52 protein-coding genes and 1 pseudogene (2 of these 53 cut by a window edge) are annotated in these 57671 nt (G+C 58.6%); 19 read left to right on the top strand and 34 right to left on the bottom strand.

All coding sequences use genetic code 11. The features are described 5' to 3' along the window. Window positions 1-449 carry the end of a glutathione-disulfide reductase gene (gene gorA / locus ABH912_RS04530; RefSeq protein ID WP_429509727.1) on the top strand. 910 nt of this gene lie to the left of the window's left edge, so the window shows 449 of its 1359 coding nt (coding positions 911-1359); its start codon lies beyond the left edge, outside the window; it ends in the stop codon at window positions 447-449. On the opposite strand, the gene ABH912_RS04535 is transcribed toward gorA, so the two are convergent. Further along, complete coding sequence (locus ABH912_RS04535) at window positions 446-1465, bottom strand: DNA-binding protein (protein ID WP_033055159.1); 1020 nt, start codon at window positions 1463-1465, stop codon at window positions 446-448. The genes gorA and ABH912_RS04535 overlap by 4 nt on opposite strands. 177 nt (window positions 1466-1642) lie before the next feature. On the opposite strand from ABH912_RS04535, the gene ABH912_RS04540 reads away from it, so the two are divergent. The 3 genes from ABH912_RS04540 to ahpF all read left to right on the top strand — a co-directional run bounded on the left by ABH912_RS04540 (window position 1643) and on the right by ahpF (window position 4983). Next, window positions 1643-2587, top strand: a complete 945-nt coding sequence (locus tag ABH912_RS04540) for a site-specific integrase (protein ID WP_429509728.1) — start codon at window positions 1643-1645, stop codon at window positions 2585-2587. 132 nt (window positions 2588-2719) lie between these two features. Next, the gene (gene ahpC, locus ABH912_RS04545) at window positions 2720-3283 is read left to right on the top strand and encodes an alkyl hydroperoxide reductase subunit C (RefSeq protein ID WP_007975937.1); all 564 of its coding nucleotides are present in this window, start codon (window positions 2720-2722) and stop codon (window positions 3281-3283) included. Window positions 3284-3420: 137 nt separating this feature from the next. Continuing rightward, window positions 3421-4983, top strand: coding sequence for an alkyl hydroperoxide reductase subunit F (gene ahpF / locus ABH912_RS04550; RefSeq protein WP_429509729.1), 1563 nt, complete (start codon window positions 3421-3423; stop codon window positions 4981-4983). 83 nt (window positions 4984-5066) lie between these two features. On the opposite strand, the gene gloA is transcribed toward ahpF, so the two are convergent. Next, the gene (gloA, locus tag ABH912_RS04555; RefSeq protein ID WP_033055156.1) at window positions 5067-5588 is read right to left on the bottom strand and encodes a lactoylglutathione lyase; all 522 of its coding nucleotides are present in this window, start codon (window positions 5586-5588) and stop codon (window positions 5067-5069) included. Between the two features lie 145 nt (window positions 5589-5733). Between gloA and ABH912_RS04560 the strand changes: the two genes are divergently transcribed. Continuing rightward, window positions 5734-6258 carry a DUF4946 domain-containing protein gene (locus tag ABH912_RS04560; RefSeq protein ID WP_033055154.1) on the top strand — a complete coding sequence of 175 codons (525 nt, stop codon included), beginning with the start codon at window positions 5734-5736 and terminating at the stop codon, window positions 6256-6258. Between the two features lie 175 nt (window positions 6259-6433). Here ABH912_RS04560 and ABH912_RS04565 read toward each other — a convergent pair whose 3' ends face one another. Together ABH912_RS04565 and ABH912_RS04570 are read right to left on the bottom strand one after the other, a co-directional pair. Further along, window positions 6434-6796: a histone-like nucleoid-structuring protein, MvaT/MvaU family gene (locus ABH912_RS04565; protein WP_008155126.1), complete on the bottom strand. Its 363-nt coding sequence runs from the start codon at window positions 6794-6796 to the stop codon at window positions 6434-6436. 372 nt (window positions 6797-7168) lie between these two features. Then, window positions 7169-8041 (bottom strand): LysR family transcriptional regulator, encoded by an 873-nt coding sequence (locus tag ABH912_RS04570; protein ID WP_033055153.1) that lies wholly within the window; start codon window positions 8039-8041, stop codon window positions 7169-7171. Between the two features lie 79 nt (window positions 8042-8120). Here ABH912_RS04570 and ABH912_RS04575 point away from each other — a divergent pair, with 79 nt between their 5' ends. Further along, complete coding sequence (locus ABH912_RS04575) at window positions 8121-9065, top strand: DMT family transporter (protein WP_033055152.1); 945 nt, start codon at window positions 8121-8123, stop codon at window positions 9063-9065. 252 nt (window positions 9066-9317) lie between these two features. Beyond that, complete coding sequence (hppD, locus tag ABH912_RS04580; protein ID WP_046054072.1) at window positions 9318-10394, top strand: 4-hydroxyphenylpyruvate dioxygenase; 1077 nt, start codon at window positions 9318-9320, stop codon at window positions 10392-10394. A 64-nt stretch (window positions 10395-10458) separates the two neighbouring features. Here the strand turns inward: hppD and rarD are convergent, their stop codons facing one another. The 3 genes from rarD to ABH912_RS04595 form a co-directional block, all read right to left on the bottom strand. Then, on the bottom strand, window positions 10459-11346 hold the full coding sequence (rarD, locus tag ABH912_RS04585) for an EamA family transporter RarD (protein WP_033055150.1): 888 nt from the start codon (window positions 11344-11346) through the stop codon (window positions 10459-10461). 329 nt (window positions 11347-11675) lie between these two features. Then, window positions 11676-12689: an aldo/keto reductase gene (locus ABH912_RS04590; protein ID WP_429509733.1), complete on the bottom strand. Its 1014-nt coding sequence runs from the start codon at window positions 12687-12689 to the stop codon at window positions 11676-11678. 125 nt (window positions 12690-12814) lie between these two features. After that, a complete protein-coding gene (locus tag ABH912_RS04595) occupies window positions 12815-14125 on the bottom strand; it encodes an MFS transporter (RefSeq protein WP_429509735.1) in 1311 nt (436 codons plus the stop codon). A gap of 169 nt (window positions 14126-14294) precedes the next feature. On the opposite strand from ABH912_RS04595, the gene ABH912_RS04600 reads away from it, so the two are divergent. From ABH912_RS04600 to ABH912_RS04615, 4 genes are all read left to right on the top strand, one after another. After that, window positions 14295-15425 (top strand): sugar diacid recognition domain-containing protein, encoded by a 1131-nt coding sequence (locus tag ABH912_RS04600; RefSeq protein ID WP_429509736.1) that lies wholly within the window; start codon window positions 14295-14297, stop codon window positions 15423-15425. A 271-nt stretch (window positions 15426-15696) separates the two neighbouring features. After that, a complete protein-coding gene (locus ABH912_RS04605; RefSeq protein ID WP_429509738.1) occupies window positions 15697-16839 on the top strand; it encodes a glycerate kinase in 1143 nt (380 codons plus the stop codon). Window positions 16840-17265: 426 nt separating this feature from the next. Continuing rightward, complete coding sequence (locus ABH912_RS04610; protein WP_033055145.1) at window positions 17266-18891, top strand: methyl-accepting chemotaxis protein; 1626 nt, start codon at window positions 17266-17268, stop codon at window positions 18889-18891. Window positions 18892-18932: 41 nt separating this feature from the next. Further along, window positions 18933-20120 (top strand): pyridoxal phosphate-dependent aminotransferase, encoded by a 1188-nt coding sequence (locus ABH912_RS04615; RefSeq protein ID WP_429509740.1) that lies wholly within the window; start codon window positions 18933-18935, stop codon window positions 20118-20120. A 126-nt stretch (window positions 20121-20246) separates the two neighbouring features. On the opposite strand, the gene ABH912_RS04620 is transcribed toward ABH912_RS04615, so the two are convergent. The 5 genes from ABH912_RS04620 to ABH912_RS04640 form a co-directional block, all read right to left on the bottom strand. After that, a complete protein-coding gene (locus tag ABH912_RS04620; protein ID WP_429513046.1) occupies window positions 20247-21224 on the bottom strand; it encodes a 2-hydroxyacid dehydrogenase in 978 nt (325 codons plus the stop codon). A 21-nt stretch (window positions 21225-21245) separates the two neighbouring features. Continuing rightward, window positions 21246-22544: an MFS transporter gene (locus ABH912_RS04625; RefSeq protein ID WP_033055143.1), complete on the bottom strand. Its 1299-nt coding sequence runs from the start codon at window positions 22542-22544 to the stop codon at window positions 21246-21248. Between the two features lie 62 nt (window positions 22545-22606). Then, a complete protein-coding gene (locus tag ABH912_RS04630) occupies window positions 22607-23647 on the bottom strand; it encodes a sugar kinase (RefSeq protein WP_429509742.1) in 1041 nt (346 codons plus the stop codon). Next, window positions 23640-24422: a sugar phosphate isomerase/epimerase family protein gene (locus ABH912_RS04635; RefSeq protein WP_033055140.1), complete on the bottom strand. Its 783-nt coding sequence runs from the start codon at window positions 24420-24422 to the stop codon at window positions 23640-23642. Before ABH912_RS04635 ends, ABH912_RS04630 begins: the two co-directional genes overlap by 8 nt. A 56-nt stretch (window positions 24423-24478) precedes the next feature. Then, window positions 24479-25501 carry a LacI family DNA-binding transcriptional regulator gene (locus ABH912_RS04640; protein ID WP_429509745.1) on the bottom strand — a complete coding sequence of 341 codons (1023 nt, stop codon included), beginning with the start codon at window positions 25499-25501 and terminating at the stop codon, window positions 24479-24481. A 226-nt stretch (window positions 25502-25727) separates the two neighbouring features. On the opposite strand from ABH912_RS04640, the gene ABH912_RS04645 reads away from it, so the two are divergent. The 3 genes from ABH912_RS04645 to ABH912_RS04655 all read left to right on the top strand — a co-directional run bounded on the left by ABH912_RS04645 (window position 25728) and on the right by ABH912_RS04655 (window position 31089). Continuing rightward, the gene (locus tag ABH912_RS04645; RefSeq protein ID WP_429509747.1) at window positions 25728-26528 is read left to right on the top strand and encodes a hypothetical protein; all 801 of its coding nucleotides are present in this window, start codon (window positions 25728-25730) and stop codon (window positions 26526-26528) included. 96 nt (window positions 26529-26624) lie between these two features. After that, window positions 26625-28628: a hypothetical protein gene (locus ABH912_RS04650; RefSeq protein WP_429509749.1), complete on the top strand. Its 2004-nt coding sequence runs from the start codon at window positions 26625-26627 to the stop codon at window positions 28626-28628. A 217-nt stretch (window positions 28629-28845) separates the two neighbouring features. Continuing rightward, the gene (locus tag ABH912_RS04655) at window positions 28846-31089 is read left to right on the top strand and encodes an autotransporter outer membrane beta-barrel domain-containing protein (protein ID WP_429509750.1); all 2244 of its coding nucleotides are present in this window, start codon (window positions 28846-28848) and stop codon (window positions 31087-31089) included. A gap of 77 nt (window positions 31090-31166) precedes the next feature. Here ABH912_RS04655 and ABH912_RS04660 read toward each other — a convergent pair whose 3' ends face one another. The 6 genes from ABH912_RS04660 to ABH912_RS04685 form a co-directional block, all read right to left on the bottom strand. Further along, window positions 31167-31655 carry a hypothetical protein gene (locus tag ABH912_RS04660; RefSeq protein ID WP_033055136.1) on the bottom strand — a complete coding sequence of 163 codons (489 nt, stop codon included), beginning with the start codon at window positions 31653-31655 and terminating at the stop codon, window positions 31167-31169. A gap of 158 nt (window positions 31656-31813) precedes the next feature. Then, on the bottom strand, window positions 31814-32434 hold the full coding sequence (locus tag ABH912_RS04665) for a LysE family translocator (protein ID WP_033055134.1): 621 nt from the start codon (window positions 32432-32434) through the stop codon (window positions 31814-31816). Between the two features lie 51 nt (window positions 32435-32485). Further along, complete coding sequence (locus ABH912_RS04670; RefSeq protein ID WP_033055133.1) at window positions 32486-33325, bottom strand: AraC family transcriptional regulator; 840 nt, start codon at window positions 33323-33325, stop codon at window positions 32486-32488. 76 nt (window positions 33326-33401) lie between these two features. Beyond that, the gene (locus ABH912_RS04675) at window positions 33402-34043 is read right to left on the bottom strand and encodes a DUF1345 domain-containing protein (protein WP_033055131.1); all 642 of its coding nucleotides are present in this window, start codon (window positions 34041-34043) and stop codon (window positions 33402-33404) included. A gap of 190 nt (window positions 34044-34233) precedes the next feature. Next, entirely contained in the window at window positions 34234-37332 is a 3099-nt protein-coding gene (locus ABH912_RS04680; RefSeq protein ID WP_429509752.1) for a multidrug efflux RND transporter permease subunit, read from the bottom strand. Window positions 37333-37347: 15 nt separating this feature from the next. Next, complete coding sequence (locus tag ABH912_RS04685; RefSeq protein ID WP_429509754.1) at window positions 37348-38505, bottom strand: efflux RND transporter periplasmic adaptor subunit; 1158 nt, start codon at window positions 38503-38505, stop codon at window positions 37348-37350. 291 nt (window positions 38506-38796) lie between these two features. Here ABH912_RS04685 and ABH912_RS04690 point away from each other — a divergent pair, with 291 nt between their 5' ends. Beyond that, window positions 38797-39498, top strand: a complete 702-nt coding sequence (locus ABH912_RS04690) for a response regulator (RefSeq protein WP_429509756.1) — start codon at window positions 38797-38799, stop codon at window positions 39496-39498. A 4-nt stretch (window positions 39499-39502) separates the two neighbouring features. Further along, complete coding sequence (locus ABH912_RS04695; RefSeq protein WP_429509757.1) at window positions 39503-40804, top strand: ATP-binding protein; 1302 nt, start codon at window positions 39503-39505, stop codon at window positions 40802-40804. Between the two features lie 185 nt (window positions 40805-40989). Here ABH912_RS04695 and pncA read toward each other — a convergent pair. The 4 genes and pseudogenes from pncA to ABH912_RS04715 all read right to left on the bottom strand — a co-directional run. After that, a pseudogene (gene pncA / locus ABH912_RS04700) lies at window positions 40990-41610 on the bottom strand (bifunctional nicotinamidase/pyrazinamidase); the annotation flags it as partial. A gap of 50 nt (window positions 41611-41660) precedes the next feature. Then, a complete protein-coding gene (locus ABH912_RS04705; protein WP_033055123.1) occupies window positions 41661-42437 on the bottom strand; it encodes an anti-sigma factor family protein in 777 nt (258 codons plus the stop codon). After that, window positions 42434-42931: a sigma-70 family RNA polymerase sigma factor gene (locus ABH912_RS04710; protein WP_197281712.1), complete on the bottom strand. Its 498-nt coding sequence runs from the start codon at window positions 42929-42931 to the stop codon at window positions 42434-42436. The genes ABH912_RS04705 and ABH912_RS04710 overlap by 4 nt, the downstream gene beginning before the upstream one ends. Before the next feature lie 54 nt (window positions 42932-42985). Continuing rightward, on the bottom strand, window positions 42986-43522 hold the full coding sequence (locus tag ABH912_RS04715; protein ID WP_429509759.1) for a tetratricopeptide repeat protein: 537 nt from the start codon (window positions 43520-43522) through the stop codon (window positions 42986-42988). 187 nt (window positions 43523-43709) lie between these two features. Here ABH912_RS04715 and ABH912_RS04720 point away from each other — a divergent pair, with 187 nt between their 5' ends. After that, complete coding sequence (locus tag ABH912_RS04720) at window positions 43710-44483, top strand: class I SAM-dependent methyltransferase (RefSeq protein ID WP_429509761.1); 774 nt, start codon at window positions 43710-43712, stop codon at window positions 44481-44483. Here the strand turns inward: ABH912_RS04720 and ABH912_RS04725 are convergent. The 5 genes from ABH912_RS04725 to ABH912_RS04745 form a co-directional block, all read right to left on the bottom strand. Beyond that, window positions 44480-45433 carry a D-2-hydroxyacid dehydrogenase family protein gene (locus ABH912_RS04725; RefSeq protein WP_429509763.1) on the bottom strand — a complete coding sequence of 318 codons (954 nt, stop codon included), beginning with the start codon at window positions 45431-45433 and terminating at the stop codon, window positions 44480-44482. The two genes, ABH912_RS04720 and ABH912_RS04725, sit on opposite strands and share 4 nt — an antisense overlap. A 13-nt stretch (window positions 45434-45446) precedes the next feature. Then, entirely contained in the window at window positions 45447-46472 is a 1026-nt protein-coding gene (locus tag ABH912_RS04730) for an alpha/beta fold hydrolase (RefSeq protein WP_429509764.1), read from the bottom strand. Between the two features lie 85 nt (window positions 46473-46557). After that, complete coding sequence (locus ABH912_RS04735; RefSeq protein ID WP_033055118.1) at window positions 46558-46992, bottom strand: YqaA family protein; 435 nt, start codon at window positions 46990-46992, stop codon at window positions 46558-46560. Continuing rightward, window positions 46992-47438 carry a DUF411 domain-containing protein gene (locus tag ABH912_RS04740; protein ID WP_008155198.1) on the bottom strand — a complete coding sequence of 149 codons (447 nt, stop codon included), beginning with the start codon at window positions 47436-47438 and terminating at the stop codon, window positions 46992-46994. Before ABH912_RS04740 ends, ABH912_RS04735 begins: the two co-directional genes overlap by 1 nt. 220 nt (window positions 47439-47658) lie before the next feature. Next, complete coding sequence (locus tag ABH912_RS04745) at window positions 47659-48654, bottom strand: aldo/keto reductase (protein ID WP_429509765.1); 996 nt, start codon at window positions 48652-48654, stop codon at window positions 47659-47661. 118 nt (window positions 48655-48772) lie between these two features. On the opposite strand from ABH912_RS04745, the gene ABH912_RS04750 reads away from it, so the two are divergent. Beyond that, window positions 48773-49699, top strand: a complete 927-nt coding sequence (locus tag ABH912_RS04750; protein WP_429509766.1) for a LysR family transcriptional regulator — start codon at window positions 48773-48775, stop codon at window positions 49697-49699. On the opposite strand, the gene ABH912_RS04755 is transcribed toward ABH912_RS04750, so the two are convergent. From ABH912_RS04755 to ABH912_RS04780, 6 genes are all read right to left on the bottom strand, one after another. Beyond that, window positions 49688-50641, bottom strand: a complete 954-nt coding sequence (locus tag ABH912_RS04755; RefSeq protein ID WP_429509768.1) for a GNAT family N-acetyltransferase — start codon at window positions 50639-50641, stop codon at window positions 49688-49690. The genes ABH912_RS04750 and ABH912_RS04755 overlap by 12 nt on opposite strands. Further along, on the bottom strand, window positions 50641-51930 hold the full coding sequence (locus ABH912_RS04760; RefSeq protein ID WP_429509769.1) for a phenylacetate--CoA ligase family protein: 1290 nt from the start codon (window positions 51928-51930) through the stop codon (window positions 50641-50643). The genes ABH912_RS04755 and ABH912_RS04760 overlap by 1 nt, the downstream gene beginning before the upstream one ends. 66 nt (window positions 51931-51996) lie before the next feature. Beyond that, entirely contained in the window at window positions 51997-54399 is a 2403-nt protein-coding gene (locus ABH912_RS04765) for an acyl-CoA reductase (RefSeq protein ID WP_429509770.1), read from the bottom strand. 1 nt (window position 54400) lies between these two features. Next, window positions 54401-55531, bottom strand: a complete 1131-nt coding sequence (locus ABH912_RS04770; RefSeq protein ID WP_429509772.1) for an acyl-protein synthase — start codon at window positions 55529-55531, stop codon at window positions 54401-54403. 21 nt (window positions 55532-55552) lie between these two features. Continuing rightward, window positions 55553-56794 (bottom strand): MFS transporter, encoded by a 1242-nt coding sequence (locus ABH912_RS04775; RefSeq protein WP_429509774.1) that lies wholly within the window; start codon window positions 56792-56794, stop codon window positions 55553-55555. A gap of 274 nt (window positions 56795-57068) precedes the next feature. After that, window positions 57069-57206, bottom strand: coding sequence for a hypothetical protein (locus tag ABH912_RS04780; RefSeq protein ID WP_008155215.1), 138 nt, complete (start codon window positions 57204-57206; stop codon window positions 57069-57071). Between the two features lie 157 nt (window positions 57207-57363). Here ABH912_RS04780 and ABH912_RS04785 point away from each other — a divergent pair, with 157 nt between their 5' ends. Then, complete coding sequence (locus ABH912_RS04785; protein WP_033055104.1) at window positions 57364-57552, top strand: hypothetical protein; 189 nt, start codon at window positions 57364-57366, stop codon at window positions 57550-57552. 19 nt (window positions 57553-57571) lie between these two features. Here ABH912_RS04785 and ABH912_RS04790 read toward each other — a convergent pair whose 3' ends face one another. Next, window positions 57572-57671, bottom strand: partial view of a fe2+ zn2+ uptake regulation protein gene (locus ABH912_RS04790; protein ID WP_033055102.1) — the final stretch only. Its footprint extends 272 nt past the window's final position; only the last 100 of its 372 coding nucleotides appear in the window; its start codon lies beyond the right edge, outside the window; its stop codon occupies window positions 57572-57574.

Genomic DNA, 57671 nt, shown 5'->3' on the forward strand with positions numbered 1-57671 from the left:
TCGGTCGGGTTCAGTTGACGCCGGTCGCACTGGCCGAGGGCATGGCCGTTGCGCGTCGTTTGTTCAAGCCTGAGCAGTATCGCCCGGTCGATTACAAGATGATCCCGACCGCTGTGTTCAGCTTGCCGAACATCGGCACGGTCGGTTTCACTGAGGAGGAGGCCCGTGAGGCCGGTCACGATGTGGTGATCTTCGAAAGCCGCTTCCGTCCAATGAAACTGACCCTGACCGAATGTCAGGAGCGCACCCTGATGAAACTGGTGGTGGACGCCAAGACCGACAAGGTTCTGGGCTGTCACATGGTCGGTCCGGAGGCTGGTGAAATCGTTCAGGGTCTGGCGATCGCCTTGAAAGCTGGCGCGACCAAGCGCGATTTCGATGAAACCATCGGCGTGCACCCGACTGCCGCCGAAGAGTTCGTCACCATGCGCACGCCGGTCGCGGGTTAATCGTCCTTTTGCGGCTCTGATGCGTCTGGCGCTGTTGCAATGACGGCCGCCAGCCGCACGCGCTCATCGAGGCTCACCTGAGTCTTGAGCAACTCAATTTCCAGCGTTTTGTTTATCTGCGACTGTTCGTCGACACTCTGTTTCAGCGACTGGCTTTCCAGCAAGGCTGCGCGCAAGCGTTCCTGGAGGAGGGTGCGTTCGCTGTCGATACGGTTCACCTGTTCCAGCAGCTGATCCTGTCGAGCGTTGGTTTGCTTGAGTTGATCCTGCAGCAGGCTCAACTCTCTGAGGGTGCCACGGTTCTCCGTCAGCAAGCGCTCGTTGTCACGGTGCAGTTGTGTGATCTCATCCTGGCGCACCAATGCGCTCTGCTGGGCCTGGCGCAACTCCATCTGAATCTGCTGCACCTGGCTTTCGTGGCGGCGTTGCTCCTGCTCGCGCTGTTCTTTGACGGCGTTGCGATAGTGTTCCAGGGCGTCGCGAGCGTGCAGGTGTTTTTCTTCCAATGAGCGGATCTGCTCATCCTTGTCTTGCAAGCGTAATTCGAAATCGGCCAGCGCCTGGTTCAGACCGGCGTTGCGGGTTTGTTCGGTCTGCAGCATGGCGCGGGTTTCGAGCAGGGCCTCGGACTCTTGGGTCAGTGCCAGGCTTTGAATCTCGTATTGTTTATGCAATTCGCCATTGGCTTGTTGAGCTTCCGTCAGCTGTATTTCCAGCTCTTTACGCTGCTGATCGAACTGCGCGCGTGCCTGATCAATGGGCTCTTGTGCCTGTTCCTTGAGGCGTTGCGCCAGGCGTGAAACCAAGTCCGCCAGCTCACCATCAATGGGTTCTGGCGGCACTTCGGTGCGCTCGGCGCCGTTATCCAGCTCCTTCAAATAGCGATGAATCGTGGTTTTCGAGCCCGTGTTGCCCATCTCGATCCGTACCGCATCAATGCTGGGGTTTTCGCCGCGAGCCAAAATTGCCAGGCGTGCTGCCTGGACCACTGCTTTATTAACGCCGCCACGAGCCATGAGTTCTCCTACGATTTCGTACTGTGGTACATGCCACCTAAGTACACAATGTACCACGCTAAAGTAAAACTTAAAATACGATGAGTATTCACACGGGATATACTGGTATTACCCCGTGTGATCAGCCTTGCGGCGCGTTTTCACCCGCCAAAGCGGTACGTTTTAGAGAGTGAGCCGATGACTGAGCTGGATCGTTACCTGCAAGCCGCCACCCGCGACAACACCCGTCGCAGCTACCGGGCGGCTATCGAGCATTTCGAAGTCAGTTGGGGCGGCTTCCTGCCGGCGACCAGCGACAGCGTCGCGCGCTACCTCGTCGCTCACGCAGGCGTGCTGTCGATCAATACCTTGAAGTTGCGTTTGTCAGCACTGGCGCAATGGCACAACAGTCAGGGTTTTCCTGACCCCACCAAGGCGCCGGTGGTGCGCAAGGTCTTCAAGGGCATTCGCGCGCTACACCCGGCTCAGGAAAAACAGGCCGAGCCCTTACAGCTTCAGCATCTGGAGCAAGTGGTTGCCTGGTTGGAGCAAGAAGCGCAAACCGCAAAATCCGAGCACGATCAACCGGCCCTTTTGCGGGCCAGGCGCGACCGGGCGCTGATTCTGTTGGGCTTCTGGCGCGGCTTTCGCAGCGATGAGTTGTGCCGGTTACAGATCGAGCACGTGCAAGCGGCTGCCGGCTCAGGCATCACGCTCTATTTGCCGCGATCCAAGAGTGACCGCGAAAACCTCGGCAAGACTTACCAGACGCCAGCGTTGCAGCGACTGTGCCCGGTGCAGGCGTACATCGACTGGATCACCGAAGCCGCGCTGGTGCGTGGGCCGGTATTCCGGGGCGTCGACCGTTGGGGCCACTTGAGCGAGGAGGGTTTGCACGCCAACAGCGTGATCCCGTTGCTGCGCCAGGCGCTGGAGCGCGCCGGCATCCCGGCCGAGCACTACACCAGTCACTCCTTGCGGCGCGGCTTTGCCACCTGGGCTCATCAGAGCGGGTGGGACTTGAAGTCGTTGATGAGTTACGTGGGCTGGAAGGATATGAAGTCCGCCATGCGCTATGTTGAAGCCAGCCCGTTTCTCGGGATGACACCGCTCGCGGAAAAAACCATTGGCGCTGCTAAGTAAGTTTTCTTCTATTAATACGTCCGGCTAATAGCGAAAACCAATGAGCAGCATGAGCTTTGCCAATGAGCCATCCGGCAATCGAGTCGGTAGGATCCACTCCATCAACTTCTCAACCCTGACGGAGAGTCACCGATGCCTATCATCAACAGCCAAGTTAAACCGTTCAAAGCTGACGCCTTCAAAAATGGCGACTTCGTAAAAGTGTCGGACGCTGACCTGAAAGGCAAGTGGTCTGTCGTGTTCTTCTACCCAGCCGACTTCACCTTCGTTTGCCCGACCGAGCTGGAAGACCTGGCTGACAACTACGACGCGTTCCAGAAGCTGGGCGTCGAGATCTACAGCGTTTCCACCGATACCCACTTTGCCCACGCTGCCTGGCACAACACTTCGCCAGCCATCGGCAAAATTCAGTACACCATGATCGGCGACCCGACTCACGCCATCTCCCGCAACTTCGACGTACTGATCGAAGAGGCTGGTCTGGCTGACCGTGGCACCTTCGTGATCAACCCTGAAGGCCAGATCAAAATCGTCGAACTGAACGACGGCGGTGTGGGTCGTGACGCTTCCGAGCTGCTGCGCAAAATCAAGGCTGCTCAGTACGTCGCTGCTCACCCAGGCCAGGTTTGCCCAGCCAAGTGGAAAGAAGGCGAGGCCACTCTGGCTCCGTCCCTGGACCTGGTCGGCAAGATCTAAGTCTGTGGATCGCATCATCAGGGCGGGTTTCCGCACCTAAGTAAGCTGCAACCGCCCTCAAAAACGCCCGGGCGAGATTCGCTCGGGCGTTTTTTTATGTCTGCTTTTTATGAAATACCAGAAAGGAAATCGCCCGTATGTTGGACGCCAATCTTAAAGCCCAGTTGAAATCGTACCTGGAACGGGTCACCCAGCCGATCGAGATCGTTGCCTCCCTCGACGACGGTGCGAAATCCCAGGAAATGCTCGAACTCTTGAAAGACGTTGCCAGTCTTTCCAGCCAAATTACCTTGCTCGACAACGGTGACGATGCACGTAAACCATCGTTCTCGATCAACCGCCCGGGTGCCAATATCAGCCTGCGTTTCGCCGGCATCCCGATGGGCCATGAATTCACATCCCTCGTGCTGGCCCTGCTGCAAGTCGGCGGTCACCCTTCGAAGGCCAGCGTTGAAGTGATCGAACAGATCCGTTCGCTCAAAGGCGAGTTCAACTTCGAGACTTACTTCTCGCTGTCCTGCCAGAACTGCCCGGACGTGGTCCAGGCATTGAACCTGATGGCCGTCCTTAACCCGAACATTCGCCACGTCGCCATTGACGGCGCGCTGTTCCAGGCCGAAGTCGATGACCGTCAGATCATGGCCGTGCCAAGCATTTACCTGAACGGCGTGAACTTCGGTCAGGGTCGTATGGGCCTGGAAGAGATCCTCGCCAAGATCGACACCAGCGGCATCGAGCGTCAGGCCGAGAAGATCAGTGCGAAACAAGCGTTTGACGTACTGGTCGTCGGCGGTGGCCCGGCCGGTGCTTCGGCCGCGATCTACGCGGCTCGTAAAGGCATTCGTACCGGTGTGGCGGCTGAACGTTTTGGTGGGCAGGTGCTCGACACCATGGCCATCGAGAACTTCATCTCCGTGCAGGAAACTGAAGGGCCGAAACTGGCTGTGGCGCTGGAAGAGCACGTCAAGCAATACGACGTCGACATCATGAACCTGCAACGCGCCGACAAGTTGGTGCCGGGCAAGAACGGCGAGTTGCACGAAGTCCACTTCGCCAGCGGCGCGACCCTGAAAGCCAAGACTGTGATCCTGGCGACCGGTGCGCGGTGGCGTGAAATGAGCGTCCCGGGTGAGCAGCAATACCGCAACAAAGGCGTGGCGTACTGCCCGCACTGCGACGGTCCGCTGTTCAAAGGCAAGCGCGTGGCGGTGATTGGCGGCGGTAACTCCGGCGTCGAAGCGGCCATCGACCTGGCGGGTATCGTGTCCCACGTCACACTGCTGGAGTTCGACGTGCAGCTGCGCGCCGATGCGGTCTTGCAGCGCAAGTTGCACAGCCTGCCGAATGTCACTGTCATCACCCGTGCGCAAACCACTGAAGTGTTGGGCGACGGTCAGAAGGTCAACGGCCTGCGCTACAAGGATCGTCAGTCGGACGAGTTGCGTACCGTCGAGCTGGAAGGGATCTTCGTGCAGATCGGTTTGCTGCCCAACACCGATTGGCTCAAAGGCACCATCGAGTTGTCGCCTCGCGGTGAGATCATCGTCGATGCCCGCGGTGAGACTTCAATGCCGGGCGTGTTCGCTGCCGGTGACGTGACAACCGTGCCTTACAAGCAGATCGTGATTGCGGTGGGCGAGGGCGCCAAGGCTTCCTTGAGCGCATTCGATCACTTGATCCGGACCTCGGCTCCGGCATAAAACCCGACACTGAAAACACCAAAACCCCATGAGCGGTCATGGGGTTTTTTTGTGCCTCACACATTCCAAGTGTGGGAGGAATGTTACATCGGTGCAGGCTGGATGATCTCAACCCAGTACGCATCCGGATCCTTGATGAACGCCAAGCTCTTCATGCGGCCGTCATTCAGGCGTTTCTGGAAATCGCAGCCCAACGCTTCGAAGCGCTCGCAGGCAGCGACGATATCCGGCACCGAGATGCAGATGTGGCCAAAACCGCGCGGGTCGGTGTTGCCGTTGTGGTAAGCGAAATCCGCGTCGTTCTCGGTGCCGTGGTTGTGGGTCAGTTCGAGAATGCCGGGGATCGACTTCATCCATTCAGTGCGGGCAGCAGCGTCGGCCGGGATCTGGTTTTTATCGACCAGCGCCAGGAAGTACAGGCTGAACTCGGCTTCCGGAAAGTCGCGTTTTTCCACCAGCGAGAAACCCAAAATGCGCGTGTAGAAATCCAGGGACTTGGTGATGTCCTTGACCCGCAGCATGGTGTGGTTGAAGACGAACTTCTGGGTGGCGGTGTCAGGTTGGGCAGTCACGCCTGGGAAGGTGTTCAATTCGTGCAGGCTCATGGGCCCTCCGGAAAATAAGTGGGGCTAACGAATGGCGACAATGATACGCAAGGGCTCGGACATCACCAAACCCAAAGCGTCGGCTATTGCCTGACAGACGGGCGGGGCTCAGACTTTACCGTTCAATCCGTGAGTGTTCATTGCAATGATTCGTTTCTGTAAATCGATGTTCGTCCTGATCTGCGTGCTTTCAGGTGTTAACAGCGCTCTCGCAGATGAGCCAATCATGACCTGGCCCAACGGCTGGGAGGTCGAAGCCGTCCCGCAAGATGAGGCCAACGCCCAAGTGTCCCGCCAGCGTGCGGTGAAGAACGATCAGGGCGGCACGCCGGTAATGGTGATGGAGTTGACCACGACTCAGGTGGAAAGTGGTCATCAGGTGAATCTGCAAGGCGTGTTGCTGGAGATGCGCAAGTCGGTGCAGAAGGACTTCTTTCAAGGCGGTTATCAAAGTGTCTGCAACAAGATTCACCCGACGACGTTGAGTCGCTTATCAGCGCTGGAAACTACCTGCACCATCACGCAGAACGGAAGGCATGTGCTCTCTCAAACATTGGTTGCTGCCGTGGATGGCGATAAGGCCTATGTTCTTTCCTACGCGGGGCAGGCTGAGGTTTATAAGGCAAGTCAGGAAGAAATAGACGCGGCCCGTAACAGCTTGAAACTTTAGTTAAAGATTTCAATGGCTGCCGGTTTCAGCGCATTCTGAAATTTTTAGATACCCAAACGGATTAAGCACAAAGTTAGTCAGCAAGTAGAGAGTTGATCGACGCCAATCGTTGCATTTAGAAGGCGTCCATGAAAAAGCCCTGCATTGGCAGGGCTTTTTTTATCACCGCGAGTGCTTAGCCACGCAGCCAGGAATCAACGGTAGCTGCACCGTATTGTTCCTTCCAGGCTTTCAGGCCGCGGTGGTTGCCACCCTTGGTTTCAATCAGTTCACCGGTGTGCGGATTCTGATAAACCTTGACCACGCGAGCGCGGCGGGTTTTAGGCGTTGCTTGTTGCAGACCGGATTTTGCCGGGTTCGGATCGAGAATGGCGATGATGTCGCGCAGGCTCTTGCCGTAGGTTTTCATCAGCCCCTGGAGCTTTTCTTCGAATTCGATTTCTTTCTTGAGCCCGGCATCATTCTTCAGGGTTTCCAGCTGCTTGAGCTGTTCTTGAAGGGCCTTTTCAGCTGCACGAAATTCAGCGAGTCTGGACAATATCTTTACTCCAATAGTGTGTTTGGCTGATACCAACCGCAAACAAAGCTATAAGCCAAGAGCCTTGAAGCGACCCGGTGATAATGGCTCACCTGCCAATCTAGAGCAGGCATGAAAAATTGTAGTAGTTAATTGGCCAAGAGTAAATCCTGTCTTTTTCTTCATGTAACAACAGTAGTATTTTGATTCAAATGGTGCGCGATCTCCTTGTTTCGTCGCTTAGCGTCGCTAGTTAATGGTGACTTAATGCGTTAATGAAATCCGCGCCGGGCATCGACCGGCCGAACCGATAACCTTGCAAGAAGTTCACGCCGTGGGCGGTCAGTGGCATTTGCGAATGCTGGGATAGTTGGCCCTCGGCACGTGTGCCGCTCAACGGTAGTTCAGGCGCTCGGCCAGTTTGATAAAAGCCAGCGCCGCAGGGGACGACTGGCGCTGGTCGAGCACCGCCAGTCCAACTTGGCGTGTGACCGGTGGCGTTAGCGGTTTTTTCACGTAGCGACTGTCGCGATCATCGGGCAAAGAGCCTTCGGCAACGACCGTCAACGCATCGCCTCGGCCAACGGTGTCCAGCGTACTTAGTAGTTGCGAGCAGCGATAACGGATGTTCGGCGTCAGCCGGGCGGCACTGAATAGCCGCGACACCAGTTCCGATGAGCCGGCCTCGGTCAATACGAAGGGGTCGTTGCACAAATCGCTCAGGGTCAGGCTGTCGCGACGGGCCAGCGGATGATCGACGGGCAGCAGTGCAACCATTTGGTCCTCGATCAGCGCAAAGGTGTCGAACCGCTCCTCGGGCAACACCACGAAGCCAATATCGATCCGACGCTCCTCCAGCCACTGGATCACCTGCCGGTCCGGGCCTTCGTCGATGTGGACCTCGATGCCCGGGTGAGCCGCGCGGTAGTGCTGCAGGATCAGCGGCAGCAGTTTGATCGATGAGGTCGGGCCGAACGAGCCGAGGCGCAACGTGCCGCGTTTCATTCCGCGCGCATCGGCCGCTTCCTGGCGCAAGGTGTTGGCCAGGCCCAGCATTGCCCGGGCGCGCAGCAAAAGCTGTTGGCCGATGTCGCTGAGTTCGACCCGGGACTGATGCCGGCGCAGCAGCTCGACGCCCAATTCCTGTTCCAGCGACTTGAGGGCGTGAGAGACCGCGGATTGGGAAATCCCCAAGCGATTGGCTGCCGCCGTAAAACCGTGAAGCTCGGCGACCAGAGAAAAGATCTCCAGTTGGGTAAGTGTCATGAGTGTTTGCTCATTTTACGATGAGGAAGTATTAGTCGAATGATACGCCATCACCCCCGATTTCTCGTTCTGGAAACCTATGACGACCTATGAGCAGAGTCTGTCCAACCCTTCGGATGTGCCGGTTTATCTGAAACTGGCTGCCGTCACCATGATCTGGGGCGGCACCTTTGTCGCCGGGCGATTTCTGGCCGACAGCCTCAGCCCCTTGTTTGCCGCCAGCCTGCGATTCTTGCTGGCCAGCGTGGCGTTGCTGGTGTTTCTGCTACTGGCCCGCGTGCCTCTCGCAAGGCCCAGCCCCAGGCAATGGCTGCAATTGGCGCTGCTGGGTTTTTTCGGGATCTTCTTCTACAACCTGTGCTTCTTTTATGGGCTGCACTACATCAATGCTTCACGGGCGTCATTGATCGTGGCGTTGAACCCGGCCGTGATCGGGCTGGCGTCATGGCTTCTATTTAAGGAACGCTTGAACCGAGCGAAAGTCATCGGGATCGCGATCTGTATTGCCGGGGCGAGCCTGGTGATCGTCAGCCGTAACCCACAACTCTTGGCCAGCAATCCCGATGCCTGGATCGGCGATCTGTTGATCTTCGGCTGTGTGCTTGGCTGGGGCGTTTATTCGCTGTTCTCCAAGGACCTGAATCAAACCCTGGGCCCGGTGCAAACGGTGACGTACTCGATTCTGTTGGGCACGCTGATGCTGTGGGTGACCAGTGCTGTTCGCGGGGAGTTGAGTGTGGCTGCACTCGCCAGCCTCGGACCCACGCAATGGATGAGCCTGATGTACTTGGGCGTATTAGGTTCGGCGCTGGCCTATATCGGCTATTACGACGGCATTCGCAAAATCGGCGCGACGCGTTCAGGCGTGTTCATCGCCCTCAACCCGCTGACCGCGGTGATCCTCGGTGCGCTGCTGTTGGGCGAGCAGTTGACCCTGGCGATGTGCCTGGGAGGAGGGCTGATCCTCGTGGGGATCTTCCTGTGCAACAAACCCCTTGCGCGAGCAGGGAAAAAGGGGATTTGATACAGAAGGCGGACAAACCTATTTACGCTGTGTAGAATCGGGTTACGCATATAAGAATAATCGTCTTCTGGCAGCAGAAGCCTCGCCCGCAAGAGCCTTGGGTCGACAATGAAGAGTTTTGGGTTTCAATTGATCTACGGTGACTTCCTCGCCCGCAGCGTGCGGGGCATCTCCTGCGCGCCACCCGCCGGTCTCAGCATTGCTAGCAACTAACGATCCGTTAATTGACAAGAAAATGATGAGGCGCCAACCATGGCAGATTTATACGAAAACCCAATGGGCCTGATGGGCTTTGAATTCATCGAATTCGCATCGCCGACCCCGAACACCCTGGAGCCAATCTTCGAGATCATGGGCTTCACCAAGGTCGCGACCCACCGTTCCAAAGACGTGCACCTGTATCGTCAGGGCCAGATCAACCTGATCCTCAACAACGAACCGCACAGCGTTGCGTCGTACTTCGCGGCCGAGCACGGTCCGTCGGTGTGCGGCATGGCGTTCCGCGTCAAGAATGCCCAGCAGGCGTTTGCCCGGGCCCTGGAACTGGGCGCCCAGCCGATTCACATCGAAACCGGCCCGATGGAGCTGAACCTGCCGGCGATCAAGGGCATCGGCGGTGCGCCGCTGTACCTGATCGACCGTTTCGGCGAAGGCAGCTCGATCTACGACATCGACTTCGTGTTCATCGAAGGCGTTGACCGCAACCCGGTCGGGGCTGGCCTGAAGATCATCGACCACCTGACCCACAACGTGTATCGCGGTCGCATGGCCTACTGGGCCAACTTCTACGAGAAGCTGTTCAACTTCCGCGAGATCCGTTACTTCGACATCAAGGGCGAATACACCGGCCTGACCTCCAAGGCGATGACTGCGCCGGACGGCATGATCCGCATCCCGTTGAATGAAGAATCGTCCAAGGGCGCCGGTCAGATCGAAGAGTTCCTGATGCAGTTCAACGGCGAGGGTATCCAGCACGTTGCCTTCCTCAGCGATGACCTGATCAAGACCTGGGATCACCTGAAAAGCATCGGCATGCGCTTCATGACCGCGCCGCCGGAGACCTACTACGAAATGCTTGAAGGCCGTTTGCCGAACCACGGTGAGCCGGTTGATCAACTGCAATCGCGCGGCATTCTGCTGGATGGTTCGTCCGAGTCGGGCGACAAGCGTCTGCTGTTGCAGATCTTCTCGGAAACCCTGATGGGCCCGGTGTTCTTCGAATTCATCCAGCGTAAAGGCGACGATGGTTTCGGCGAAGGCAACTTCAAGGCGTTGTTCGAATCCATCGAACGCGACCAGGTTCGTCGTGGCGTGCTCTCCACCGACTAAGCCGTTTCAGATGTAAAAAAAGCCCGGTCAGCAGCAATGCTGACCGGGCTTTTTCGTGCCGGTCCTACATCGATTTTCGTCGATGCCGGACCATATGTTTGAACCCTTCGAACACCAACACCACCACCGCCAACCAAATCGGGATGTACGTCAGCCACTCACCGGGCTTGATGCTTTCCCCCAGCAGCAACGCGACGCCGAGCAACAGCACCGGCTCGACGTAACTCAACAACCCGAACAGGCTGAACGGCAGCAGTCGGCTGGCGATGATGTAAACCACCAGCGCCGATGCGCTGATGACGCCGAGTAAAGGGATCAGCAGTGACAGCCACGGGTGTTGATCGAACACGGCGAAACCCTGCTCACCGCCCTGAACGAACCAGAACGCCACGGGTAACATCAAGGCCATGTCCATCCACAAACCGCCGAGGTTGTCGGTCGCCAGTCGTTTGCGCAGGATGAAGTAGAGCGGATAACCGATGACGACCAGCAAAGTCGCCCAAGAAAAACCACCGACCTGATACAGCTCGTTGAGCACGCCGAGGGAAGCAAAAAACACGGCAACCTTTTGCAGGTAAGACAGTCGCTCGCCATAGGCAACCCGCCCGGTCAGCACCATGGACAGCGGCAACAGGAAGTAGCCCAGGGACACGTCGAGGCTATAGCCGTTGAGCGGCGCCCACATGAACAGCCAGAGTTGCAGGCCAAGCAGCGTCGCGGAAACGATCAGGCCGGCAAGCAATTTTGGCTGGCCAACCAGCCGCCGAAAAAGGGCGGCCACGCGTTTCCATTCACCGGAGGCCACCATGAACACGGTCATGCAGGGCAGGGTCAGCAGCATTCGCCAACCGAAGATTTCCACGCCGCTCAAAGGCTTGAGCAACGAAGTGTAGTAATACATGACGGCAAACAGCACCGAGGCTGAAACCGATAGAGCGATACCTTTAGACAAACTGTCCTCGCGGGTTGAAGGTCATACGGGGCGCGCAGGATACGTGGTTTTTGTGCTGAATATTGGCCGAGTGATCAATATTTTCAACATCACTGCAGAGTTTCAAACCGTCGTCCCCTCACCCTAGCCCTCCCGAAACGTCGGACCGCCCGAAGGGAGAGGGGACTGACCGAGTGGCCTCAAGAAATTCTGCGACCTGAAAGACCTATTCGATTATGGATTCGACGCGGGACTTTCAGGTCGAAGCATATGCCAAACATCCCCCAATCAGTCCCCTCTCCCTTTGGGCGGTCCGACGTTTCGGGAGGGCTAGGGTGAGGGGAACAATCTCAAGCCGAACGCGGTTTCCGTCCCGACACAAAGTGGCTCACATCATTAAACCCCGGCGTCGAGGCATGCCCCGGCACAACCAGCGAATCAATGAACGCCTCATCCTCAGCCGTAATCTTCACCGCTAACGCCTTAGTGTAGGCATCCCATTGTTCTTCGGTGCGCGGCCCAACGATGGCCGAGGTGACGGCGCTGTTGTTCAGCACCCAGGCGATGGCGAATTCGACGATGCCCACGCCGCGACCCTGGGTGTACTGCTGGATCTGCTGAGCAATGCGCAGGGATTCGACGCGCCATTCGGTTTCCAGAATGCGTTTGTCTGCGCGGCCGGCGCGACTGTTGGCGTCTGGCTTCACGTCCGGCGCGTATTTACCGCTGAGCACGCCACGAGCCAGCGGACTGTAAGGCACCACGCCAAGGCCATAGTTTTGCGCGGCGGTGATCTGCTCGGTTTCTGCCTGACGGTTGACGATGTTGTACAGCGGCTGACTGATCACCGGCCGGTCGACGCCCAGTTGATCGGCCACACGAATCACCTCGGCGATGCGCCAGCCACGGTAGTTCGACAAACCCCAATAGCGAATCTTGCCCTGGCGGATCAAATCGCCGATGGCCGACACCGTGACTTCCAGCGGCGTGTTGTGGTCTTCGCGGTGCAGGTAATAGATGTCGAGATAATCGGTGCCCAGACGCGTCAGGCTGGCATCGATGCCATTGAACAGGTGCTTGCGGCTCAGGCCGGTGCGGTTCGGAACGCCGTCCACCGGGCCGTAGCCGACCTTGGTCGCCAGCACCCATTCGTGGCGATTACCGGCAATCGCTTCGCCGACGATCTCTTCGGAGCGGCCGTTGGTGTAGACGTCCGCGGTGTCGATGAAATTGATGCCCTGGTCCCAGGCCTTGTCGATGATCCGCAGGGAATCTTCGGTGCTGGTCTGTTCGCCGAACATCATGGTGCCCAGAGTCAGGGTGGAAACCTGTAAACCCGAATGACCCAGCGTGCGATAGCTCATGACGAAATCCTTTTACCAGTGAGGGAAAGGCCCAATCAAATACCAGAATGGTGGGGCGGGGCAAACGGAAATATCGAACATTGGGTGCCGATCGTTCCCACGCAGACGTGGGAACGATCAATGCGTTACACCCGCAACGTACGTGTCATGCGCAACGCCAACAAACTCCCGCAAACAATCACGCCCGCCAGCAGGTAAAGCGCTGCATCGGTCGACCCGGTGCTGTCCTTGACCCAACCCACCAGATACGGGCTCAGGAACCCGGCCATCTGCCCCATGGAGTTGATCAACGCCAAACCTCCCGCCGCAGCGCCCGCGCTGAGCAGTGCAGTCGGCACCGGCCAGAACATCGGCAGGCCGGTGAGGGCGCCCATGGTGGCGATGGTCAGGCCGAGGATGGCAATGGCCGGCGTAGTCGCAAAGTTCACCGCGATCAGCAGACCGACCGCGCCCATGAGCATCGGCACCACCAAATGCCAGCGCCGTTCTTTGCGCAGGTCCGCCGAGCGGCCGACCATCAACATGAACACGGCCGCCAGCAGGTACGGAATCGCACTGAGCCAGCCGATCACCAGGTTATCGCTGAAGCCCAGGTTTTTGATGATCGACGGCAGCCAGAAGTTGATCGCGTAGACGCCGCTCTGGATGCAGAAGTAGATCAGGCCAAACGCCCAGATCGCCGGATTCTTGAACACCGCCAGCAGCGAGTCAGTGGTGGTTTTCGGTTTGTTGGCCAGGTCTTCAGCGTGGTCGGCTTCCAGCACCGAACGCTCGAACGGCGTGAGCCATTTGGCGTTGGCGTAACTGTCGCTCAGCAGGAAATAGGCGAGGGCGCCGAGGATCACGGTCGGGATACCTTGCAGCAGGAACATCCACTGCCAGCCGGCCAAACCCGCCTGGCCTGCGCCAAAGTGATTGAGAATCCAGCCGGAAAACGGGCTGCCGAGCAGGCCGGACACCGGGATCGCCGACATGAACAACGCCATGATGCGGCCACGGCGGAAGGTCGGAAACCACTGCGAGAGATAAAGCACCACGCCCGGGAAGAACCCGGCTTCAGCCGCGCCGGTGAACAGGCGCAAGGTGTAGAACTCGGTCGGGGTGGTGACGAACAGCAAACAGGTCGACAGTGAGCCCCAGACGATCATCATCAGCGCGATCCAGCGGCGCGGGCCGAATTTGGTCAGGGCCAGGTTGCTGGGGACGCCGCACAGCACGTAGCCGATAAAGAAAATCCCGGCCCCGAGGCCGTACACGGTTTCGCTGAATTTCAGTGCGTCGAGCATCTGCAGCTTGGCAAATCCAACGTTCACCCGGTCGAGGTAGTTGAACAGGTAGCAGATGAAAATGAAGGGGATCAAACGCAGGGTTATGCGTTTGTAGACGGCGTTTTTCTCGTCAACGATGGCCTGGGTAGCGGCGGCGCTCTGTGACATGGCGGGCTCTCTCTTTATTATGATTTTTTGCGATGCAAGGGTAACGTTGACCGCCCGGTGAGTCTCGGCCACCGCTTGGGTCATTGTCTTTGTGCCTGAGCACAGGGTTTGCAACCAAGGCCTGTGCGGGTGAACAATCCGCTCCATCACGCTTTCAAGGATCACCGCTATGTTCGAACTCGATCACGACCTGGCCCAGGACATCGTCGACCGGGCGATGGCCATCCTGCCGTACAACGTCAACGTCATGGACAGCCAGGGGCTGATTCTCGGCAGCGGCGAACCGGAGCGAGTCAACACCCGCCATGAAGGCGCGCAACTGGTGTTGGCCAACGGGCGAGTGGTGGAGATCGACGCCCAGACCGCGATTCATTTGAAAGGCGTGCAGCCGGGCATTAACTTGCCGCTGTTGCTCGATCAGCGCTTGATTGGCGTGCTGGGCATCACCGGTGAACCCGAACAATTGCGCACCTACGCCGAACTGGTGCGAATGACCGCCGAGATGCTGGTCGGCCAGCGCAATCAGCAGGCTGAACAGCAATGGCGGCGCCAGCGATGCGACGATCTGCTGGCATTGCTGCTCAGTGAGGCCGGAGATTCGCCGCGGCTGATCGACGAAGCGCAGCAGCTGGGACTCAAACCGCAGATGACGCGGGTGCCGTATCTGTTCGAGTTAGGGATGGAGCACGGTCCGGGGCAAACCGTCGAGGCGCTCAGCGCCTGGCTGACCTCGCGCTACCCGGACAGTTGGTGCGTGAGTTCGGCCAAGTCTTCGTTGCTCTGGTGCCGACCGGCCAGCCAGGCGATCGAGAACGATCGGCTGCTGGAAAAACTCGATGGGCTCGGCTGGAACATTCTGCGCATTGCCGTGGGCGGGCAGGCCGATGGGTTGTCGGGATTGCGCCGCTGCTATCGACGCGTCGGCGACTTGCTGGCTTATGGGCGAGACGTGTTGCCGCACTCGCGTTTGCTGACGCTCAACCGTTATCGGTTGCCGGTGATGCTCTGGCGTCATCGCAACGACGACGCGCTGGACGAGTTGCTCAAACCCCTGCGCAAAGTCATCGCCAAGGATGGCAATGGTCAACTGCTAGCGACCCTGCGCAGCTGGTGCGATCACGACGGCCAGAGCCAGGCGTGTGCCGATGCGCTGGGCATCCATCGCAATAGTTTGCGCTACCGGATGGAGCGGATTGCCGAGCTCAGCGGTGTTGACCCGTTAAGGCTGGACGGAATGCTCGCGCTTTACCTCGGCGTCCAGCTCCTTCCCCAAACCGACGCACCGAACACCAACCCGTAGCAGCTGTCGAGCAACGCGAGGCTGCGTTCGGCTGCGCAGCAGTCGTGAAATCATGCGCCGCGGAGCATCAGGTAAACCGTGCTTGCAGAATTTACGACTGCTGCGCAGCCGAACGCAGCCTCGCAGGCTCGGCAGCTGCTACAAGGAATGTGTAGGGACAGAGAGGTTTTGTGGAAATGAACAATAATCGTCATGGCCGCTTGTGCAGCGGACCGGCGTTATTGTTCTTGCCTGCTGGCAGCATGGAACGCATTGGAACTGGAGAATTCGCATGAAAATCGTCATCGCCCCCGATTCGTTCAAGGACAGCCTGAGTGCCCAGGGGGTGGCTGATGCCATTGCTCTGGGGTTGGCGCAGGTTTGGCCCGATGCGCTCCTGATCAAATGCCCGATGGCAGACGGCGGGGAGGGGACCGTCGAGTCGATTCTGGCGGCGTGCGAGGGCGAACTGCGCCAAACCCCCGTTCGTGGGCCACTCGGCGCAACGGTTGAGGCCGCTTGGGGCTGGCTACCCCAGAGCCACACCGCGATCATCGAAATGGCCGAGGCCAGTGGCCTGCAACTGGTTCCGCCGGGCAAGCGTGATGCGTGCTTCAGCAGCACGTTCGGCACCGGCGAATTGATCCACGCGGCGCTCGATGCCGGGGCGCAACGGATCATTCTGGCGATTGGCGGCAGCGCCACCAACGACGGCGGCGCGGGTGCAATGCAAGCCTTGGGCGTCAAACTGCTGGACGCACACGGCCGAACACTGGCACCGGGTGGTCTGGCGCTTGGACAGCTGGCCCGCATTGATCTGAGTGAAATCGACCCGCGACTGGCCGAGGTGCGCTTCGACATCGCCGCCGACGTCAACAATCCACTGTGCGGTCCTCACGGTGCTTCAGCGATTTTCGGCCCGCAAAAAGGGGCATCACCCGAGCAAGTCGAGCAACTGGATCGAGCGCTCGGGCACTTTGCCGAACGCTGCGCTGAGGTCCTGAACAAAGACGTACGTGACGAGCCGGGCAGCGGCGCGGCAGGCGGCCTGGGGTTTGCCGCCAAGGCGTTTCTGGGGGCGCAGTTCAAGGCCGGGGTCGACGTGGTCGCCGAACTGGTCGGCCTGGACGATGCGATCAAGGGCGCCGACCTGGTGATCACCGGTGAAGGCCGTTTCGATGCTCAGACCCTGCGTGGCAAGACACCGTTTGGTGTGGCGCGAATTGCTCGGCAGCACGGCGTGCCGGTGATCGTCCTCGCCGGGACGCTGGGTGAGGGTTATCAAGAACTGTATGAACATGGCATCGATGCCGCGTTTGCCTTGGCCAGTGGGCCGATGACGCTGGAGCGAGCGTGTGCCGAGGCGCCACGTTTGCTGCGGGAGCGGGCGAGTGATGTTGCGCGGGTTTGGCGGGTGGCTTTGCGTAAGGCTTGAAAGTTGCGTTGGATTTTTGATCCACCCCTCATCGGAACGCCGCCCGCCCATCCCTCTCCCCACGGGGGAGAGGGGAAAGGGAGGCGATCTCCATAGATTTCAGAGCCTGAGTTCGACTCGCAATTGCAGGTCTCCATGCTTTTCAGAACCTGAGTTCGGCTCAAAACTTTCAGGTCGCAGAGCATCGGAAGAACAACACGGTCAGTTCCCTCTCCCCCTGGGAGAGGGTTAGGGTGAGGGGCGGTTCCAAACTTGAAATATATTTCTCAACGCCCCGCAAAAATCCTCATCCCCAGCCGATACAGATATCAGGCGCACACAAAACCTATTCCAACAGTGGCGCCAAACTGAACGCGCGTGCGCCACCGCCCGCGATTCAGCGATCACGCAAGGATGCTCGTAGCCCCATCACCCGAGAGTCATCCTATGTCACTGCGTAATCTGAATATCGCGCCTCGAGCTTTCCTGGGTTTTGCCTTCATTGCCTTGCTCGTCATCGTGCTGGGTGTCTTTGCCGTGAACCGCATGACGAGCATCCACCAAGCCTCCATCGACATGGAAACCAAGCAGCTGCCCAGCGTCGGGTTTCTCGGTAACCTGACGGAAAACGTCCTGCGTCTGCGCATTCTTTCTTTCCGTGTGTTGGTCAACCGTGATCCGAACGCGTTGCAGGAAGCCCAGACGCGTATTGGCGTGCTGGTCGACAAGGTTCGCAGTGCACAATCGAGTTATGCCGCGTTGTCGGCCACCCCGGAAGAAGCGGCGCTGTACAAGACGTTCACGGCAACGCTGGACAGCTACATGCAAGCCCAGACCCAGATGCTGGAGCTGTCGCGGCAGAACAAGCTCGATGAGATGCGCACGCTGATCAACACCCGGATCAAGGACGGTACGGACCAGATGGGCGAGCAGCTGAACAAACTGGTGGCGCTGAATAATTCCGATGCGAAAGCCGCATCGGCCGCAGCGGGCGAGCTGTACCGCAGCGCGATTACCGGCATCATCGCCGTGGCGGTCATCGCGGCGCTGATGACCGTGCTGCTGGCCTGGCTGCTGACCCGCAGCATCGTCACACCGCTGAACCGTGCGCTGCTGGCGGCGCAAACCATTGCGGGCGGCAACCTGACCCACGTCATCGAGGTCGATGGCAAGGACGAACCGGCCCGTTTGCTCGGTGCCTTGTCCACGATGCAGGCCAGCCTGCGCAAAACCATCGAGCAGATCGCCGGTTCCGCCACCCAGCTGGGTGCCGCCGCTGAAGAACTCAGCACGGTCACCCAAGAAGCGTCCCGCGGCCTGCAACAGCAGACCAACGAAATCGAACAGGCCGCCACCGCGGTCAACGAAATGACCGCCGCCGTGGAAGAAGTCGCGCGCAACGCGGTGTCGACGTCCGAAGCCTCGAACCAGTCGACTCAGGCCGCACGTGAAGGTCGCGACCGTGTGGTGGAAACCGTCGGCGCGATCCAGACCATGACCCATGATGTGCAAAACACCTCGGTGATGATCGAAGGCCTGGCCACTCAGGGGCGCGACATCGGCAAGGTGCTGGACGTGATCCGCGCCATCGCCGAGCAGACCAATCTGCTGGCCCTCAACGCTGCAATCGAAGCCGCCCGTGCCGGTGAAGCCGGGCGCGGTTTCGCGGTGGTGGCGGACGAGGTCCGGGCGCTGGCCCATCGCACCGCGCAATCGACCCAGGAAATCGAAAAAATGGTCGCCGGCATCCAGAACGGTACCGGCCACGCGGTCGCGTCGATGCAGCAAAGCAATCAGCGCACCCAGAGCACCCTGGAAATGGCCCGCGCCGCCGGTGTTGCGCTGGAGCAGATCACTCAGTCGATCCAATTGATCAACGAACGCAACCTGGTGATCGCCAGCGCGTCCGAAGAACAGGCCCAGGTGTCCCGCGAAGTGGACCGCAACCTGGTGAACATCCGCGACCTGGCCACCCAGTCCGCCGCCGGCGCCAATCAAACCAGCGCCGCCACTCACGAACTGTCGCGCCTGGCCGTGGATTTAAATGCCATGGTGGCGCGTTTCGTGATTTGAGATAGGGTTGAGGCTTGGAACCCGCGCGACTGGAGAATTACATGCGCTATTCAGCCTTGACCAAACGAATTGCCGGTGACGGCGCAGCGGCCTGGCAGATTCATGACCGAGCACTGGAATTAATCGAGCAGGGCGTTGATGTGCTACTGCTGTCGATCGGCGATCCCGACTTCGATACGCCGCAGCCCATCGTTCAGGCGTGCATCGATAGCTTGTTGGCCGGTGACACTCACTACCCGTCAGTTCGTGGCAGTCGGGGGTTGCGCGACAGCATTGCCAACCGTCATCGACGTCGCAGTGGCCAAGCGGTGGATGCCGATCATGTGATCGTGCTGCCGGGCGCGCAATGTGCGGTGTATTCAGTCGCGCAATGCCTGCTCGACCCGGGCGATGAAGTGATCGTCGCCGAGCCGATGTACGTCACCTATGAAGGCGTGTTCGGTGCCTGCGCAGCCAAAGTGGTGCCGGTGGCGGTGCGTCCCGAGAACGGCTTTCGGGTCGATCCGGCGGATGTCGCGGCGCTGATCACGCCTAAAACCCGCGCCATTTTGCTCAACAGTCCGAACAATCCTTCCGGCGCCAGTTTGCCGCTGATGGTCTGGCAGGAACTGGCATCGCTATGCATTCGTCACGACCTGTGGTTGATCAGCGACGAGGTTTATAGCGATCTGTTGTACGAAGGCGAGCACATCAGTCCGGCGAGCCTGCCGGGCATGGCCGAGCGCACGGCGACCATCAATAGCCTGTCCAAATCCCACGCCATGAGCGGTTGGCGGGTGGGCTGGGTGATCGGGCCCAAACCCTTGGCCGAACACTTGGTGCACCTGTCGTTATGCATGCTGTTTGGCATTCCGGATTTCATTCAGAACGCCGCGCAATTGGCACTGGATGAGGACCTGCCGGAAGTGGCGTTGATGCGCGAGGAGTATCGCCAGCGTCGCGACCTGGTGTGCGCGAGCCTGAGGGATTGCCCGGGCATCCGGCCGATCCGGCCTGATGGCGGGATGTTCGTGATGATCGATGTACGCCAGACCGGGTTGTGTGCCCAGAGTTTTGCCGAGCGGCTGCTGGAAGGTTATGGCGTGTCGGTGCTGGCGGGTGAAGCGTTCGGTCCGAGCGCGGCGGGGCATATTCGGTTGGGGTTGGTGGTGGATCAGCGCAAGCTGGCGGATGCGTGCCAGCGGATAGCGTTGTGTGCGGCGAACCTTCTGGAGGCGCGTCGGGCCTGAAGATTTGTACTGGCTTTGATGGCCTCATCGCGGGCAAGCCCGCTCCCACAGGGTTTTGTGAACGCCAAAGATCCCATGTGTGGAGCGGGCTTGCCCGCGATGACTGACTGACAGGCACCGAATTCCTCAGTCTTTCCACGCCCCAGTGTTCACCAGATTCTTCGGCCGCTCACCCGCCAGCGCCGCCAGCAGATTATCCACCGCACAGGTGGCCATCGCCTCCCGCGTTTCGTGCGTCGCCGAGCCAATGTGCGGCGTCGCCACCACGTTGTTCAGTTGCAACAGCGGCGAGTCGGTGTTCAGCGGTTCGCGTTCGAATACATCCAGCCCCGCAGCGCGAATCTGCCCGTCACGCAAGGCCTGGATCAGCGCCGCCTCGTCCACCACCTTGCCCCGTGAAATGTTGATGAAGATGGTTTCGGGGCGCATCAGGGCAAACTGCTTGGCCCCGATCAGCCCTTCGGTTTCAGCAGTCAGTGGCAATGTCAGGCAAACGAAATCCGCCTGCTGCAACAGCTCCGGCAAGCTTCGGTATTGCGCGCTGAATCGCTGCTCGACCGCCGGTTTCGGCGAGTGGCTGTGATAGATAACCGGCATGCCAAAACCGAAATGCCCACGCTGGGCCAACGCCTCACCGATACGCCCCATGCCAATGATGCCCAGGGTTTTACCGTGCACATCGGTGCCGAACTGCGCCGGGCCGACATTGCGCTTCCACTGACCGGCGCGAACCATGTTCGCCAGTTCCACCACGCGCCGGGCGGTCGCCAGGATCAGCGCGAAACCGGTGTCGGCGGTGGTTTCGGTGAGCACGTCCGGGGTGTTGCTGAGCAGGATTCGTCGTTCGGTCAGGTAGTCGATGTCGTAGTTGTCGACCCCCACGGACACGCTGGCGATGGCTTCCAGGTCAGGTGCCAGATCCAATAATCCGGCATCCAGTTTCAGACTCGCACCGAGTAACCCGTGGGCGCGGGGCAGGGCCTCGCGCAGCGTTGCCAGGCCGTCGGCATTGAGGTTGTCGATCATCGTCACCTCGGTCTGCTCGTGCAGGCGAGCCATCAGCAGCGGCGAGAGTTTCTTGTACAGCACAACCTGCTTTTTCATCGTCGTCATCTCAACTTCAATTCAGGAATGAGCGGCCGTCGACCGTTGCACCACGGCCTTGGCCACGACCCGGTCACTGGCGCCGGGCTTGAGGAAAATCGTCAGCACCACCGAGAGCATCAATGCGCCGCTCATCAACAGATAAGAAGCACCCGGCGAGCCGGTGGAGCTGTTCAAGTAGCCCACCAGATACGAACCGCCAAACGAACCGAGCGCGCCCATGCTGTTGATCAGCGCCATGGCGCCACCCGCGACGTTGGCCGGCAGGATTTCCGGGACGATGGCGAAAAACGGTCCGTACGGCGCATACATGCAGGCACCCGCGATCACCAGCAAGGTGTAGGACCACCAGAAGTGTTCAGCGCCCAACGCGTAGGATCCGTAGAACGCAATCGAGGCGATCAGCAGTGGCGGCCAGACAAAGCGTTTGCGCTTCTGCAATTTGTCCGAGCCCCAGGACACCAACAGCATGCCGATCACCGCCGCCAGATACGGCAGCGAGGAGAGCCAGCCGGCTTCGATCATGTCCATCTGCGCGCCGGCCTTGAGGATCGACGGCAGCCACAGCACAAAACCGTAGACACCAATGCTCCAGCAAAAAAACTGCAGGGCCAGGATGATCACCTTCGGCGAGCGAAAGGCTTCGGCGTAGTTCTTCACCGCTTTGATGCCGACCTGTTCGGCAGCCAGGGCGCTTTGCAGATCCTGCTTCTCTTGATCGGTCAGCCACTTGGCTTGTGCGGGACGGTCATCGGCCAGACGCCACCAGATAAACGCCCAAAGCACCGCCGGCAAACCTTCGATGATGAACATCCAGCGCCAGCTGAAATGCTGCACCAGATAGCCCGACACCACCGACATCCAGAGCATGGTCACCGGGTTGCCGAGTATCAGGAAGGTGTTGGCGCGCGAGCGTTCGGCACGGGTGAACCAGTGGCACAGGTACACCAGCATCGCCGGCATCACCGCGGCTTCGACCACGCCGAGCATGAAGCGAATCACGACCAGCCAGTAGGCGTTGGAGACGATCCCGGTCAACGTGGCCAGGCCACCCCAGAGAATCAGGCTGACGAAAATCAGCTTCTTGACGCTGTGCTTCTGGGCGTAGATCGCGCCCGGCACCTGAAAGAAGAAGTAGCCAAGGAAGAACAGCGCGCCGAGCATCGACGACAGGCCCGGTGTGATCATCAGGTCGGCGGCCATCCCGGAGGCGGCAGCGAACCCGTAGTTGGCGCGGTCCAGATACGCCAGGCTGTAGGTGATGAACACGATCGGCATGATGTACCACCAGCGGCGGGCGGCGAGTGTTGCGGTTTTCATAGTGGTGCTCCTGAGCTTGTTGTTTTTGTCGCAGCAGGTAACGGTTTAAAGATTTTCAGTGACTATGCGGGCCTCATCGCGGGCAAGCCCGCTCCCACAGGTTTTGCGTCTGGACTCGATCCTGTGGGAGTGGCGGTGCGACGATTCGGCTTGCCCGCGATGGCGGCCTCAAATTCGGCGATCATTTCGGCACGGGTCGGCAATCCTTCCATATCCCCCCGGCTCTGCACCGCGCGGCTGCCAATCCAGTTCGCACGCTTCACGGCGTCGGCAAAGCTGTGGTTTTCCAGCAGGGCGCTGATCATGCCAACGGCAAATCCATCGCCGGCACCGACGGTGTCGACCACGGTTGCCACCGGCACGCCCGCTACAAAACCCTGGTCCAGATGGGTGCGGTAATACGCACCGTGCGGGCCAAGCTTGATCGCCACGGCTTCGGCGCCCAGGTCGAGGTAAAACGCCGCGATGTCGGCCGGGTCTTCAAAACCGGTCAGCAAGCGGCCTTCACTCAAGCCCGGCAGCACCCAATGGGCGAGGGCGGCGAGGCGGTTGATCTCGGTAATCATCTGTTGCTCGCTGGCCCATAGGCTCGGGCGCAGGTTCGGGTCGAAGGACACGCTGCGCCCGGCATCGCGCATGCGGGTCATCAACTCGAAAGACATTTCCCGGGCCGTTTCGGACAGCGCCGGCGGAATGCCGGTGGCGTGCAAGTGTCGAGCGTTGAGTAACTCAGGCGCGATCGACTGCCGCGACAGATGACTCGCCGCCGACCCACGCCGGAAATACTCGACCACTGGATCGCTACCATCGTCGGTGCGCGACTTGAGTTGAAAACCGGTGGGATGCGCGGTGTCGATGGCAACGTTGCTGCAATCCAGACCTTCTTTCTCCAGCGTATCGATCACGAACCGGCCCAGCGAATCGGCGCCCACCCGGCTCAACCAGGCCACGTTAAAACCCAACCGCGACAAGCCAATGGCGACATTGCTGTCGGCCCCGGCAATGCGCTTGTGGAAGTGGCCAACGTCGGCCAAATCACCGTTCTGCTCGGCGACAAACATCGCCATGGTTTCGCCGAACGACAGAATATCGATCTCAGACATGAGCGCTCTCCAGACGGGTTTGACCGAGGCGGGCGAGGGTGGCGACATGCTCGGTGGTCAACTGCACCAGGTCGTCGCCTTGCAGCGGATACTCCGCCGCTCGCATAACGCCTTGGGCCATGTGCCGCAGCAGTTGTTCCCACAGATGCAGGTCGCTGGCGGTCGGCGGTATGGCGACCAGTTTGCCGTCAGCCCGGCGTGTCACGGCTTTGCAGTGCACGTAGCCGACGTGGCGACCGAGCAACCGCGCGGCGCTGGCGGCGGACTGGTCTTGCCAATGCCAGTTGCCGATATCGAAAGTCATTTTGACTGGCAAGTTGTGTTGCTCGACTTCAGTGAAAAACCGTTGGAACGGCTCGATGCGGCCACCGTGCAAGGTTTGATCGTTTTCCACCAGCAATTGCACCGCACTTTTGCCCAGTATGCGGGCCAAGGTCTGGAGGTCGCTGTTGTCGGTGAAATAGCCCAAGGACACTTTCAGCCATTTGGCACCGAATGCCTGGGCCCGCTGTAACGCAGAGATCAGTTCGGGATTGGGTTTGGACTGGCCGGCCAGCCACAATTCCATCGGTGAGGAATACACGCTTTCGAGGCCTTGGGCCTGCGTGGCGTCAGCCAGTTGCGCGGGGTCTTCGACGGTCAGCAGTTCTTCGCGCCATTCGATGCGCGTGGCGCCGGAGGCGGCCAACACGTCGATAAACGATCCTTGGCCACGTTGGCGAACAAGGTCGGCGCCGTAACTCGACAGGCTGATGGAAACGGGTGGTTTATTCATTGTTGTATACCTCTGAAACCGGTTTCATTTTTGTTCAAAAAAATAGGGCTGCTGACTTAAGTAGCGATTTTCGTCGACCCACGCACAATCAACCGCGCCGAAAAATCCAGGGTCCGCACTGGCCCGACATCACCGCGCAAACGCTTGAGCAAACACTCGAACGCACTGGCGCCAATTTCGGCCGTCGGCTGGGCGAGGGCGGTGATCCCGCTGCCCACCAGTGGGTACCAATCCAGATCATCGAGGGCGATCAGGCCGACGTCCTCGAACAGATTGCACTTCAGTTCACGCAACGAATGGGTGCTGGCCAACGCGGCGATGCCGTTGGCGCAGAACAGCGCTTTCGGGCCGGGGCCGGGCGTTTCGAGGAAGGTTTTCAGTTTGGCGGTCAGTTCGCTGCCGGTTTCGACGAGGGTGCCGCGCAGGGTCGGGCGTTGTTCGATCTGCGCCTTGAAGCTGCTGACCCGCTCGATCCGCGAACTGGTGCCGTCAAACGGCTCGGTCACCAAAAGCACATCGCGATAGCCGCGTTCTTGCAAATGGGTGAGGGCCATTTCAACGGCGGCAGGATTGTCCAGCCCGACCAGATCGCTCTCGAGCTGCTCGACCTTGCGATCCACCAACACCAGCGGCATCTCCCGATGCAGTTCTCGTAACTCATCGCGGTGATGACCGAGGGTGTTCACGATCAAGCCTTCGATGTTGTAGGAACGCAGCAGGGCCAGGTGCTGGCGTTCCTGCTCGTCATCGCGGTCGGTGTTGCACACCACCAGGCTGTAACCGTGCTGACGGCAGGCGGTTTCCACCCCGTGCATCACGGCAATCGAATAAGGGTTACGGATATCGGCCACCAGCATGCCAATCAGGCGAGTGCGCCCGCGTTTCAGGCCGCGGGCCATCTGGTTCGGGCGATAGCCGAGTTCGGCAATCGCCTGCTCGATACGCAGGGCAATGGCATCGGAGAGCAGGGCGCGGTCATCGCCGATGAAGCGCGAGACGCTGGCCTTGGAGACCTTGGCGTGTTCGGCGACGTCGAGCATGGTGACGCGGCTGCGCTGGGCGGCGGAGAAGTCGTTCACGGTTTTTAACCTTGTTATTGGTGTTTGTGCAGGCTGGCTTTGAAACCGGTTTCAGAAGACACCATTAACCTGAAAACGTCAAGCCAGTGACATCCCAATGCGTCGGATAAAACCGACAAACGGTAGCTTTACCTGTCAGATATGACAGTAGCCACACCACTGAACTCGGCGCTTAATTTCTTTCAGTACCAAAGGATAATTTCGTGACCATCAAAGGACCTTCGATATGGCGCCTAATAAACCACTGACATTCGATGCGCCGAAAGTTAAAGGTGTAGCTGATCCCGATGTTGATCCGGAGGGCTATATCCCACTTCCATTGCTGCCCAAAGGTATTGATGTGATCGTACCTTTATGGCCCGACCCGGCGACGGAGCCGGGGGAAAGGGACATTTTGACGGTTCGCTTTGAGCAACCCGGACAACCATCTGTAAAGATAGAAAATACTTATACACCGACGGACATGAAGCCAGAATTTATCATTCATATTGGTCCAGAGCACTTGCTAAATAATGGTGTCGTGGAATTGTGGTATGAATTGCTTAATTCGGCCGATAATCCATCCTTTTCATTTCGCCGAAAACTGACAATAGATCACACTCCAGTGCCGATTGATCTTAAAGAGGTTGGTTTTTTATATTTAACTGATTGGGGTTATTATAATTGCATCACCGATCCACCAATATGGTTTGGCATACATTTTGTTGTTCCACCGCTAACCTTGTTTAAAGTTGGCGATAAATGCGAAGTTACATGGAGAGGGTATTCCACATGGAATGGCAGTGGCGATGAAATCGTTGACGCACGTTGGATTAACGTGCGTCAAAGCTTGAGCGATAAAGATATTCGGGAAGGATATCCACTCGTCGTTGAACCCTACGACATACATATAGAGCCGATGGTAAGCTCTTCCGCTACCGTTGTTTATCGAATCTATCGTGGAGCCAGGCTTGTAGGTCAGTCAAAAACAGCATTGGTCAAAATCGACAGAATCATCAGTGGTCAAGAACTCCCATGTGGGCCTTGAACAATGTTGAGTGATGTGCGCTGCGCAGGACGTTGTAAATCGTATTCTTTGATCCCGGTAAGTTCTACTTAAATGTGATGGCAGGAGATTTTAAAGATGAACAGCAGAGTTGATAAAGCCATATTGTCCCGAAGCGCTGTGCTTCAGAAAAGTTACGGTGCGGGAGGCGTATTCGCAAACCCCGTCGGCGTCACAATTACAGCTCAAACACTTCCCGGAGGTGACTTGCGCATCCCGCTGGCGGCGCTGTCCGCGCCGCTCAATTACACCATTCCGCGACCCACGGAGCCTGAGGATCCGGATGATATGATTGAGTTTAGAATCCGTGAGAAAGGTACGCTCAACTGGGAGGAATTAGAGGCCCCGCAAGATTTAGGGCCTATTGCTGGCAGGACATGGCCTTTGCCCAAGACAATTCCAATGACCCCGTGGATGGTCGAGAAAAACACACCTGAATCCCCTACTGAATATGAAATTCAATACGTTTACTGGTATGGCGCGGTGAATGATGGACATTCGGACATCGTTACATACGTTATTGACCGAACAGCACCCTATAGAGTGAAGCAACCACCTTCGAACCTGTCTCCGAAAGCGGCTACCTTTCCAGTCGATTTGCCGCCGACCGCTGTTATCGATGAAGCCTACATAGGTAAAAACCCGAACGGAATCACGTTGACTGCCGCAGCCTATGGGAACTATCACGCCACCGACGTGTTGCTGGCCTGGGTGGGCAGAGCCCCGGATCCTGTGCGTGACCAACCGGTGCTTGAAATTGATTTACCCTCCACGCGCGAATTCATAATCCCCATCGATGTATTTGTCAATGCTGAAGAAGGTGTTAATACAGTCATCTATAGAGTGAGGGATCTTGTAGGTCACTTGAGCAAAGTATCGAGTCCAGCTTCGCGTGAAGTGAAGCGCATTGCCGACCCTACTGTGTTTGAACCACCCGTGGTGCCATTGGCCAACGACGATTTGATTGATTTGGCTGACTGCCATCTGGGGGTCAAACTTGAGGCGACGGTGCCCGCCCCGTATGCTGCAACGGACACTCTCATGGGTTACTGGGGCACAGAGGAGCTGGGTGAAAAGCTTGTGAGTACTGCCGTTGATGGAAAACTGGTTTGGGATGTTCCGTATTCCACCATCAAGTCTGTATATGGCAATACAGATGGCGATGAAGAAACCGAGTTCAGTTATGCCATGTTTCGAGGTAACCGTCGTCTTGGTGGAAATAATGACAAGACACTCGTCAATATTCACTATATCGGACCCATTAATCCGAGTGAGCCGGATCCCGTGAACCCTGCTTTGGACCAACCTGTACTGACGTTTCCAGGGGGCAGTACGGATAAGGTAGAAGAAGGGGATTTCGGTAAGGAAGCAACGATTTCAATTAAATTGTTTGCTGCTCCGCCTACTGAAGAAGGATGGTTGGTTGCGATTTATTATAATAACGTGCAAGTGGGTACGCGCATCCCCTTAGCCCCGGGTCAGGAAAATACTACACTTACGCAACAGCTTCCTTGGGATACAATCTTTGCTCAAGGTCCCGGAGACAAACCTTTACATTGGGTACTTCATACCGCATTGAATCCAAACCCGACTCAGTGTGTACCCAAAGATATTCCTGTAGACGCTTTTCCTATTCAGACTCTCGCACCCGAGGTGCAGAATCTTGCAGGCCCGCTGCGTAGAATCGGTTGTTCAACATTGAACTTCGTCCCTCCTGGTGATGGCACCACACGACGCAATCTGAGAGTTACCATCCCGAAAAGTGCTTACACGGTAGCGGGTGAGACGATCACGTTAAGTTTTGCTGCATATACCGATGCCACTCCACCGGTTCTTGTTCCTGGTACGGAAACCACTGCAGATTTGCTGGTACCTGACCCGTATCCGGAGGCGGGGGCTGCAGTCGATATCGGTATATATGGCACTCATTTCAAACCGGCGAATCGGACAAATGGTGTACTCACATACACCATTACCCGAAGTGGCACTACGCCCACTCCTGCTTCAGCGGAGGCTAGACATTTCATGCTGTTTACTAATAGCGAGGGGCAGTACTGCGAAGAAGTAAATCCTGTTCCATGACGTTCGCCACGGACAATGCGGCTAGATGATCTTAGTCGCATTGTTTTAAGTTGCTTCGAGATCTGTCAGAAAAATCCGATGGCGGATTTTTCGATGCTGAAAAACAGATAAGTCCTACAGAGATGCGCGTAGCTTCACGCTAGCCTAACGACACTCATTTTCATGGCCTCCTACGCAAGTGGCAGTGGCCCGGTTTTTTAGATGACAGGTGTCTACTATGCAACGAAATTTAATTACGGAGCCTCCTTTTCCTATCAGGTGGAGTTTGATATTTACTTCCATGCTGTTGCCATTCTCATCATTGACCATGGCAGGAAACCTTGTTGGAGGGACCACAACTATTACCGGGGGCGTTCCCGAGCAATGGTCACTTAACTCAAATGCCACATTGAACGTCAATGGCGCTCAGACGCTGTTCATAAACACTGACAGTTCGACACTCAACGTCAATGCAGGTATCACTCAACAGATCGCAGCCCGCAACGGCTCTCAAGTTAACCTGAGCGGAGCAAACGTCTCGGGCGTTGGCGGTCTGGCTGCGGTGGTACTCGTCAATAGTCAGGCCAATATCGTCAACAGCACGATCACTGGCAATCGTGTCGGGCTTCAGGTTGTACGCAACGCGAATACTTTGACGGGGTCTACCGCCACCGTTAGCGGCAAAAGCAACATAACCGGTGTGACGGGCGGAGCCCTGGTGAGTGCATTCAGTCGCTTGGATGTCACTGATTCGACGATTCAGGGAACAGGTGCCAGCAGTTACGGATTGAGGTTGGCCAGCGGTCAGGCCACGGCCACTGACAGCACGATCATAGGGGGGCAAAACGGTGTGACGATCGGGCTTGACGCGAATTCTATTCAGCCCGCGACGCTGAACCTCAACAACACAACTGTCGAGGGCGTCACCGGTTCGGCCATTCAGGTTGATTTCGCCAGTGCGGGGTCTTCGACTGCGACGATCACGCTGAACAACTCCCGGCTGGTGGCAGGCAACAATACCTTGCTGGATGTACGAGGAGGTGCTACTGCCTCGTTTACTGTCAATAACAGTTCGTTGAGCGGCAATATCGTCAATGAAGCAGGCAGCACTACTGACCTGGTTTTACAGAACAGTTCGGTTCTGACAGGCAACCTGGAAAATGTCTCCCGCGCAACCATCAATGATTCGTCTCGATGGGTACTGGTGGGCGATGGCCAGATAGACAATCTGACGTTGAACGGTGGCACCGTACGCTTCGGCGCCGACAATGCTTTTTATCAATTGAATGTGGGGCAGCTCGCGGGCAATGGTCGCTTCGAGTTGGGAACTGACTTCTCTACGGGGCAGACTGATTTGCTGAATGTGACGGGGACGGCGAGCGGTCGTCATGAACTGATTATCAGTAGTTCTGGTGTGGACCCCGCCGCCGGTCAACCAGTTCGGGTGGTGCAAACAGGTGGCGGCGATGCGCAATTCTTTATGGCTAGGGAGGTAGACCTCGGGGCCTTTTCTTATAGCTTGGCGAAAAGCGGCAACGACTGGATTCTCGATCCCGCGACAAGGACAGTCAGCCCCGGCGCGCGTTCAGTGCTGGCTTTATTCAACACGGCATCGACAGTGTGGTCCGCAGAAGCTACGTCTCTGCGTTCGCGCATGGGGGAGTTGCGTTTCAATGGGGGTGAGGGCGGCGCCTGGGGCCGCACCTATGGCAACAAATACAACGTGGCCGATGGTTCAGGTGTCGGATATCAACAAACCCAACGAGGTTTTACGTTGGGGGCCGATGCGCCGCTGCCATTCGGCGACGGACAATGGCTGATAGGTGTGATGGCGGGGCATAGCAAGTCCGACCTGAACCTAGATGGCGGCACTTCCGGTACCGTCACCAGCAACTATCTAGGGACTTACCTCACCTGGATTGATGCCGGTAGTGGTTACTACCTGGACGGAGTTCTTAAATTGAACCGCTTTCGCAACGAGGCCAAGGTTGGCTTGAGCGATGGACACAGGGCCAAAGGTGATTACGATAATACCGGACTGGGTGGTTCCATCGAGCTTGGGCGCAATATCAAACTGGCTGATGGCTATTTCATCGAACCCTACACAAAGTGGTCCGGTGTGGTCATTCAGGGCAGGAGTTTCACTCTGGACAACGATATGCAAGCGGATGGAGACCGCACACGGTCATTGGTGGGTGAAGCCGGCATGACAGCTGGACGCATTTTTGCCCTGGAAGGCGATCTGCAAGTTCAGCCCTATGTACGGGTCGCGCTGGGTCACGAGTTCGCCAAAAATAATGAGGTCAAGGTTAACGACAATGTGTTCAACAATGATCTCTCAGGGTCTCGAGGTGAGATTGCTGCAGGTTTCGCTGTCGCCATGACGGATCGCCTGCAAGTTCACATTGATGCGGACTACAGCAAAGGGAAAAACATAGAGCGGCCAATCGGCTTGAATATGGGTGTTCGTTACGGTTTTTAAGCAAATAAATGGCGGCGACTCAATAAAAAAGGAAGCTTAGGCTTCCTTTTTTATTGAACGTTTCTTTCATGACTTTGTCAGGCGGCCTGTCTGATGCTTTTGTTTTTACGAGTGCTGGAGGTATCGCTTTTTGCATTGAATTGGAGATTGAGGGTTAGCGTTTTATCGTCGTCACCATCATGGTTTTCCAGAAGGACGTCTTTGAGTTCTCCAGAGAAAACACCTGTGGTTTTATCGAACTTGATGTCAATCGTTCCGCTGAGCTGCATGTAGATGACGGGTTCTGGCGATACGCTATTGTCCACAAAGGTTACCCGCACCTCACTGGAGTCCGGGCTGACAGTATAAGGGCCATCTGCCAAGTCTTTCCTGACTGACACGTACACTTCTTTTGTGGTGAAATCCGGACTGGGCGCACGTTGCCTGGCGAACATGACATGAGACTCGCCGTGCGGTGGTGGGAAAGTCTCTGATTTCAACTCTACCAAGTGCGCATTGAACGTGATTCCCTCGCCAATTGTTCCACTGCAGCTACCGGATCGGGTGATGTTATTGATCCTGTTCATTAAAGTTGTCTCCGCGATTATGACTCGAAATATCCTGGCAATAAAACGTCCGGGATGACATATCAGAGCGCTTAAAAGCTAACTTGTAAACTGTCAAACCTGACAGTTTACAAGGTCTTCTAAATGTGATTTTTTCTCCGTTGGCGTGGGACAAATTTTTACTGTCCGATCCATACACTTAGCCACGTCGAACCTGCCAGCAATATACCCATGGACCGATTAAAGTTTCGCAGGGCTTTGGTTGAACGAAGCCATTGATTGACGCTTGACCCAAGAACTGCCCAAGCAGTCATACAAGGCAGGGCTATAACGAAAAACGCAAAACTCAAATAAACGATGTGATCCAGGCGATCGGCACCGTTGTCGGAAAACACGCTGACGACCGCCATGGCCATCATCCAGGTTTTCGGGTTTACCCATTGCAGGCCTGCGCCAGTCAAAAGGTCTGGACGCCGATGATTTTCGGATAAGTGCGGATCGAGGGTTTCGGGTGTCGAATGGAAAATCTGCCAGGCCAGGTAGCTCAACCAGGTAACACCTGACCACTGCATGGCGTGTTGTAGCAACGGACTCTGCTTCAGGGATTCGCCCAAACCATACCCCACCAGCAGGACGACGACAGCAGCGCTGGCGCAGGCACCAAAGATGATAGGCAAAGTTGCCTTGAAGCCATACCGGGCGCTGTTGCTCAGCACCAGAATATTGGTCGGCCCCGGCGTGATGGAGGCGACGAAAGCAAACAACATAAAGGGTAGCAAGGTCGGGAAGGTGGACAACATGGCAGCGGGCTCCGTGGATTAACTCAGGAGCCGATCCTCACAAAGTCCGGGTCATGCGTCTGGAAGATTTGAGCAGCGCTTGCGATACAGCGCTGGCGTCAAACCATATGCTCGGACAAACCAGCGGCCCAGGTGACTCTGATCGGCAAACCCCAGTTCCATCGCCACCGTCGCTGGTTGCTCGCCACGGGCCAGCATTCGCCGGGCGGTCGCCAGGCGCAATTGCACGAGGTAGGCGTGCGGGGCGATGCCATAAGCGGCTTTGAAAGCGCGGGTCAGGCGGAAGCGATCAACGCCGGTTGCGGCGGCCAGCTGGTCGAGGCCGATGTCGTATTGAGCGTTGGCGTGCAGGTACTCCCGTGCCTTCTGCGCCACCAGCGGCAGGCGCGGATCCTCGCCATAGCGGGCGCGCCAGTGCAGGTGACTGGTCAGGCGTTCGAGCAAACCGTCGAGGGCGGTCTGGCGGACGATTTTCAGCTCACCGTGATGCAGGGTTTGAAACGCCAGGCTGGTGGCGTGGGCGAGTCGCGAGTCGCTGGCCAGGGTGTTGGCGAAACTCAATTGACTGTTGTCGGGGGCATTTTCGAAGACTGCACTGAGTTCACGTTTCAGCCACTGCGGGTCGAGGTACAGCATGCGGTAGGTGAAACCGTCTTCGGTCGGTGCTTCGCCGTCGTGGATGTCACCCGGCTCGAGCAGAAACACCTTGCCCGGCGTGCTTTGGTGCTTTGCCCGCCGACAGTGAAACTGCTGAACCCCTTGTTCGGTGACGCCCACCAGAAAGCTGTCATGCCAGTGCGGGTCGTAGGCATGGCCTTCGAAATGCGCACGCAGGGTCTCGATGCCGGTATCGGCGTCCTGGGCCAGGTCGATCCAGTTGTGAGTCGTCATGCTGCACCTGTGAGACGGATAGCCGACTTATTTAACGCCTGCGCCGAGGGCGATGACTAGAACGTTTGTGCAGGGATCAGTTGAACAGTCCCGCCGCGATGTTGATCGAGAACCCGAGAATGGCCGTGTTGAACAGAAAGCCGATCAGCGACTGCGCCAGGACAATCTTGCGCAGATCCCGAGTCGCCACGCCGACATCGGACGTCTGGACCGCCGCACTGATGGTGAACGAGAAATACAGGAAGTCCCAGTAATTGGGCGTTGTCAGACCTTCAGCAAAACGCAGTGCCGGGTCTTTGCCACTCCAGGTGTAGAACAGCCGGGCGTAGTGCACGCTGAAAATCACCCCGATCAGCAGCCATGAACCGATCACGGTCAATGCAGTAAAGCCGTAGTGCAACAGCTTACGGGTGGTTTCCAGGTCCTTGCTGCCGGCCAGTTCGAAGGTGATGGTCGCCAGGCTGGCAATTGCAGCGACGCATACAACAAACAGCACCAGCCCGGCGTTTTCGTCTTCGACCTCGGCAATGCGTTTCACATCTGGCGCTTTGGCGCGCGCGGTGAGCCAAAGCATCAGGACCAGGTAAGTCCAGACCCCGGCATTCCAGCCGAAGAGGATTTTGCTGATGATCGAGTCGGCTGGCGCCAGTATGCCCACGGCAATGCCGAGGGTGGTGGCGGCAGACAGGCGAGGGTGGGTGCGGGCGAGGAAGGGCATGTGAACTCGATGCGTCAGGGCTTTGCAAACACCTTAGCCCAGCGCAGTTCGTTGTGACCACACTCGAGAGAACAACACGAAGCCTGTGGGAGCGGGCTTGCCCGCGATAGCGGTGTAATGGTCAAAAGAGATATTGACTGTTATGACCTCATCGCGGGCAAGCCCGCTCCCACAGGGAATTAGGTGTTGGTCAGGTTTTCTTATGGCGCCTGCGCACAAACTTCATCACCACCACAAAAAACACCGGTACAAACACCACCGCCAGCGTCGCCGTCATCATCCCGCCAATCACCCCGGTGCCGATGGCTTGCTGGCTCGCCGAACTGGCACCGGTGGCAATTGCCAACGGCACAACACCAAGAATGAACGCCAGGGACGTCATGACAATCGGCCGCAGGCGCAGGCGTGCGGCTTGCAGCGTGGCGTCGATCAAGTCGTGGCCTTCGTCGTACAGGCTCTTGGCGAATTCGATGATCAGGATCGCGTTCTTCGCCGACAGGCCGATGATGGTGATCATCCCGACCTTGAAGAACACGTCGTTGGGCATTCCGCGCAAGGTCACGGCCAGTACCGCGCCGAGCACGCCGAGCGGCACCACCAGCAGCACCGAGGTCGGAATCGACCAGCTCTCATACAACGCGGCCAGACACAGGAACACGATCAGCAGCGACAACCCGAGCAGGATCGGTGCCTGACTGCCGGACAAGCGTTCCTGCAACGACAGCCCGGTCCATTCCTGACCCAATCCCGCTGGACCTTGCGCCACCAGCCGTTCGATTTCGGCCATGGCTTCGCCAGTGCTGTGACCGGGCGACGGTTCGCCGGAAATGCTGATCGCCGGGTAGCCGTTGTAGCGAGTCAACTGCGCCGGGCCCTGAGTCCATTTGGCCTGGACGAAGGCCGACAACGGCACCATTTTTCCGGTGTTGTTGCGCACGTGAATCTTCAGCAGGTCGGCGACCTGACTGCGCTGATCGCCTTCAGCCTGAACCACCACACGCTGCATCCGCCCCTGATTGGGGAAGTCGTTGATATAGGCCGAACCGACGGCGGTGGACAGCACATTGCCAGTGTCGGCAAAGGAAACACCCAGCGCGTTGGCCTGTTTGCGGTCGATGACCAGTTGCACCTGCGGCGCTTCAGCTAGCGCGCTTTCGCGCACGTTCATCAGGATCGGACTTTTCTCGGCGGCAGCGAGCAATTCACTACGCGCCTGCATCAGCGTGGCATGGCCGAGGCCGCCGCGGTCCTGCAAGCGGAACTCGAAACCGCTGGAGGTGCCCAGACCGTCAACGGGCGGCGGCAGTACTGCAAATGCTACGGCGTCCTTGATCTGGCTCAACGCGATGTTGGCGCGGTCGGCAATGGAGCTTGCCGAGTCGTCGCTACCCCGATCAGACCAGTCTTTGAGCGTGGTAAACGCCAACGCCGCGTTCTGGCCGCTGCCGGAGAAGCTGAAACCGAGAATGACCGTGCTGTCGCCAACGCCGGGTTCAGTGGCGTTGTGGGCTTCGATTTGTTCAACCACTTGCACTGTGCGGTTCTTGCTCGCGCCCGGTGGCAGTTGAATGTCGGTGATGGTGTAACCCTGATCCTCCACCGGCAGGAACGAGGAGGGCAGTCGACTGAAGCACACGCCCAATCCGATCAGCAGCACGCCGTAGATCAGCAGGTAACGGCCAGAGCGCTTCAACGCATAGGCGACCCAGCCCTGATATCGCTCGGTCAGTTGCTCGAAACGTCGGTTGAACCAGCCAAAGAACCCGCGCTTCTCGTGATGTTCGCCCTTGGCAATCGGCTTGAGCAACGTTGCGCACAGTGCCGGGGTCAAGGTCAGGGCGAGGAACGCCGAGAACAGAATCGAGGTGGCCATCGACAAGGAGAACTGACGGTAAATCACCCCGACCGAACCCTGCATGAACGCCATCGGAATGAACACCGCCACCAGCACCAGCGTGATGCCGATGATTGCGCCGGTGATCTGCTTCATTGCCTTGCGTGTTGCCTCTTTGGGCGACAGGCCTTCGGTGGCCATGATGCGCTCGACGTTCTCCACCACCACAATCGCGTCATCCACCAGGATGCCGATCGCCAGCACCATGCCGAACATGGTCAGCACGTTGATCGAAAAGCCCAGCGCCAACATGGTCGCAAAGGTGCCCATCAGCGCCACCGGCACCACCAGGGTTGGGATCAGCGTGTAGCGGATGTTTTGCAGGAACAGAAACATCACCGCGAACACCAGCAGCATCGCCTCGCCGAGGGTGTAAACCACTTTGGTGATCGAGACTTTGACGAAGGGCGAGGTGTCATACGGGATCTTGTATTCCACACCCGCCGGGAAGTAGCGCGCCAGTTCGTCCATCTTCGCCCGCACCAGCGTGGCAGTGCTCAAGGCATTGGCGCCCGGGGCCAATTGCACGCTGACGGCGGTCGACGGTTTGCCGTTGAGGCGGGTGGAGAACTGGTATTCCTGACTGCCGATCTCGACGCGCGCCACGTCTTTGATGCGCACAGTTGAGCCGTCGGGATTGGCTTTCAGGACGATGTCGGCGAACTCTTCCGGTGTCGACAACTGGCCTTTGACCAGAATGGTCGCGGTGATTTCCTGGGTGGTGCGGGTCGGCAAGTCGCCGATGCTGCCCGCCGACACTTGCGCGTTCTGCGCGACGATGGCGGCATTGACGTCAGCCGGGGTCAGGTTAAAACCGATCAGCTTCTGCGGGTCGATCCAGATTCGCATCGCCCGTTCGGCACCGTATAGCTGCGCCTTGCCGACGCCGTCCAGACGCTTGATCTCGTTCATCACGTTGCGCGCCAGGTAATCGCTGAGCGCCACGTCGTCGAGCTTGCCGTCGCTGGAGGTGAGGGTGATCAACAGCAGGAAACCGGCGGAAACTTTCTCCACCTGCAAACCCTGCTGCGTCACCGCTTGAGGCAGGCGCGACTCAACCACTTTCAGGCGGTTTTGCACATCGACCTGAGCCATTTCCGGGTCAGTGCCCGGCTGGAACGTCGCGGTGATGGTGGCGCTGCCGAGACTGCTCTGGGATTCGAAATACAGCAGATGGTCCGCGCCGTTGAGTTCTTCCTCGATCAGGCTGACCACGCTTTCGTCCACGGTCTGCGCCGAAGCGCCGGGGTACACGGCGTAGATTTCGACTTTCGGCGGCGCGACGTTAGGGTATTGCGCCACCGGCAACTGTGGAATGGCCAGGGCGCCGGCCAACAGGATGAACAGGGCAACCACCCAGGCGAACACCGGACGATCGATAAAGAACTGCGGCATAAAGAAGCGTCCTGCTTACTGACCAGAAGCCTGGGCAAGTGGAAGAGGGGTGTCGTCGATCTGCACTTTGTCGCCGGGGCGGGCGTGCTGCAGGCCTTCAGTGACGATGCGGTCACCGGGCTTGAGCCCGGCGGTGACGATCCAGCGATCGTTCTGCACAGCGCCCAGTTCAACCGGTTGCTGGCCGACCCGTTGTTCGGCGTCGAGCACCAGCACTTGGGCGATGCCGGCGCTGTCACGCTGGATGGCCCGTTGCGGCACGCTGATGCCTTGCTGAATGACCGCTTGCTCCAGACGCACGCGCACGAAGCTGCCCGGCAGCAAGTCGAGGTCCGGGTTGGGGAATTCGCTGCGCAGAATGATCTGACCGGTGCCCGGGTCGACGGTGATGTCGGCGAACAGCAACTTGCCCGGCAATGGATAGAGGCTGCCGTCGTCCTGGATCAGCGTGGCTTTGGCCTGGTCCTGACCGACCTGCTGCAACTGGCCGGAAAGGAATGCCCGGCGCAGGTCGTTGAGTTCGCGGGTCGATTGGGTGAGGTCGGCGTGAATCGGGTTCAGTTGCTGAATCAACGCCAGCGGTGTGGTTTCGTTCTGCCCGACGAGTGCGCCTTCGGTCACCAGCGCGCGGCCGATGCGCCCGGAAATCGGCGCTGTGACGGTGGCGTAACCCAGATTGAGTTTCGCCCGTTCCACGGCGGCTTTGTTGGCGGCGACGTCGGCAGCCGTTTGCCGGGCACTGGCCCGGGCGTTGTCATAATCCTGACCGCTGACGGCGTTGCCTTCGATCAACTGCGCGTAACGCTGCTCTTGCAGGCGCGCCTGGAATGCATTGGCTTCAGCCTTGCGCAGCGCCGCTTCAGCGCTGTCCAGGTCTGCCTTGAACGGCGCCGGGTCGATACGGAACAACACTTCGCCTTTTTTCACATCGCTGCCTTCACGGAACGCCCGCTGCAACACCACACCGGCCACCCGGGCGCGGACTTCGGCAATGCGTGGCGCGGCAATCCGCCCGCTCAGTTCACTGGTGATCGACAGGGGGCTGGCCTGGATGGTTTCGATGCGAACCGTGGCCAGAGGCGCCTGTTCTTCGGCCGTCGAGGCTTTTTCACAAGCGCTCAGCGTCACCGCCAGTGCAATCAGGCTGAGCCTGGCAAGCAGATTCTTTGACATGTAATACCCCAATAATGACCCCCAGCATCCTACGGGGAGACGACGAGGGTAGCGGTGAAGCTTTGTAGGCGCTGTGTGAAATTGTGTAAGGGTTTTACTCACGGGCGGGCGCAGGCGTATATCCTTCACGGCTTGAAACTTTTTGCGACGGTCAGGCCGCCTTCGCGAGCAAGCTCGCTCCCACAGAGATCTGAGTGGACACAGACTTTGTGAACACCACCGGACACTGTGGGAGCGAACTTGCTCGCGATAGCGGTGTATCAGTCGCCACTGCACTTTCTGGAAACACCCATGCCCAACATCCTCCTGGTCGAAGACGACACCGCGCTCTCCGAACTGATTGCCAGTTACCTGGAACGCAACGGCTATAGCGTCAACGTGATCAGCCGTGGTGACCATGTGCGCGAACGTGCGCGGGTCAATCCGCCGGACCTGGTGATTCTCGACCTGATGCTGCCGGGGCTCGATGGCTTGCAAGTCTGCCGCTTGCTGCGCGCCGATTCGGCCACGTTGCCGATCCTGATGCTCACCGCCCGCGACGACAGTCACGATCAGGTGCTGGGCCTGGAAATGGGCGCCGACGACTACGTCACCAAACCCTGCGAACCGCGCGTGTTGCTGGCCCGGGTGCGGACGTTGTTGCGGCGCAGCAGCCTCACCGAGCCGCAGACGGCCAACGACCGCATTCTGATGGGCAATCTGTGCATCGACCTGTCCGAGCGCACCGTGACCTGGCGCGAGCAACTGGTCGAACTGTCCAGCGGTGAATACAACCTGTTGGTGGTACTCGCTCGGCATGCCGGCGAAGTGCTCAGTCGAGACCAGATTCTGCAACGCCTGCGCGGCATCGAGTTCAATGGCACCGACCGCTCGGTGGACGTGGCGATCTCCAAGTTGCGGCGCAAGTTCGACGACCACGCCGGCGAGGCGCGCAAGATCAAGACCGTGTGGGGCAAGGGTTACCTGTTCAGCCGTTCCGAGTGGGAATGCTGAGTCGATGTTCAGAATCCTGTTTCGCCTGTACCTGGTGACCATCGTTTCGTACAGCGCAGCGATCTATCTGGTGCCTGACGTGGTGATCAAGGTCTTCCAGGAGCGCTTTCTCACCTACAACCTCGATTATTCGCGTGGGCTGCAAACCCTCATCGTCAAACAGTTTCACGCCGTGCCCCCGGAACAGTGGCCGGCCTTGGCTGCGGAGATGGACAAGGAATTCCAGCCCCTGCACATCGTCCTCACCGGTAACGACGATGCCGATTTCACCCCTGATGAGCGCAAGCGTTTGCAGCGTGGCGAGAACGTCGTGCGCATTGGCGACTGGGGCTGGCGCACCCTGGCGGTGTCGCCGCTGAACGAGCGGACGGTGGTGGAGATGGTCGTGCCGCCGGACCCGGTGGACGTCAGCCTGTTGTACTGGAGCATCAACGTGCTGATCGGCGCGACCATGCTCGCCTGCCTGTTGCTGTGGTTGCGCCCGCACTGGCGCGACCTGGAACGCCTCAAAGGTACGGCTGAACGTTTCGGCAAGGGCCACTTGAGCGAGCGCACACAGATTTCCAAAAGCTCCAACATCGGTAGCCTGGCCAACGTCTTCGATACCATGGCTGGCGATATCGAGAACCTGCTCAACCAGCAGCGGGACCTGCTCAATGCCGTCTCTCACGAATTGCGCACACCCCTGACACGACTGGATTTCGGCCTGGCGCTGGCACTGTCCGACGATTTACCCGCCGCCAGTCGCGAGCGTCTGCAAGGTCTGGTCGCGCACATTCGCGAGCTCGATGAGCTGGTGCTGGAACTGCTGTCCTACAGCCGCCTGCAAAACCCGGCGCGGCTGCCGGAGCGGGTCGAGGTGTCGCTGGATGAGTTTATCGACAGCATCCTTGGCAGCGTCGACGAAGAACTGGAATCCCCGGACATCGTTATTGATGTCCTCCTGCACGGACAACTTGAACGCTTCGCCCTCGACCCAAGGCTGACTGCCCGCGCTATTCAGAACCTGCTGCGCAATGCGATGCGCTACTGCGAAAAACGCATTCAGATTGGTGTGCAGGTGTGTGCCAAGGGGGCTGAAATCTGGGTGGACGATGACGGGATCGGTATTCCGGATGAGGCGCGTGAGCGGATATTTGAACCTTTCTATCGACTGGATCGCAGTCGGGATCGGGCCACGGGAGGCTTCGGTCTGGGGTTGGCCATCAGTCGTCGGGCGTTGGAAGCTCAAGGCGGCACGCTCACCGTCGAAGCGTCGCCGCTGGGTGGGGCACGGTTTCGTTTGTGGTTGCCCACCTCAGCCTGACGCATTCTGTGTAGCAGCTGCCGAGCCTGCGAGGCTGCGTTCGAGGACGCAGTCCTCGCCAACCCGGCTGATGCGGTTTTCCTGAAAGAATGGAGTGCCTGACTTTACGACTGCTTCGCCCGAGCGCGGACCGAGCCGAACGCAGCCTCGCGCTGCTCGACAGCTGCTACAGGGGGGTAGCCTGGCACTTCGGTTGATGCAATCAACCCAACTCCAGCCACCTGCATCCGTTCGATCGCCGCGGCCAGTGAGCCGTCCAGATCAATCGCCCGACACGCATCCAACACCACAAACGCGTTAAACCCTGCCGCCCGCGCATCCAGCGCGGAAAACATCACGCAGAAATCGAGTGCCAGCCCAACCAGATAAACCGTGTCGATACCGCGTTCCTTCAAGTACCCGGCCAAGCCTGTGGTGGTCGTTCGGTCCGCCTCCAGAAACGCCGAGTAACTGTCGATGTCCGGGTTGCAGCCCTTGCGGATGATCAATTGGGCGTGGGGCAGATCCAGATCCTTGTGCAACTCGGCACCGGGCGTAGCTCGCACGCAATGGTCCGGCCAGAGCGTCTGTTCGCCATAAGGCAGTTGAATGACGTCATAAGGCGCGCGGCCCGGGTGGCTGGAGGCGAAGGATGCATGTCCGGCCGGGTGCCAGTCCTGGGCGATGATGACTTGGGTGAACCGGGCGCCGAGGCGGTTGATCAGCGGGACGATCAGATCACCTTCGGGTACCGGCAACTGGCCGCCGGGGATGAAGTCGTTCTGTACGTCGATGACGAGCAAGGCTGTGCGTGAAGAGATTGGCATGGGTAGGTTCCTCCTTGGAAATGAGGCCCCCAGCATAGTGTCAAAACAGATCACGCGCTCAGCCGGCTTCGCAACAGCTTGGCCATGTCCTCCAGATCCGCTACCGGGTTATGCCCGATCAACATCCAGGCATGTTCCATGTCAGCCCAATAGACAATGTTCATCCCGTACCGGCGCTCCTGGGCGAAATGCCGGCTGCCGCTGTTGGAGCGGGTGACGCACAGCGCCATGGGGCCGTGCGCCGGGTCCAGGTAGGTGATTTGGGCAATGGCGACGCCGTCGTACTCGAGGATTTGCGCGCGCTTGAACTCAGACCGTGGCAGGGCCAGTTTCGCCGGCACAAGATTGAGGCCAAGACGTGCATCAATGGTCCGCAGTTGCGCCCGCTGAGCGGCTTCGTCAGTGGCCAGGTGGTCCAGGGTTTGCGGCACGTAAAGCGACATGTACTCGGCCACCAGCCCGCGCCAGTTTTCCTTTTGCTGGCTCAACTGCCAACCGAGGAACAGCCGATCCGCCACCACGCCACTCAACACCAACCCGGCGGCCGCCGCGAGAAACCAGCGCCGATTCATGGCTGGGCGTTCAGGTGAAGGCAAGGTGTCGAGCATCGATTGCAAGCGGTCCACGGGCGCCTGTCGACCCAACTCGTCGTAGGCCTCCTTGAACGGCAGGCTGCTGCGGGCCAGCCATTGCAGGCGCAGGTTGAGCGTCGGGTCCTCGGCAATGGCCGCGTCGATGCGGGTGCGCTGTTCGCTGTCGAGCTGGTTGTCGAGGTAGGCCACCAGTTGCTCATCCGAGGGTACCGTCGGGCGTGCGTGATCGTTCATCGACGTTCTCCTGTGGAAGGGTTCGGCACGGTGTGCAATGGCGGGTATTCGGCCAGTTTTGCGCGTGCCGCAGCCAGGCGACTCATGACAGTGCCGATGGGTACGTCCAGCACGTCGGCCACTTCGCGATAGGATAAGCCCTCGACGTAGGCGAGAAACACCGTTTCGCGTTGGGTTTCGGGCAGGGCATCAACGCGCCGGATCACCTGCGCCGCGAGGACATGGGTTTGCGCCGCGTATTCACCGTCGAACGACAAAGCGTTGTCGGCATCCACCAGCCCCTGTCCATGACGCACTCTTCGGGAGCGAACTTCGTTGAGCCAGATCGAGTGCAGAATACTCAGCAACCAGCGGTCCATGCGCGAGCCCGGGACAAACTGCCCGGCACGCTCGAGCGCCCGCACGCAGGTGGCCTGCACCAGGTCTTCGGCGACATGCCGTTGCCGGGACAACAGCAAGCCGTAGCGCCATAAACGCGCCAGGTGCTGGCCCAGTTCTGCCCGTATTGCCTGATCGCTGGCGATGGCGGCCTCCGTCTGCTCGGTGTGTCAGGTTTTCGATGAATCGTTGATGGATTCGGCCAGGTCCTGGTATTCCTCGCAGGTGGTGCTGCCGCAGATGGTTTTGATCTGCTGCAACTGCTCTTGCGCCAGATCCAGTCGACCTTTGACCACATACGCTTCGCCGAGGTATTCGCGAACTTGCGCGTAGTGGGGATCAAGTTTGACCGATTGCAGGTAATAACCGATGCCTTCGTCGGTGCGCCCCAGTTTACGTGTAGCGTAGCCGCGATAGTTCAAGGCCTTGGCGGTATTTGGCTGTTTTAGGGTGTCGAGCAGGGCCAGGGCTTCTTCGTAGCGACCGTCCTTGGCCAGCCGATAAGCGTAATCGGTACGGTCGGCGTCCGGTACCAGGCTGCTGGTTTGCTTGAGGCATTTTTGCGACCGGGAGTCGAAGACCTGCCCTTTGGGGCAATTGGGTCTTGCGGGAGCGTCATCGCCACCACCATTGGCGAACGCCAGCGAACTGGACAATGCGATTGCCAGCAGCAACTGGACGGTTAACACAGCGAAACGGGTGTTCATGGGCGATGCTCCACAGGTTAATTCGCTTCAGTTCGGTTTGGGTTGTTCATGGGCAATTCTCAGGGTCGATGAAAGATGAACACCACAGGGTGAACAATTATTCATTTCTTTCTGGCGGTCTGTGCAAGGAAAGCTCAAATCGAGGCGTTATGCTCGACAGCATTCGTTGTCGATCTGGAGCACTGTCATGAAAGATCAGGTCCATCACTCGGCGGCCGCCGGCTATAAAATCGGCGCTGATACCTACGTTCTCGGTCGTCCGGACTATCCGCCGCAAGTGGCCGATTGGCTCACGGGCACCCTTGGTTTGAACGCGAACAAAGCCGTGGTTGATCTGGGCGCCGGCACTGGCAAGTTCACCGGTCGGCTGGTGGCGACCGGTGCGCAAGTGATTGCAGTGGAGCCGGTGGCGCAGATGCTCGAGAAATTGTCCGAAGCCTTCCCTGAAGTGCTGGCCGTCAGCGGCACCGCCATGGACCTGCCGCTGCCGGATGCTTCGGTGGACGTGGTGATTTGCGCCCAGGCCTTTCACTGGTTTGCCAGCAGCGAAGCACTGAGCGAAATTGCCCGTGTACTCAAACCCCGTGGCAAGCTGGGGCTGGTGTGGAACCTGCGTGATTCCCGGGTGAGCTGGGTGCCGAAACTGGATGCGATCGTCAATGCGCTGGAGGGCGATACGCCGCGTTATTACACCGGGGCCTGGCGGCGGGCGTTTCCGCATCCGGCGTTCGGACCTCTGGCAGAACAGCGTTTCAGCCATGGGCACACAGGTTCGCCGGAAGATGTGATTTTCAACCGCGTGCGCTCCACCAGTTTTGTGGCGGCATTACCGGCGGTGGAGCGGGCGAAGGTTGATGAGCAGATCAGGGCGCTGATCGCGGCGGAGCCTGATCTGCGTGGCAGAGACGTCGTTACGGTGCCCTATGAGACGGCAGCGTTTGTGGCGGTGAAGGGCGGTTAGCCCAACAACCGAATCGGTTGTCCCGCAGACCAGGCCTGAATGTCCTCGATCATCTGCGAGAAAAACTGGTGGTAGTTCTGCTGACTGACATACCCGACGTGGGGCGTGGCCAGCACATTGTCCAGGGTTCTGAACGGATGATGAGGCGGCAAGGGTTCCTGCTCGAAAACGTCCAGCGCAGCGCCTGCCAGTCGCCGTTTCTGCAATGCCTTGATCAATGCGGACTCATCGACAATCGGACCACGGGCCGTGTTGACCAGCAGTGCCGTGGGTTTCATCCAGTCCAGCGCCTGGGTGTCCACCAAGCCACGGCTGCGATCGCTGAGCACCAGATGGACCGACAGCACATCGGCTTGCTCGAACAGTTCCTGCTTGCTGACGTAGGTCACGCCGACCTCGGCCGCACGTTCGGCGGTCAGGTTCTCGCTCCAGGCAATCACCCGCATGCCGAACACCTGACCGAACTGGGCAACGCGAGCGCCGATGCTGCCCAGACCCAGGATCGCCAGGGTCTTGCCGTTCAGGTCGCCACCCAGGCTTTGCTGCCATAAACCGGCGCGCAGGGCGTTGGCTTCGACCACCAGGTTGCGGGTCGCCGCCATGATCAGCGCCCAGGTCAGTTCCGGCGCGGCGTGCTTGTAACTGTCGGTGCCACAGACCTGAATACCCAGAGCGGTGGCGGCTTTCAGGTCCAGGGCGGCGTTGCGCATGCTGCCGGTGGCCAGCAGCTTGAGTTTCGGCAAGCGCCGCAACAGGTCCTCGTCGAAGCGGGTACGCTCGCGCATCACGCAGATCACCTCGAACTCGCCCAGCCGTGCCGCCAGGGTGTCGTTGTCGGCAGGGTAGTCATGGATGAAACTCACCTGGCCGATGTCGTCCAGCACCGACCAGTCCACCACATCACGGGCCACGTCCTGCCAGTCATCAATCACCGCAATCTGCACTGCCATCAGCCTTACCTCATCAATGAACGGGGTTGGTTTTGTTCAGCCAGGCGAGCAGGGCCTGGTGGAATTGCGCCGGTTCTTCCATTTGCGGCGCGTGGCCCATGCCGGGGAATTCGACCAGCGTCGACCGGGGAATCAGTTTCGCCACCTGCTTGCCGAGGACGTTGTAGTGACCGAGTTTCGCCTTGACCTCCGGCGGAGCGATGTCGCTGCCGATGGCGGTGGTGTCGGATGTGCCGATCAGCAGAAGGGTCGGCATCTTCAGGTCCTTGAACTCGTAGTACACCGGTTGGGTGAAGATCATGTCGTAGATCAGCGCCGAATTCCACGCCACCTGCGTATGCCCCGGTCCTTTGTTCAGCCCGGCGAGCATGTCTACCCAGCGATCGAATTCCGGCTTCCAGCGACCGCCGTAATAGGTGTTGCGTTCATAGGTGCGGATGCCTTCGGCCGTGACTTTCAGCTCGCGTTCGTACCATTGATCAACCGTGCGATAGGGAACGCCGAGGGCTTTCCAGTCTTCCAGGCCGATGGGGTTGACCAGTGCCAGTTGTTCGACTTGATCGGGGTATTGCAGCGCATAGCGAGTGGCGAGCATGCCGCCGGTGGAATGCCCGAGAACACTGGCTTTCTGAATGCCCAGGGCCTTGAGCAGTTGCTGGGTGTTGGTTGCCAGTTGCTGGAAGCTGTACTGATAGTTGTCCGGTTTACTGGAGGTGCAGAAACCGATCTGGTCCGGGGCGATGACCCGGTAACCGGCCTCGCTCAAGGCCTTGATCGAAGTGTCCCAAGTGGCACCGCAGAAGTTCTTGCCGTGCATCAGCACCACGCTGCGTCCATTGGCCTTGCCGTGGGCGGCGACATCCATGTAACCCATTTGCAGGGATTTGCCCTGGGACTCAAAGGCGAAATGCTTGACCGTGTAGGGGTACTCGAAGCCTTGCAGCTGCGGGCCATATTCCGGCCCTTCGGCGTGGGCGATGACGGGCAATGCAGCGGTCAGCAGCAGGCCGGGCAGCCAGCGGGAGCGGGTGAGGGGCATGGGGGAACTCCATTGGAAATCGGCCGATGCTGGATCGGCATGATTAGGGCGACATTAAACACAGGCAATCGCCGTGGATGATCGTTCAACCCATCCAGCCCACTGTGGCCATGGCCAACACACCATAACGGGCGCCTTTGGCAAGGGTCACGATCAGCAGGAATCGCCCCAGCGGCTCGCGCATCACGCCGGCCACCAGGGTCAGCGGATCACCGATCACCGGCACCCAGCTCAGCAGCAACGACCAATGACCGTAACGCTGATAATGGACTCGGGCTTTTTCCAGATGGCGCGGGCTGACCGGAAACCAGCGCCGATCGCGAAACCGCTCGATACCGCGCCCCAGCCACCAGTTCAGCAGTGACCCCAGGACATTGCCCAATGTCGCCACGGCGAGCAGCGACCAGAGCCAATACTTGCCGCTGAGCAACAGCCCCACCAGCACCGCTTCGGACTGCAAGGGCAGCAAGGTTGCCGCACCGAATGCGGCGAAGAACAGCCCGATGTACGCACCGAACATCAATGGGCGGGGTAGTCCGCCACCACCACGTCAGTACCGTCTTTTTTCAGGCCGATCACTTGATACGCATCGCTCATGCCGTCCATTTCCATGCCGGGTGAACCCATGGGCATGCCTGGGGCGGCAACGCCCAACAGATCGTCGCGCTTGCTCAAGGCCAGCACCTGATCGGCGGGGACATGACCTTCAACGAATTTGCCGTTGATCAAGCCGGTATGGCACGACGCCAGACGCGGAGGTACGCCGTGCTGTTGCTTGAATTCGCTCATGTTGGCTTCGACGTGATCGTCGACTTTGAAACCGTTGGCTTCCAGATGGCTGATCCATTTTTTGCAGCAACCGCAATTGGCATCGCGGTGAACCTCGATCGGGATCAGGTCGGCGGCCTGGGCCAGGGAGGAAATGAACAGGGCGCTCAGGGCGACCAGACGCAGATGGGTTCGCATGGGGAATCTCGTTTCGAATGGCGGCAAAAAAACGCATTCTGACCATTTTAGCTGGCATCGAGGCAGGAGATTGTTTCGAAGTAATACGAGTTTCAGCAGCCACGCATTCTTTGCAGGCTGCGTCCGGCTGCGAAGCAGTCGTAAAATCAGAACTCACGGTGCATCAGCCAGATCGTGTAAGCCGGATTTACGACTGCTACGCAGCCGGGCCAAGTGTCCGTTACCGGTCAAGCAACTTCATGACTTCCTCCGGGTAACGTAAGCCCGCCGTGGCATTGGCCGGGAATATCGCTTCCAGCGCTTGCAAGTCTTCGCCGCTGAGTTTCACGTTCAGCGCGGCCACATTTTCTTCCAGGTATTTACGCTGTTTGGTTCCCGGAATCGGGATCACGTAATCACCCTGAGCCAGTACCCACGCGAGCGCCAGTTGGCCAGCGGTCACGCCTTTTTCTGCGGCCAGGTCCTGCACTTGCTGAACCAGCAACAGATTCCTGGCGAAATTCTCGCCTTGAAAGCGCGGGCTGAAACGACGGTAGTCGTCTGCCGCGAAATCATCGGGGCTTTTCAGCGCTCCGGTGAGAAAGCCACGGCCCAAAGGGCTGTAAGGGACGAAGGCGATCCCTAGGCGCTGACACGTAGCCAGACAACCGTTTTCCTCCTGATCACGACTCCACAACGAATACTCGCTCTGCAGTGCACTGATCGGATGAACCTTGTGTGCCCGCTCAAGCGTTGCGACCGAGGCCTCGCTCAAACCCAGGTACCGAACCTTGCCGGCTTTCACCAGGTCGGCCATGGCGCCGACGGTTTCCTCGATGGCCACCTGCGGATCGATGCGGTGCTGGTAGTACAAATCCAGGGTCTCGACACCGAGGCGCTTGAGGGTGCCGTCGATAGAGGCGCGAATGTACTCCGGTCGGCCGTTGACGCCCCGCGCAACCGGATTGCCCGGGTCGCGGACGATCCCGAATTTACTGGCCAGAAACACCTGGTCGCGTTTGCCGACGATGGCTTTGCCGATCAGATCTTCGTTGGTGTGCGGGCCGTACATGTCGGCGGTGTCGAGCAGGTTGATCCCCAACTCCAGCGCGCGGTGCAGAGTGGCCGTGGCTTCACGGATGTCCACGCCCGTCGTGTAGAAATCGGTCATGCCCATGCAGCCCAGACCTATCGCGCTCACCTGTGGGCCGTTTTTGCCCAGTTGACGTGTTTGCATGAAATCAGCTCCCTGTGAATGTGGAGTCCATTGTTGATCTCGACAGAAGCAAGATAAACCGGTTAAAACTGCTATCACTGTTCGTAATTTCTAAATAATCAGCCGGTAAGCAAAAGTAATGGACCGTTTTAACGCGATGCGCGTATTCACTCGAATCGTCGAACTGGGCGGCTTTGCCAAGGCGGCGGATAGCCTGCAATTGCCCCGGGCCTCAGTGACCATTCTGATCAAGCAGCTGGAGGCGCATCTCGGTGTGCAGTTGCTGCAACGCACGACGCGGCAGATCAGCCTGACGCTCGACGGCGCGGCCTATTACCCTCGTTGCGTGCGGTTGTTGGCGGATCTGGAGGAAACCGAAGCGGTGTTCAACGCTGCACGCAATAACCCCAAGGGGCTGTTGCGCGTGGACATGCCGGCGGGCGTGGGACGTTTGATGGTGATCCCGGCATTGCCGCAATTTACTGCCCGGTATCCCTTGATCGAGCTGGAAATCGGCTTGAATGACCGGCCTGTTGACCTGATACGCGAAGGCGTCGATTGCGTGCTGCGCGGTGGCGACGCTCTGGACGATTCTCTGGTGGCGCGGCCGCTGGCCATGCTGGACCAGGTCACGTGTGCCAGCCCCGACTACTTGAAGCGATTCGGAACGCCGCAGTCTCTGGCTGACCTTGCAGGTCATCAGATGGTGGAGTACTTCTCCAGCAGCAATGGCAAGCGGTATGGGCTGGAATTCATGGTCAATGATCAGGTTCAGGTGGTTAATCTACCCAAGCACGTCTCGGTTAACAGCGCCGACGGTTATCTGGCCGCTTGTGAGGCGGGGTATGGTTTGGTCCAGACCCCGTATTACCACGTAGCCCGCCAGCTGAGCGAAGGCCTTTTGTGTGAAGTCCTCAGGACGGTGCCGACACCGGGGATGCCGCTGACGGCGCTCTACCCGCCGCACCGCCAGTTGTCCCGGCGGGTGAGGGTGTTTGTCGACTGGCTGGTGGAGCTTTGCGCGCAGCCAGGCAATGACTTTTATCGAAAAGACTCACGCGGCTGAGCGGGCTTTGTTCAGCGCTTCGGCGCAACTCTGCGTGTTGGTGTTTTGCTGTAAATCGTCATGCAAACGTTGCATGTGCGGGCAGTGCAGGTTGAGGTGTCGAGCCTGCGCGCCTCGATGAAACAGTGCGAACCACCCATTACTGACTGATGTAGGCATCAGCCCGGTAAAGGTGAAGCCACGGGCCGCCAAATTGCGAAAGTCCTGGGCAAAGTGCCGTGACATCTGAAGTCTGGCCGAGATCAGCCAGTGCCTGGGCAATTGACCGATCTGGTCAAGCAGGCGTTTGGTCAAACGCTGAATGACCATGTCGAATCTTCTATGGTGTTGCTTGAGTTGCAAGGGCAGAGAAGACAACGGCGTCGTGTCCGGATGAGTCCCGAACACGGAACACAAGTGCTGCATAAACCCCCGGCAGCTGTCAGGCCATGGGATGTCGGGGAGCGGTCGCGTATGTCCTTCGACGACATGACAACCCATCACGATGGTTTCCGGCAGCGGCTCAGCGAAGGGCGAAGGGACGTAGTCAGGAAGCAATCCCGTGCTGTGGAAACCGATGTTTGCTGCCATGCGTTGCGTGTAAGGATGGTGGGTCACTTGTTTGATCGAGACGCCCTTGAATCCCAGGGAACCCGAGCGCGACAGTAACTCCCGGCCCAGGCGGGTTGCGATACTGTGGCCCTGCGCGGCAGGATGCACCACGCTGAGTGCCAGCTCGGTGGTGTACGCAGGCGTGTCATGGCACAACGCGGCATGCCCTAGAACGCGTACGTCGTCCACCGCCACCATCGACTTCCAGTGCCCCTCGGCATTGTGCTGATTGATCATATTCGGCAAGTAAACATCCGGCTGAACGTAATGATCGCCATAGACCTCGCGAAACAACTGGCTCACGGCACGTGCGTCGGATGGCCGATAGGGTCGAAAAATCAAATGCGGCATCAGGCAGTCTCCGGCGACGGTGCGTCATACACGCGCAAGTCCAGGACCCGCAGCTGTTTGCCGGAACGTGGGTGCAGTTTCAGTGCGGTGACATCGCAGGACAACACTCGCAACTCCAACAGACCCTCGCGGCTCAGTTCCTCGAGGGCGGGATAGTGTTCAACCAGCGCCTCGTACAACGCTCGGCACACCGGTACGGTGGCCATTGATAGCGCTGAGGGAACCCATTTCACACTCAAAATATCTTTGTATCCGTCATGTTCGATCAGCAATTGCCATTGGTCGTTGTGGGCGATGCGTTGGACGATCTGCTGGATGTCATCGATCAGCAGCGACAGTACCCCGACTCGCACGCGCTGGCTGTGCGCGCTACGGCCCTTGAGAGCGAATTTGCGCTTCGGGGTTGAGCCGGGTTCCCGCCAGCACGCGCGGTCGCCCACCGGATAACGCAGCAGTGGCATGAGCCGGCGAGTCAGATTGGTCACCACCAATAATCCGGTTCGATCGCAGTCTTCGATGACTTCACCAGTGAGTTCATCGACGATCTCCAGCAAGGTGTGTGGTTCAAACACCCGATGCTCGCCCAAGGCGCAGTCGCGGCCGCTGGCCCCGATAAGGCCGGCGTCTACGCTGGCGTAGCCAATGGAAGCAATGCGCACGTTGGGAAACACGTCGGTGAGGATCGCCAACTGCGGGGCAAACAGGCTTTCGCCGCCGTACAACAGCGTATCAACCCCGCACAATACTCGCCGATGCTGGTTCAGGTAGGCCGCGAATCTCAGCAGCTGTGCCGGTACGCCGACCAGCACGTTGATCCGGTGCTGATCAATCGCATTGGCCAGTACATCCAGCTCGACGTGTCCGGTAAACGGAAATTCGCAAATGGATCGCCTGACATGTGCCAGGGAGTCGTGGATGAACAGAAAGCTGGCGTAAAGATCACCGGAAAAAAACAGATTGGCGACACGGTCGCCGTCGTTCAGCTGAGAGGAAAAACTTTCTCCAAACGTACTGACGAGTACTTGCCATTCGTCATAGGTGTACACCGTCAGTTTGCCCTGGCTGGTCGATCCGCCGGTTTTAAACACCAGCGCATCGTCGACCTTTCCGGTCAGGACCGGCCAATGACTCAAATCATGGCTGTCAGCCCAATAGTCTGCCGCATTGGTCAGCGGTAGATCTTTTAGTGTGATTCCCTGCGGCGGTAAGTGTTTCAGTTGTTTGCTATAGAAGTTTGAATGTTGTCGTATATAAGGCAGCAGTTGTTCGAGCGAATAAGTTGATTTCACTGGATGCTCTCTTTATATCAGGCGTCTTGATGGTTTAAGACAGGCTGTGAGTAGTGGGTGATGGTTTTATTTTCTTTTATCAATAACCAACGGTGTTTTGCCGCTGTGTTTGTTTCGAGTGAACGCTTGTTCCAAGCACACTTGAACTTCGACAGTTAACAGTTTGGCGTTTACGGCATTGGCCAGTGCTTGATGGCTCAGCAATGCGTTGCGAACCTGGTGGGCGTCTACATCCGTTAGAACTGTCAGCCGCTCGACGCCATCAGGGGCGTGGTCGAGAACAATCTGAATGGGTGCGCCGACGCTATCCTGCAGAGCCGAAGGCGAAATGAACTCCGTGCCCATTCGCATCAGCTTGCCATGGCGCTGGAGCAGTTCGAACCGGGGTGTGTCCAGCCCGCACGCGCAGGCTCCGGGTATCCAGCGACCGGTGTCACCCACGTCATATCGGCGCACGGTCTGGCCTTGCCGTGCTCGTGAAGTAAACAACAGGCGCCCGATCTCATTGGCCTGAACCGGTTCATCCCGTTCGATCTGCACAATTTCCAGATGCTGGGTGTCGCACATCAAGTGAAACACCCCGTTCGCGGTGGCTGCGCACGCATGTCCCAAGGGGCCGGCGTCGACGGAGCCATAGATCGCCGAGCGGATCATCGAGACCCCGCAGCTTTCCATGAGGCTCAGGCTGGTTTGGCCCGGATGCTCGCCGCCGAGGAACACTTTGCCTATACCTGCGTATGCGCGGAGTCGGGCCTGCTCGTTGAAAAACAGACGATGCAAGGTGCTCGGCATGCCAATCAGTGCGGTGACACGCTGGTCAACGATCAGTTGGGCGATTTCGCTGAAGTCATCGTCCTGGGGCGCCCCCATGGGGAAATGTGTGACGCCCATCTGTTCCAGTATTTTGGTAAAACTGAGGAAACCTCCGTACAGGCTGCCGCCGTAAAACAGGTTCATGATCCGGTCCTGTGAAGGATCGAGCCCGGCGGCGAACAGGCCGTCGGCCGCTGCGCGCATCTGCCGTTGAAAGTCGCGATAGCTGAAACCGGCGAGGGCCGGAGTGCCACTGCTCCCTCCTGAGCGAAAATACAATTGCGCCGCGGCGCCCATCGGCTGGGTCGTGAAGGTGTTTTTGTCCATGATCGGCGCATGGGCGGTGTCAGGGGGGGGCGGGAGCGGGTCGAGCGTTGCCCGGCCAGGCAATACATCCGGCGACAGACTCACCGAGAGGCGACGACTCAGACGCGTCAACGCGTAGACGCCATCATGGGGCTCACCGGCGTAGCCGTCATGAATCCCCGCGCAAGGCGCAATACGGGTGACCCCAGCGTTGACCAGCGTTCGCACAAGGCCTGGCGTTTCTGCCGCAGAGCAAATCAGCGCGCAACTTTGAAGGACCGTGCGCCAGGGCAACAGCGTCTCGGCGATCAAATGTTGCGGTACGGGTTTGAGCAGCACCGTGCGAAACAGTGGCGAAGGCGCGAGCGTCTGATGGTGTTCCCAGATGATCCGCCATCCGGGGCCGGCCCAGACCTGGCCGGTCTGGTTCGCAAAGCAGTAATCCAGTTGCGCCATGGTCATGCGGGTGGTGATCTCGCACGCTTCCTGGTCCGTAGGCACCAGCGCTGGCCAGTGCGACGCACGGCGCGTAAAGGCTTCGCTCAAACGCTTTCCCAGGTCCTGCAGGATGGCCGGATCGTTGCTGTCCACCAGCACCCATTGCGGACTGGAACACGCTTGCTGATCCAGACTGCAAACCTCATCCACCAATGCATCCAGCGCCGAAGAGTCAGCTGCGTCAGGCGACAGATAAGCGAAACTGATCCTGTGTCCCCAATCGATCCAGCGACATCCGGCGGGTATCTGCTGACGAATCGCCTTGAGCGCCTTTTCACCGCCCCAGGCTGACACGCCATCGGCCTGAGCGCAGAGTTCGGCTATCCGGGAAGTGCCCACGGGCAGCACGGCGACGAATTCGGCAAGCCGGCCACGGGCGTCGCACATCACAAAGGCAGCCAGCAATTGCGCTGTCAAACCCGCATCGCTGGCGCTGGGGCGTAACCAGTTGATGTTACCGGCCAGCAGGCTTTCGAGAACCGCGCAGAACGCCAGCATCGGCGCGTTTCCCGGTGTCACATGCACCACCAGCCCCAAGGGGTGCCAGCTTTCAAAGTGCGGTTGCCGGTAGTCGATACGCCTCAGCGAACGGGGTTGCGAACCCAGTTCCCGCTCAAGCTTCTTGCTCAGGTTGCTGCGCTGGCAGAACTCGATCAGCCCCTGACATTGATCGTCGTCCAGAGGTAGGTTCAGGCTGCGAGTCTGTAGTTGCGTGGCGAAACGGGCCGCGGTTTCGATGACGGTCTCGCTGTCGATCGGTGCAGAAAGCAATCCGGGCAATTGTTTCTGAAGGTGCTCGAGGGCGCTTTGCGGGGTAACGTCATCACGCAGTTGGCCATTGATGAGGTACATATCAAGCCCCTCCCAGCAATTCGGAAGCCGCCATGGCGCAGCTGCGACTGGCGGTGGTACCCGCGCGTCCGTGCAGCTCGAACCAATCGGTCGCCAGGCCGCATCCGCAATGTGCACCGGGGTGTAATGTCGCCAGATCGCCCATGACCACCGCGTGAGCAGGGCTTGACGAAATGTACGGGGAGACGAATTCCAGCAAGCCGCGCTGGCCGTATGGCTGGACCGTGAAATCGGATGGGTTGCGCACGAAAACCTTCGAGTAAAGGGGGGCATGAAAATGATGGCGGGCACATTGGATATAGGGCACGGCATGCTCGACGGCACCGTAGCCATCCCGGCAGCGGGACAGGTCGACACCCAATTGCCGATTGATTCGGGCATACAACTCAAGCAGGGGAATCTCTTGTGCTGCCTGGGTTTTCCAGCCGCCCCCCAAAAACACCAATGACTGGGCGGGTAGCTTGAGATTGGGTGCGGCGGTGTTTTCCATGTGCTGGAGCGCATGGGAAAGCAACGCAGGAAATCCGAGAATCCGCACAGGCAATCCCTCGTCGGCAAACTCCTGTAAGGCGCGAGTCACGCCAAACAGGTCGAACTCGTGACCTTCACCCGTGCGGCGCAAGCCGTAGACGACCCGATTGACGGGCGCATAGCTGCAGAGAAACTGGTCGGTGTAAGCGGTGCCCAAGGTGATGGCCGCCTCGGGTTCGTAGCTCAGGAGCAAGTAGTTGCAAGGGCTGTCCGGCGTATCCCAGCCGTAGTGCCGGAAAATGTGGCTCACCATGCCTTGAGCCGCTGCCATGCTGCGAAGGTCATAGCGCATGCGACTCTTCTGGCCGCTGGTGCCAGACGATGTCAGCTCCAACGCGCCTTCGCCGGTGGGGCCGAACAATAAGCGACGTTTGAAATAGTTGGCGAAAATCGGTGGCAATCTGGACCAGTCATCCAGCGTCTCCAGGTCCTTTGCCTCGAGCCCGTTGGCGTTTAGCCAGCGTTCGTAGCCAGGCGTGTGGTGACAATGAAACAGGCTGATTTCCCCCATCGCCTGGTCAAACAGGCCCTCGGGTACGGAATCCAGGCAATAGGGTTGCGTTAACGCGCAGAGCGCGTCGGTGTGAGGTAAATGGATCATCAAGAGACCTACTGTGTGGTGTCAGACGGCAAGCGAGATGTGAGAGCGCCGCAGAAACAGGCTTAATGGCGCCAGGCTCAGAAGCCCCGCAAGACCCGCCATCAGGGCGAAGGATTCGTGGCTGTCACCGGCACCGGCAGCCGCAATAAGCGAGCCGCCACCGCCCATGACGGCGATCGAGATCATGCCGATCATGGCCGAGACCAGGCCTTTGCTGTCGTCGCTGGCGAACAGCGCAAGCCGGTACAGCGCGGCATTACTCATGCCAAGTCCCACCGCATAAAGCGCCAGGCAGCTGATCAGCGCGACTGTCGAAGCACCGTAGAAGCTGACGGCGACTAGCGCGATGAGCCCGCCGCAAAACGGCCAAAGCGCGTATCGAATCAGTGATGGCAGTTCAGTGTTGGCAATCAGTCGGTTGAGAATCAGATTGCCGAGAATGACCGCCGCAAACACCGGGATTTGCCACAGGCCATAGTGCAGGGTTGAAAGCCCCTGGTTGTGGATCAGCAAGAGCGGCGCCAACCCGATCCAGGCAATCAAGGGCAGACTCATCACGCCCAGCGCGACGGCGGCGCAAAGGAATTGCGGGTTGGTCAGCAACGCGGCATAGCGGCGCACGGTGCCGTGCCATTCAAAACGCACGGCTTCCAGTCGCTGACCGTCGTGGCGCAGGGTGCCAACGGTTTCCGGCATGAACAGGTAAAGCCCGAGCCAGACCAGCACGCCGCCGATACCCAGCAGTAAAAACAATTCCCGCCAGGACAACCATTCCAGCAGCAGACTGCCGAGCAACGGCCCCAGAAGCGGGGAGAGCAGCGCAACGTTCCCCAGCAACGCCATGATTTTGACCGCGTCGGCTTCGCAGAAAACTTCTTGCAGGGCCGGGTAGCTGACCGCGATGACAAACCCCAACCCCATGCCCTGAATCAGTCGCAAGCCGTTGAACGCATAAATGCTTTGCACGTTGAACGCTGCGGCACAGGCCAGGGCGAATGCCGCACAGCCGATGAGCAACATCCGGCGGCGACCGAAGTGATCAGACAGCGGGCCAATCAGCCATTGCAGAAGCATGCCGCCGGCCAGATAAAGATTGAAGGCGTAGGGGACATGGTCGGGGCTGGCATCCAGTTGTCGGGTAACGGTCAACATGGCCGGCATAATCATGTCGCTGGCCATATAGGTCAGCAGTTCGAACAGAGTGATTGCAAGGCAAAAGCCAAACAAATGGTAGGGGCTGATATTGATTAAAGGCTTGTGCATGGCATCCCTGTCTTTGCTCAAAATTCAATAGCGGGTTTTATTGCGATGCCCCGAGAGTAATCATCGAATATCAATAGCTCAAATGGACGATTGAGACCGAAAGCTTCAATGGTTATCGCTATGTTTCGATGTGCACAGGGAAGGAAATAAGAAGTGAATATGCATGTACGAAAATGCCCGCGACAGGGCGGGCATTTGTTCAATAGTTATGGGGTGGGGTATTTGTCTTACGAATGAATGTTCATTTATTCACGCTTTATGACACAACCAACCCTTATCGATGCTGGTAATAACCCGGCCCGCCACGGTCGTAATGGTGACCGCCGTGCCAGCCGCCGTGGGGGAAAACGATGCAGCCGCTCAGTGTCAGGAGAGCGAGCAGGGGAATCAGCAGTGTGATTCGACGGAACATTTCAAAATCCTCATGGTTATCGCCGCTATGAAGCCAAAACTCTTCATCGGCTGTAACATGAGACCCCGTTTGTAGCGTCCCATCCCCGGAGAAAGGTAGGGGCTTGGCATGCGTTCTGATACAAACCGGATACATTTTTCAGGTTCAGGAACTCGCAATGACTCAGTCGCAACGTTTGAAATACTCGATTCTGATCTCCCTCGTGGTGTTGGGGATCATGTTCGGCCTTTCGTATCTGCAAAACGCAGGCGTCATCAGCGAGAAGCTGTTTCAGTACATCGCCATCGGCGTGGCGGTAATCGTGGTGGTGATCAATGGCATGATGCGTCGCAAGGTCAAACCCTGAACGACGCACCTTGAGCGGATCACTCGCGTTGGAGAATGGCTGCAGCGTGCGGATGCAGGCTGTAGCTTTTGTCTGCATTGAGCGTGATCACGCCTTCGCTGCACAAGCGTTTCAACACT

The organism is Pseudomonas sp. BT76 TE3572 (assembly GCF_050435365.1).
In the GTDB taxonomy this organism is placed as follows: Bacteria; Pseudomonadota; Gammaproteobacteria; order Pseudomonadales; family Pseudomonadaceae; genus Aquipseudomonas; species Aquipseudomonas fluorescens_W.

Excerpts from the sequence above, each read along its gene's own strand:
- ABH912_RS04685 (WP_429509754.1), bottom strand. The coding sequence starts at position 38,505 with ATGTCAAAGAATCTGCTTGCCAGGCTCAGCCTGATTGCACTGGCGGTG.
- ABH912_RS04755 (WP_429509768.1), bottom strand. The coding sequence starts at position 50,641 with ATGCCGCATTTGATTTTTCGACCCTATCGGCCATCCGACGCACGTGCC.
- ABH912_RS04785 (WP_033055104.1), top strand. The coding sequence starts at position 57,364 with ATGACTCAGTCGCAACGTTTGAAATACTCGATTCTGATCTCCCTCGTG.
- ABH912_RS04750 (WP_429509766.1), top strand. The coding sequence starts at position 48,773 with ATGGACCGTTTTAACGCGATGCGCGTATTCACTCGAATCGTCGAACTG.
- ABH912_RS04770 (WP_429509772.1), bottom strand. The coding sequence starts at position 55,531 with ATGATCCATTTACCTCACACCGACGCGCTCTGCGCGTTAACGCAACCC.
- ABH912_RS04625 (WP_033055143.1), bottom strand. The coding sequence starts at position 22,544 with ATGAAAACCGCAACACTCGCCGCCCGCCGCTGGTGGTACATCATGCCG.
- ABH912_RS04660 (WP_033055136.1), bottom strand. The coding sequence starts at position 31,655 with ATGAACAGGATCAATAACATCACCCGATCCGGTAGCTGCAGTGGAACA.
- ABH912_RS04740 (WP_008155198.1), bottom strand. The coding sequence starts at position 47,438 with ATGCGAACCCATCTGCGTCTGGTCGCCCTGAGCGCCCTGTTCATTTCC.
- ABH912_RS04735 (WP_033055118.1), bottom strand. The coding sequence starts at position 46,992 with ATGTTCGGTGCGTACATCGGGCTGTTCTTCGCCGCATTCGGTGCGGCA.
- ahpF (WP_429509729.1), top strand. The coding sequence starts at position 3,421 with ATGTTGGACGCCAATCTTAAAGCCCAGTTGAAATCGTACCTGGAACGG.
- ABH912_RS04535 (WP_033055159.1), bottom strand. The coding sequence starts at position 1,465 with ATGGCTCGTGGCGGCGTTAATAAAGCAGTGGTCCAGGCAGCACGCCTG.
- ABH912_RS04600 (WP_429509736.1), top strand. The coding sequence starts at position 14,295 with ATGTTCGAACTCGATCACGACCTGGCCCAGGACATCGTCGACCGGGCG.
- ABH912_RS04605 (WP_429509738.1), top strand. The coding sequence starts at position 15,697 with ATGAAAATCGTCATCGCCCCCGATTCGTTCAAGGACAGCCTGAGTGCC.
- ahpC (WP_007975937.1), top strand. The coding sequence starts at position 2,720 with ATGCCTATCATCAACAGCCAAGTTAAACCGTTCAAAGCTGACGCCTTC.
- ABH912_RS04695 (WP_429509757.1), top strand. The coding sequence starts at position 39,503 with ATGTTCAGAATCCTGTTTCGCCTGTACCTGGTGACCATCGTTTCGTAC.
- ABH912_RS04730 (WP_429509764.1), bottom strand. The coding sequence starts at position 46,472 with ATGCCCCTCACCCGCTCCCGCTGGCTGCCCGGCCTGCTGCTGACCGCT.
- ABH912_RS04745 (WP_429509765.1), bottom strand. The coding sequence starts at position 48,654 with ATGCAAACACGTCAACTGGGCAAAAACGGCCCACAGGTGAGCGCGATA.
- ABH912_RS04675 (WP_033055131.1), bottom strand. The coding sequence starts at position 34,043 with ATGCCCTTCCTCGCCCGCACCCACCCTCGCCTGTCTGCCGCCACCACC.
- ABH912_RS04560 (WP_033055154.1), top strand. The coding sequence starts at position 5,734 with ATGATTCGTTTCTGTAAATCGATGTTCGTCCTGATCTGCGTGCTTTCA.
- ABH912_RS04665 (WP_033055134.1), bottom strand. The coding sequence starts at position 32,434 with ATGTTGTCCACCTTCCCGACCTTGCTACCCTTTATGTTGTTTGCTTTC.
- ABH912_RS04725 (WP_429509763.1), bottom strand. The coding sequence starts at position 45,433 with ATGGCAGTGCAGATTGCGGTGATTGATGACTGGCAGGACGTGGCCCGT.
- ABH912_RS04670 (WP_033055133.1), bottom strand. The coding sequence starts at position 33,325 with ATGACGACTCACAACTGGATCGACCTGGCCCAGGACGCCGATACCGGC.
- ABH912_RS04620 (WP_429513046.1), bottom strand. The coding sequence starts at position 21,224 with ATGAAAAAGCAGGTTGTGCTGTACAAGAAACTCTCGCCGCTGCTGATG.
- ABH912_RS04720 (WP_429509761.1), top strand. The coding sequence starts at position 43,710 with ATGAAAGATCAGGTCCATCACTCGGCGGCCGCCGGCTATAAAATCGGC.
- ABH912_RS04765 (WP_429509770.1), bottom strand. The coding sequence starts at position 54,399 with ATGTACCTCATCAATGGCCAACTGCGTGATGACGTTACCCCGCAAAGC.
- ABH912_RS04780 (WP_008155215.1), bottom strand. The coding sequence starts at position 57,206 with ATGTTCCGTCGAATCACACTGCTGATTCCCCTGCTCGCTCTCCTGACA.
- ABH912_RS04635 (WP_033055140.1), bottom strand. The coding sequence starts at position 24,422 with ATGAATAAACCACCCGTTTCCATCAGCCTGTCGAGTTACGGCGCCGAC.
- ABH912_RS04655 (WP_429509750.1), top strand. The coding sequence starts at position 28,846 with ATGCAACGAAATTTAATTACGGAGCCTCCTTTTCCTATCAGGTGGAGT.
- ABH912_RS04645 (WP_429509747.1), top strand. The coding sequence starts at position 25,728 with ATGGCGCCTAATAAACCACTGACATTCGATGCGCCGAAAGTTAAAGGT.
- ABH912_RS04615 (WP_429509740.1), top strand. The coding sequence starts at position 18,933 with ATGCGCTATTCAGCCTTGACCAAACGAATTGCCGGTGACGGCGCAGCG.
- ABH912_RS04690 (WP_429509756.1), top strand. The coding sequence starts at position 38,797 with ATGCCCAACATCCTCCTGGTCGAAGACGACACCGCGCTCTCCGAACTG.
- hppD (WP_046054072.1), top strand. The coding sequence starts at position 9,318 with ATGGCAGATTTATACGAAAACCCAATGGGCCTGATGGGCTTTGAATTC.
- ABH912_RS04715 (WP_429509759.1), bottom strand. The coding sequence starts at position 43,522 with ATGAACACCCGTTTCGCTGTGTTAACCGTCCAGTTGCTGCTGGCAATC.
- gloA (WP_033055156.1), bottom strand. The coding sequence starts at position 5,588 with ATGAGCCTGCACGAATTGAACACCTTCCCAGGCGTGACTGCCCAACCT.
- ABH912_RS04540 (WP_429509728.1), top strand. The coding sequence starts at position 1,643 with ATGACTGAGCTGGATCGTTACCTGCAAGCCGCCACCCGCGACAACACC.
- ABH912_RS04630 (WP_429509742.1), bottom strand. The coding sequence starts at position 23,647 with ATGTCTGAGATCGATATTCTGTCGTTCGGCGAAACCATGGCGATGTTT.
- ABH912_RS04705 (WP_033055123.1), bottom strand. The coding sequence starts at position 42,437 with ATGAACGATCACGCACGCCCGACGGTACCCTCGGATGAGCAACTGGTG.
- ABH912_RS04650 (WP_429509749.1), top strand. The coding sequence starts at position 26,625 with ATGAACAGCAGAGTTGATAAAGCCATATTGTCCCGAAGCGCTGTGCTT.
- ABH912_RS04590 (WP_429509733.1), bottom strand. The coding sequence starts at position 12,689 with ATGAGCTATCGCACGCTGGGTCATTCGGGTTTACAGGTTTCCACCCTG.
- ABH912_RS04775 (WP_429509774.1), bottom strand. The coding sequence starts at position 56,794 with ATGCACAAGCCTTTAATCAATATCAGCCCCTACCATTTGTTTGGCTTT.
- ABH912_RS04680 (WP_429509752.1), bottom strand. The coding sequence starts at position 37,332 with ATGCCGCAGTTCTTTATCGATCGTCCGGTGTTCGCCTGGGTGGTTGCC.
- ABH912_RS04595 (WP_429509735.1), bottom strand. The coding sequence starts at position 14,125 with ATGTCACAGAGCGCCGCCGCTACCCAGGCCATCGTTGACGAGAAAAAC.
- ABH912_RS04575 (WP_033055152.1), top strand. The coding sequence starts at position 8,121 with ATGACGACCTATGAGCAGAGTCTGTCCAACCCTTCGGATGTGCCGGTT.
- ABH912_RS04610 (WP_033055145.1), top strand. The coding sequence starts at position 17,266 with ATGTCACTGCGTAATCTGAATATCGCGCCTCGAGCTTTCCTGGGTTTT.
- ABH912_RS04570 (WP_033055153.1), bottom strand. The coding sequence starts at position 8,041 with ATGACACTTACCCAACTGGAGATCTTTTCTCTGGTCGCCGAGCTTCAC.